This window comes from Actinotalea caeni, from assembly GCF_009733795.1.
Taxonomy (GTDB): domain Bacteria; phylum Actinomycetota; class Actinomycetes; order Actinomycetales; family Beutenbergiaceae; genus Pseudactinotalea; species Pseudactinotalea caeni.
Genome location: NZ_WNXX01000023.1, coordinates 1 through 49,271 on the forward strand (window position 1 = coordinate 1; position 49,271 = coordinate 49,271).

45 protein-coding genes, 1 tRNA gene and 1 riboswitch are annotated in these 49,271 nt (G+C 74.8%); of the genes, 29 read left to right on the plus strand and 17 right to left on the minus strand.

Annotation, left to right across the window (positions count from 1 at the left end; all coding sequences use genetic code 11):
- The coding region (locus GPA02_RS15785; protein ID WP_156201402.1) for a ThiF family adenylyltransferase at positions 1-813 on the minus strand (813 nt) is incomplete at its 3' end.
- A gap of 65 nt (positions 814-878) precedes the next feature.
- The gene (locus GPA02_RS15790; protein ID WP_156201403.1) at positions 879-1,643 is read right to left on the minus strand and encodes an SDR family NAD(P)-dependent oxidoreductase; all 765 of its coding nucleotides are present in this window, start codon (positions 1,641-1,643) and stop codon (positions 879-881) included.
- A 120-nt stretch (positions 1,644-1,763) separates the two neighbouring features.
- Here GPA02_RS15790 and GPA02_RS15795 point away from each other — a divergent pair, with 120 nt between their 5' ends.
- Complete coding sequence (locus GPA02_RS15795; protein WP_156201404.1) at positions 1,764-2,504, plus strand: hypothetical protein; 741 nt, start codon at positions 1,764-1,766, stop codon at positions 2,502-2,504.
- A gap of 33 nt (positions 2,505-2,537) precedes the next feature.
- On the opposite strand, the gene GPA02_RS15800 is transcribed toward GPA02_RS15795, so the two are convergent.
- Positions 2,538-3,533: a LacI family DNA-binding transcriptional regulator gene (locus tag GPA02_RS15800; protein ID WP_156201405.1), complete on the minus strand. Its 996-nt coding sequence runs from the start codon at positions 3,531-3,533 to the stop codon at positions 2,538-2,540.
- 98 nt (positions 3,534-3,631) lie between these two features.
- Here GPA02_RS15800 and GPA02_RS15805 point away from each other — a divergent pair, with 98 nt between their 5' ends.
- The 6 genes from GPA02_RS15805 (at position 3,632) to GPA02_RS15830 (ending at position 9,515) form a co-directional block, all read left to right on the plus strand.
- On the plus strand, positions 3,632-5,434 hold the full coding sequence (locus tag GPA02_RS15805; protein WP_156201406.1) for a glycoside hydrolase family 2 protein: 1,803 nt from the start codon (positions 3,632-3,634) through the stop codon (positions 5,432-5,434).
- A 191-nt stretch (positions 5,435-5,625) separates the two neighbouring features.
- Positions 5,626-6,024 (plus strand): TOBE domain-containing protein, encoded by a 399-nt coding sequence (locus GPA02_RS15810; protein ID WP_156201407.1) that lies wholly within the window; start codon positions 5,626-5,628, stop codon positions 6,022-6,024.
- Complete coding sequence (gene modA / locus GPA02_RS15815; protein ID WP_156201408.1) at positions 6,021-6,800, plus strand: molybdate ABC transporter substrate-binding protein; 780 nt, start codon at positions 6,021-6,023, stop codon at positions 6,798-6,800. Before GPA02_RS15810 ends, modA begins: the two co-directional genes overlap by 4 nt.
- Positions 6,797-7,615 (plus strand): ABC transporter permease, encoded by an 819-nt coding sequence (locus GPA02_RS15820; RefSeq protein WP_193567880.1) that lies wholly within the window; start codon positions 6,797-6,799, stop codon positions 7,613-7,615. The genes modA and GPA02_RS15820 overlap by 4 nt, the downstream gene beginning before the upstream one ends.
- Positions 7,612-8,703: a sulfate/molybdate ABC transporter ATP-binding protein gene (locus tag GPA02_RS15825; protein WP_204986649.1), complete on the plus strand. Its 1,092-nt coding sequence runs from the start codon at positions 7,612-7,614 to the stop codon at positions 8,701-8,703. The genes GPA02_RS15820 and GPA02_RS15825 overlap by 4 nt, the downstream gene beginning before the upstream one ends.
- A complete protein-coding gene (locus GPA02_RS15830; protein WP_156201409.1) occupies positions 8,685-9,515 on the plus strand; it encodes a phosphotransferase in 831 nt (276 codons plus the stop codon). Before GPA02_RS15825 ends, GPA02_RS15830 begins: the two co-directional genes overlap by 19 nt.
- Positions 9,516-9,522: 7 nt before the next feature.
- Here the strand turns inward: GPA02_RS15830 and GPA02_RS15835 are convergent, their stop codons facing one another.
- From GPA02_RS15835 to GPA02_RS15855, 5 genes are all read right to left on the minus strand, one after another.
- A complete protein-coding gene (locus tag GPA02_RS15835) occupies positions 9,523-10,923 on the minus strand; it encodes a sensor histidine kinase (RefSeq protein ID WP_162457801.1) in 1,401 nt (466 codons plus the stop codon).
- Positions 10,920-11,645 carry a response regulator transcription factor gene (locus GPA02_RS15840; protein WP_156201411.1) on the minus strand — a complete coding sequence of 242 codons (726 nt, stop codon included), beginning with the start codon at positions 11,643-11,645 and terminating at the stop codon, positions 10,920-10,922. Before GPA02_RS15840 ends, GPA02_RS15835 begins: the two co-directional genes overlap by 4 nt.
- A 91-nt stretch (positions 11,646-11,736) precedes the next feature.
- Positions 11,737-12,312, minus strand: coding sequence for an NYN domain-containing protein (locus GPA02_RS15845; protein WP_156201412.1), 576 nt, complete (start codon positions 12,310-12,312; stop codon positions 11,737-11,739).
- A gap of 101 nt (positions 12,313-12,413) precedes the next feature.
- Positions 12,414-13,235, minus strand: a complete 822-nt coding sequence (locus tag GPA02_RS15850; protein WP_156201413.1) for a PspA/IM30 family protein — start codon at positions 13,233-13,235, stop codon at positions 12,414-12,416.
- Positions 13,236-13,305: 70 nt separating this feature from the next.
- Positions 13,306-15,372, minus strand: a complete 2,067-nt coding sequence (locus tag GPA02_RS15855) for a TPM domain-containing protein (protein ID WP_240134094.1) — start codon at positions 15,370-15,372, stop codon at positions 13,306-13,308.
- Positions 15,373-15,481: 109 nt separating this feature from the next.
- Between GPA02_RS15855 and GPA02_RS15860 the strand changes: the two genes are divergently transcribed.
- Entirely contained in the window at positions 15,482-16,201 is a 720-nt protein-coding gene (locus GPA02_RS15860; RefSeq protein WP_156201415.1) for a type 1 glutamine amidotransferase, read from the plus strand.
- A gap of 3 nt (positions 16,202-16,204) precedes the next feature.
- Here the strand turns inward: GPA02_RS15860 and GPA02_RS15865 are convergent, their stop codons facing one another.
- Together GPA02_RS15865 and GPA02_RS15870 are read right to left on the minus strand one after the other, a co-directional pair.
- Positions 16,205-17,851, minus strand: a complete 1,647-nt coding sequence (locus GPA02_RS15865) for a DNA repair helicase XPB (protein ID WP_156201416.1) — start codon at positions 17,849-17,851, stop codon at positions 16,205-16,207.
- Between the two features lie 218 nt (positions 17,852-18,069).
- Positions 18,070-18,720 carry an MBL fold metallo-hydrolase gene (locus GPA02_RS15870; RefSeq protein WP_156201417.1) on the minus strand — a complete coding sequence of 217 codons (651 nt, stop codon included), beginning with the start codon at positions 18,718-18,720 and terminating at the stop codon, positions 18,070-18,072.
- Between the two features lie 101 nt (positions 18,721-18,821).
- Between GPA02_RS15870 and GPA02_RS15875 the strand changes: the two genes are divergently transcribed.
- The 4 genes from GPA02_RS15875 to GPA02_RS15890 all read left to right on the plus strand — a co-directional run bounded on the left by GPA02_RS15875 (position 18,822) and on the right by GPA02_RS15890 (position 22,890).
- On the plus strand, positions 18,822-20,102 hold the full coding sequence (locus GPA02_RS15875) for a sensor histidine kinase (RefSeq protein ID WP_156201418.1): 1,281 nt from the start codon (positions 18,822-18,824) through the stop codon (positions 20,100-20,102).
- Positions 20,099-20,779, plus strand: a complete 681-nt coding sequence (locus GPA02_RS15880; RefSeq protein ID WP_156201419.1) for a response regulator — start codon at positions 20,099-20,101, stop codon at positions 20,777-20,779. The genes GPA02_RS15875 and GPA02_RS15880 overlap by 4 nt, the downstream gene beginning before the upstream one ends.
- A gap of 96 nt (positions 20,780-20,875) precedes the next feature.
- The gene (locus GPA02_RS15885; RefSeq protein WP_156201420.1) at positions 20,876-21,760 is read left to right on the plus strand and encodes an ABC transporter ATP-binding protein; all 885 of its coding nucleotides are present in this window, start codon (positions 20,876-20,878) and stop codon (positions 21,758-21,760) included.
- Positions 21,757-22,890: an ABC transporter permease gene (locus GPA02_RS15890; RefSeq protein ID WP_156201421.1), complete on the plus strand. Its 1,134-nt coding sequence runs from the start codon at positions 21,757-21,759 to the stop codon at positions 22,888-22,890. The genes GPA02_RS15885 and GPA02_RS15890 overlap by 4 nt, the downstream gene beginning before the upstream one ends.
- A gap of 39 nt (positions 22,891-22,929) precedes the next feature.
- Here GPA02_RS15890 and GPA02_RS15895 read toward each other — a convergent pair whose 3' ends face one another.
- The gene (locus GPA02_RS15895; protein ID WP_156201422.1) at positions 22,930-25,158 is read right to left on the minus strand and encodes a helicase-associated domain-containing protein; all 2,229 of its coding nucleotides are present in this window, start codon (positions 25,156-25,158) and stop codon (positions 22,930-22,932) included.
- A 165-nt stretch (positions 25,159-25,323) separates the two neighbouring features.
- On the opposite strand from GPA02_RS15895, the gene GPA02_RS15900 reads away from it, so the two are divergent.
- The 5 genes from GPA02_RS15900 (at position 25,324) to GPA02_RS15920 (ending at position 29,381) form a co-directional block, all read left to right on the plus strand.
- The gene (locus GPA02_RS15900; protein ID WP_156201423.1) at positions 25,324-25,707 is read left to right on the plus strand and encodes a cold-shock protein; all 384 of its coding nucleotides are present in this window, start codon (positions 25,324-25,326) and stop codon (positions 25,705-25,707) included.
- A gap of 1 nt (position 25,708) precedes the next feature.
- Positions 25,709-26,494, plus strand: a complete 786-nt coding sequence (locus tag GPA02_RS15905) for a DUF3027 domain-containing protein (RefSeq protein ID WP_156201424.1) — start codon at positions 25,709-25,711, stop codon at positions 26,492-26,494.
- A gap of 146 nt (positions 26,495-26,640) precedes the next feature.
- Positions 26,641-27,552 carry a hypothetical protein gene (locus tag GPA02_RS15910; protein WP_156201425.1) on the plus strand — a complete coding sequence of 304 codons (912 nt, stop codon included), beginning with the start codon at positions 26,641-26,643 and terminating at the stop codon, positions 27,550-27,552.
- A 24-nt stretch (positions 27,553-27,576) separates the two neighbouring features.
- A complete protein-coding gene (locus tag GPA02_RS15915) occupies positions 27,577-28,788 on the plus strand; it encodes an MFS transporter (protein WP_240134090.1) in 1,212 nt (403 codons plus the stop codon).
- Entirely contained in the window at positions 28,785-29,381 is a 597-nt protein-coding gene (locus GPA02_RS15920; protein WP_156201426.1) for an acVLRF1 family peptidyl-tRNA hydrolase, read from the plus strand. Before GPA02_RS15915 ends, GPA02_RS15920 begins: the two co-directional genes overlap by 4 nt.
- Here GPA02_RS15920 and GPA02_RS15925 read toward each other — a convergent pair.
- Together GPA02_RS15925 and GPA02_RS15930 are read right to left on the minus strand one after the other, a co-directional pair.
- Positions 29,378-30,325: a phosphoglycerate dehydrogenase gene (locus tag GPA02_RS15925; protein WP_156201427.1), complete on the minus strand. Its 948-nt coding sequence runs from the start codon at positions 30,323-30,325 to the stop codon at positions 29,378-29,380. The two genes, GPA02_RS15920 and GPA02_RS15925, sit on opposite strands and share 4 nt — an antisense overlap.
- Positions 30,322-30,564 carry a DUF2530 domain-containing protein gene (locus GPA02_RS15930; RefSeq protein ID WP_162457802.1) on the minus strand — a complete coding sequence of 81 codons (243 nt, stop codon included), beginning with the start codon at positions 30,562-30,564 and terminating at the stop codon, positions 30,322-30,324. Before GPA02_RS15930 ends, GPA02_RS15925 begins: the two co-directional genes overlap by 4 nt.
- Positions 30,565-30,638: 74 nt before the next feature.
- On the opposite strand from GPA02_RS15930, the gene GPA02_RS15935 reads away from it, so the two are divergent.
- Entirely contained in the window at positions 30,639-31,100 is a 462-nt protein-coding gene (locus GPA02_RS15935) for a MarR family winged helix-turn-helix transcriptional regulator (RefSeq protein ID WP_156201429.1), read from the plus strand.
- Positions 31,101-31,182: 82 nt separating this feature from the next.
- Positions 31,183-32,511, plus strand: coding sequence for an MFS transporter (locus tag GPA02_RS15940; protein ID WP_156201430.1), 1,329 nt, complete (start codon positions 31,183-31,185; stop codon positions 32,509-32,511).
- A 45-nt stretch (positions 32,512-32,556) separates the two neighbouring features.
- On the opposite strand, the gene serC is transcribed toward GPA02_RS15940, so the two are convergent.
- A complete protein-coding gene (gene serC / locus GPA02_RS15945; protein ID WP_156201431.1) occupies positions 32,557-33,672 on the minus strand; it encodes a phosphoserine transaminase in 1,116 nt (371 codons plus the stop codon).
- A gap of 144 nt (positions 33,673-33,816) precedes the next feature.
- On the opposite strand from serC, the gene GPA02_RS15950 reads away from it, so the two are divergent.
- The 6 genes from GPA02_RS15950 (at position 33,817) to GPA02_RS15975 (ending at position 39,999) form a co-directional block, all read left to right on the plus strand.
- Positions 33,817-34,629: an iron-dependent transcriptional repressor DtxR gene (locus GPA02_RS15950; protein WP_156201432.1), complete on the plus strand. Its 813-nt coding sequence runs from the start codon at positions 33,817-33,819 to the stop codon at positions 34,627-34,629.
- 165 nt (positions 34,630-34,794) lie between these two features.
- A riboswitch (cyclic di-AMP (ydaO/yuaA leader) is annotated at positions 34,795-34,962 on the plus strand.
- The gene (locus GPA02_RS15955; RefSeq protein ID WP_156201433.1) at positions 34,963-35,757 is read left to right on the plus strand and encodes a C40 family peptidase; all 795 of its coding nucleotides are present in this window, start codon (positions 34,963-34,965) and stop codon (positions 35,755-35,757) included.
- A gap of 106 nt (positions 35,758-35,863) precedes the next feature.
- Positions 35,864-36,592 (plus strand): ThuA domain-containing protein, encoded by a 729-nt coding sequence (locus GPA02_RS15960; RefSeq protein ID WP_240134092.1) that lies wholly within the window; start codon positions 35,864-35,866, stop codon positions 36,590-36,592.
- Positions 36,589-37,671, plus strand: a complete 1,083-nt coding sequence (locus GPA02_RS15965) for a Gfo/Idh/MocA family protein (protein WP_156201434.1) — start codon at positions 36,589-36,591, stop codon at positions 37,669-37,671. Before GPA02_RS15960 ends, GPA02_RS15965 begins: the two co-directional genes overlap by 4 nt.
- Before the next feature lie 19 nt (positions 37,672-37,690).
- A complete protein-coding gene (locus tag GPA02_RS15970; RefSeq protein ID WP_156201435.1) occupies positions 37,691-38,860 on the plus strand; it encodes a Gfo/Idh/MocA family protein in 1,170 nt (389 codons plus the stop codon).
- 209 nt (positions 38,861-39,069) lie between these two features.
- Entirely contained in the window at positions 39,070-39,999 is a 930-nt protein-coding gene (locus GPA02_RS15975) for a universal stress protein (protein WP_156201436.1), read from the plus strand.
- Between the two features lie 70 nt (positions 40,000-40,069).
- Here GPA02_RS15975 and ddaH read toward each other — a convergent pair whose 3' ends face one another.
- Positions 40,070-40,897 carry a dimethylargininase gene (gene ddaH, locus GPA02_RS15980; protein ID WP_156201437.1) on the minus strand — a complete coding sequence of 276 codons (828 nt, stop codon included), beginning with the start codon at positions 40,895-40,897 and terminating at the stop codon, positions 40,070-40,072.
- 69 nt (positions 40,898-40,966) lie between these two features.
- Entirely contained in the window at positions 40,967-41,419 is a 453-nt protein-coding gene (locus GPA02_RS15985) for an SRPBCC family protein (RefSeq protein WP_156201438.1), read from the minus strand.
- Between the two features lie 47 nt (positions 41,420-41,466).
- On the opposite strand from GPA02_RS15985, the gene GPA02_RS15990 reads away from it, so the two are divergent.
- Positions 41,467-42,126 (plus strand): pentapeptide repeat-containing protein, encoded by a 660-nt coding sequence (locus GPA02_RS15990; RefSeq protein ID WP_156201439.1) that lies wholly within the window; start codon positions 41,467-41,469, stop codon positions 42,124-42,126.
- A gap of 145 nt (positions 42,127-42,271) precedes the next feature.
- Positions 42,272-42,344, plus strand: a tRNA-Arg gene (locus tag GPA02_RS15995).
- Between the two features lie 141 nt (positions 42,345-42,485).
- On the opposite strand, the gene yczR is transcribed toward GPA02_RS15995, so the two are convergent.
- Complete coding sequence (gene yczR, locus GPA02_RS16000; RefSeq protein WP_156201440.1) at positions 42,486-43,919, minus strand: MocR-like transcription factor YczR; 1,434 nt, start codon at positions 43,917-43,919, stop codon at positions 42,486-42,488.
- A 105-nt stretch (positions 43,920-44,024) separates the two neighbouring features.
- Here yczR and yczE point away from each other — a divergent pair, with 105 nt between their 5' ends.
- Both yczE and GPA02_RS16010 read left to right on the plus strand, forming a co-directional pair.
- The gene (gene yczE, locus GPA02_RS16005) at positions 44,025-44,651 is read left to right on the plus strand and encodes a membrane protein YczE (RefSeq protein ID WP_156201446.1); all 627 of its coding nucleotides are present in this window, start codon (positions 44,025-44,027) and stop codon (positions 44,649-44,651) included.
- Positions 44,652-44,823: 172 nt separating this feature from the next.
- Positions 44,824-49,230 (plus strand): hypothetical protein, encoded by a 4,407-nt coding sequence (locus tag GPA02_RS16010; protein ID WP_156201441.1) that lies wholly within the window; start codon positions 44,824-44,826, stop codon positions 49,228-49,230.
- Positions 49,231-49,271: the final 41 nt, after the last annotated feature.

Genomic DNA, 49,271 nt, shown 5'->3' on the forward strand with positions numbered 1-49,271 from the left:
CGGGGCCGGCGTCGGGGCAGCGGGCGGCTGCGCGGCCGGCGCCTGCGCTGCGGGCTCCGCGCGCGCCCGCAGCGGCACCTCGGTCCAGCGCTGGCGCAGCGCGTCGAGCACGAGCACGCGGCCGATCAGCGGCTCGCCGACGCCGGTGATCAGCTTGACCGCCTCGGTCGCCATCGTCGAGCCGACCTGCCCGGTGAGCGCGCCCAGCACGCCCGCCTCGCCGCACGTGGGCACCGACCCCGCGGGCGGCGGCGTCGGGAACAGGTCGCGCAGGGTCGCGCCGCCCGCGGCCTGCGGCCAGAACACCGAGATCTGGGCGTCGAACCCGAGCACCGACCCCCACACCAGCGGCACCCCCAGCGCGGCGCACGCGTCGGCGACGGCGTAGCGGGTCTCGAACGTGTCGGTGCCGTCGAGCACGAGGTCGTAGCCGTCGAGGATCTCGACGGCGTTGGCCGCCGTCAGCCGCTCGCGGTGGGCCACCAGGCGGACGTCGGGGGCGATCGCGCGCAGCCGCTCGAACGCGGAGTCCAGCTTCGCGCGGCCGACGTCGGCGACACCGTGCAGCACCTGCCGCTGCAGGTTGCTGCGGTCCACGACGTCGTCATCGACCACGCCGAGCGTGCCGACACCCGCGGCCGCCAGGTAGAGCAGCACGGGGGAACCGAGCCCGCCCGCGCCGACCACGCACACGCGCGCCGCCAGCAGCCGCCGCTGCGCGTCCTCGCCCAGCTGGGGCAGCAGCAGGTGACGCGAGTAGGTCTCGGCCTGCTCCGCCGTCAGCGGGGGACCTGGCTCGACGAGGGGCTCCACGAGGCCACGCTAGCCCGCCGCGGCGCGGTCGTGACCACCGCGGCCGCCGCCGGCTCGCGGGCCGGTCAGCGCGGCGGCATGCGCAGCGCGCCGTCGAGACGGATCGTCTCGCCGTTGAGCATCGGGTTCTCGACGACGTGCGCGGCGAGGGCGGCGTACTCCTCCGGACGACCCAGGCGCGCCGGGTGCGGTGTCTGCGCCTCCAGCACTCGCAGGGTCTCCTCGGGCAGGCTCGCCAGCAGCGGTGTCGCGAACGTGCCGGGCGCGATCGTCACCACCCGCACGAGGTGCTGCGCGAGGTCCCGCGCGGCCGCGAGGGTCAGGGCCGCCACCCCGCCCTTCGAGGCCGCATAGGCGGCCTGGCCGACCTGCCCGTCGAACGCCGCGACCGAGGCGGTCATGACGACGACGCCGCGCTCGCCGTCGACCGGGTCGAGCCCGGCCATCGCCTCCGCGGCGAGCCGCAGCACGTTCGCGGTGCCGACGAGGTTGATGTCGACGACGCGCTGGAAGTCGGCGAGCGGCAGCACGCCGCGCTTGCCGAGGATCCGGCCGGGGGTGGCGACACCCGCGCACATGACGGCGACGCGGAGGTCGCCGAGATCGGCCGCGGCCTCGACGGCGGCGCGCACCTGGTCCTCGTCGCGCACGTCGGCGGCGACGAACCGGACGGCGGGACCGAGGCCGCCGGCCAGGGCCGCCCCCGGGGAGTCGGGGAGGTCGACGACGACGACCGCCGCCCCCTCCCGCGCGAACCGGGTGGCGGTCGCGGCCCCCAGGCCGGAGGCGCCACCGGTGACGAGCGCGACGGATCCCTGCGTGAGCTGCATCCGGACACGGTATGACGCGCGCCACGCCGGAGGAGTTCGGATCGACCCCGCCGTTGTGGAAGGCGTGGTGAAATCCCTGTAGCGTCAACCTCGGAAGACACCATCGATGAGGGGGTCCTCGTGCGTGGTCGGCAGGCGCGCAGCGCGGTCTGCGCGCGGCTCGAGTCGCTGGGCTACCAGCACGTGGCTCGGCGCGCCCACGACGACGTCTTCCGTCACGCCGAGACCGAGCACCAGGTCGCGCTCGTGCCGTACCCGCGGTGGGGTCGCCGCGTCGACATCCTCACGCTCGAGTCGAACTTCCCGCTGCCGGCCGGGGGCCGCGCGACGGCGTTCAAGGTCGACCTCAGCAGCCAGGTCCACCCCGACGGCGTGGCGCTCGCGGGCCGGTGGCGGCCCGAGGAGGTCGTGTCGCTCGTCGAGAAGCACCTCGTGCCCTACCTGCAGCGGGTCCGCAGCGCCGGTGACGTGCTCGACATGCTGCTCGCCGGTGATGTCCGACCCGCGGGGTCGGTCGCGCCGAGGGTCCGCGTGCAGCACGGCTACTTCCTCATGAAGTGGTGGGCGCTCGCCGACAGGCTGCCCGCGATGCGCGCGCTCGCGCGCGAGGTGACCGAGACCGACCGGCTCGCGATGAGCAAGGCCCCGTGGGGTCGCACCGAGCTCGCCGAGGTGCTGTGGCACGGCCGCGACCTGCCGGCGCCGCCCGCGCGGCTGCCCTGGGGGCCCGGCGACCAGGGCGATGCCCGCACCGAGGGCTGGTACAGCACCGCCGGCGGCGAGCCCGGCCGCACGCCGCAGGAGGCCGAGGTCGGCATGGTCGCGCCGGGCGTCGTGCTGCGCGAGCAGGGCAGCCACTGACGCGACGGCGTCAGCCGTCGGTGGGCCTCGGCACTACCCGACCCCGCTCGTGCTGCCACGCTCGACGAGCCGGTGCGGCAGCTGGTGGCGCCTTGGCGGCTCCCCGGCGAGCTGACGGCGGAGCTCGCCGAGGGCGGCCGCCGCGACCTCATCGGGCAGCGGACCGACCGAGGTGAGCCCCGGCGTCGCGTGCGCGCCCTCGCGCATGTTGTCGAAACCGGCGACGGCGACGTCGTCGGGCACGCGCCGACCGGCGCGCACGAGCGCCTGCAGCGCGCCGAGCGCCGAGGAGTCGTTCATCGCGAACACCGCGTCGACGTCGGGGACGCGCTCGAGGGCCTCGGCGACCGCCTGCCGCCCGGCGTCGAAGTTCCAGGCGCACGGCACCAGCAGCGCGGGGTCGAGCGGCAGCCGGGCCTCCGCCAGCGCGTCGCGGTAGCCCGCGGTGCGCTCCTGGCAGGTGAGCGGCGGTCCGGTGCCCGCGCCGACGAGGGCGACGCGGCGGCGCCCGAGCGCGACGAGGTGCCGGACGGCGTCGCGGCACGCGGCGCGGTTGTCGGGCGTCACGTGCGCCACGTCGGCGCCGGCGCCGCGGTCGCCGATGAGCACGGTCGGCAGCGAGGGGTGGGGGAGCGCCTCGTCCTCGGGGGCGAGGCCGACGGCGGACATGATGACGCCGTCGGCGAAGACCTGGTCGCCGCGCAGGATCGCGAGCTCCTCGGCCCGGTCGCCGCGCGTGGTGACCACGACGACCCGCAGCCCGTGCTCCCGGGCGCGGTCGACGACGCACTGCGCCAGCTCGGCGAAGTACGGCTCGGTCAGCCCCGGCAGCGCGAGCGTGACCGTCGACGTGCGGCCCTGGCGCAGCTGCCGCGCCGGGCCGAAGGTGCGGTAGCCGAGAGCCGCGATGCTCGCCTCGACGCGGGCCCGGGTCTCGGGCCGCACCGGCACGGCTCCGGTGACCACGTTCGAGACCGTGCGCTGCGAGACACCCGCGTGCGCGGCGACGTCGCGCATCGTGACGGCCATGGCCACCTCCCTGGTTGGTCGCATCTTGGCAGCAGGGGACCGGTGGTGGAATGCTACGTAGCAATTCGTTCCCGCACCCGCCGAAGGAGCCCCGCGAGATGACCGTCCCCCGCCCCGAGTACCCGCGCCCGCAGCTGGTGCGCGAGCGCTGGCTCAACCTCAACGGCCGCTGGGGCTTCGAGATCGACCGCGGCGACTCCGGGCTCGAGCGCGGCCTGCTGGAGCGCGAGCTCGAGCGCGAGATCCTCGTGCCGTTCGCGCCGGAGTCCACGGCCTCGGGCATCGGGGACGTCGACTACCTTCACGCCGTCTGGTACCGCCGCACCGTGACGATCCCGGCCGACTGGGCCGGCTCCGACGTGCTGCTCCACCTCGGCGCCGTCGACCACGACGCGACCGTGTGGGCCAACGGCGTCGAGGTCGCCCGGCACCGCGGCGGCTTCACGCCGTTCACCGCGGACCTGACCGGCGTCGTCGGCCCGGGCGAGGACGTGACGATCGTGGTGCGCGCGCGCGACGAGCCGCGCGGCCCGCAGGCCCGCGGCAAGCAGTCGGTCGCCTACGCCAACGCCGACTGCCACTACACGCGCACCACCGGCATCTGGCAGACGGTCTGGCTCGAGCCGGTCCCCGCCGAGCGCATCGAGCGGATCCGGGTGACGCCGCGCTTCGTCGACGGCGCGTTCGACGTCGAGGCGACGCTGCGCCGCCGTCGCGACGGGCTGCGGCTCGCCGTCGAGGTCCGCGACGCCGACGGCGTCGTCGCTACCGCCGAGACCAGTGCCGACGACGACATGACGCCATCGGTCCGGCTCGTGCTGCCGGCCGACCGGCGCCGCGCGTGGTCGCCCGCCGACCCGCACCTGTACGACCTCACGGTCCGACTGCTCGACGGCGACGGCGAGGTCGACGCCGTCGAGTCCTACGCCGGGCTCCGCTCGGTCTCCGTGCGCGGCAACCAGGTGCTGCTCAACGGCGAGCGGGTGTTCCAGCGGCTCGTCCTCGACCAGGGCTACTGGCCCGACACCCTCATGACCGCGCCGAGCGACGAGGCGCTGCGCGCCGACATCGAGCTCGGCATCGCCGCCGGTTTCAACGGTGCCCGGCTGCACCAGAAGGTATTCGAGGAGCGCTACCTCTACCACGCGGACCGGCTCGGCTACCTCGTGTGGGGCGAGCTGGCCGACTGGGGCGCCTCGGTGCCCGGCCCGGTCGAGGACCACCAGCAGCCGACGACGTCGTTCGTCACGCAGTGGCTCGAGGCCGTGCAGCGCGACGTCAACCACCCGGCGCTGGTCGGGTGGTGCCCGCTCAACGAGACCTGGCAGCCGATCACCGACCGCATCACCCAGCTCGACGACGTCACGCACGCGATGTACCTGGCGACCAAGCTGGCCGACCCGACTCGGCCCGTGCTCGACGCCTCCGGGTACTCCCACCGGGTGCCGGGCGCGGACGTGTACGACTCGCACAACTACGAGCAGGACCCCGAGAAGTTCGCCGCAGCGATGTCCGGGCTCGCGGCGGGCGACCCGTACACCAACACCCACGACGACCGCGTGATCTCGATCCCCTACGCCGGGCAGCCCTACTTCTGCTCCGAGTACGGCGGCATCTGGTGGAACGCCGCCAAGGCCGACGCCGCGGGCAACGACCGCCGCGAGTCCTGGGGCTACGGCGAGCGGGTGCGCGACCTCGAGGAGTGGTACGCCCGGTTCGCCGGGCTGACCGACGCGCTCCTCGACGACGAGAACATGTTCGGCTACTGCTACACGCAGCTCACCGACACGTTCCAGGAGGAGAACGGCATCTACGACTTCGAGCGCCGCCCGAAGTTCGACCTCGAGCGCCTCCGCGCCATCCAGACCCGCACCGCCGCCTACGAGCGCCGCACCAGCTGAGGCCGCTCTCCTCGCCGCGACAGAAGGTGCGGTGAGATCGGGTCGTGTTCCAGAGTGCGGTGAAAGTGGGGGCTTCCTGCTTTCACCGCACTTTGGAACAGTTCGCGTATGCATGGCGCGGGTGGTCCTTGCGCCGCATGTGCGGCTCAAACGGCGTGGACGGGGCGCAGGTGCGGCGCTAGCCTGACGGCGTGGCGGAGTACCGGATCGGGGAGGCGGCGCGGCTGCTCGGCGTCAGCGACGACACGCTGCGGCGGTGGGTCGACGGCGGCCGGGTCGAGGCGTCGACCGACGCCGCGGGGCGGCGGGTCGTCGACGGCGTGGCGCTCGCCGGGCTCGCGCAGCAGCTCGCCCGCGCGCCGCAGGACGACCCGCACGCCTCCAGCGCCCGCAACCGGTTCGTCGGGCTCGTCACCGCGATCACGGCCGACACCGTGATGGCGCAGGTCGAGCTGCAGTGCGGGCCGTTCCGCGTCGTGTCGCTGATGTCCGCGGAGGCGGTGCGCGACCTCGGCCTCGAGGTCGGCGCCACCGCGGTCGCCGTCGTCAAGGCGACGACCGTCATCGTCGAGAAGGAGCGGCCCCGGTGAGGCGCGCGGCCGCGGCGGCGCTCGCGGCCGCCGCGCTCCTGACCGGGTGCGCAGGGTCCCCGCCCGCCACGTCCGGCCCCGCCTCCGACGCGGCCGACGACGCGCTCGGGGGCACGCTGACCGTGCACGCCGCGGCCTCGCTGCAGGCAGCCTTCGACGAGCTGCTCGCGACCTTCTCGGCCGAGCACCCCGAGGTCGACGTGCAGCCCGCGGTCTACGACGGCTCCTCGACGCTCGTCGCCCAGCTGGCCGACGGCGCGCCCGCCGACCTGCTCGCGACAGCGGACGAGGCGACGATGGCCGATCTCGTCGCGACCGGCCTCGCCGCGTCCGAGCCCCAGGTGCTGGCCACGAACACGCTCGTCGTCGCGGTGCCGCCGGGCAACCCCGACGGCGTGGCGGACCTGGCCGACCTCGCCGGGCTGCGCCACGCCGTCTGCGCCCCGGAGGTGCCGTGCGGTGCCGCGACCGCTGCCCTGCTCGCCGCGGCCGGTGTCGAGCTCGACCCGGTCACCCTGGAGCGCAACGTCGCCGCCGTCGCCGAACGGGTCGCGCGCGGCGACGTCGATGCCGGCCTCGTGTACGCGACCGACGTCGTCGCGCGCGAGGAGCTGCTCGACGCCGTCGTGCCCGCGCTCGCGGGCACGGTCGTCAACCGGTACCCGGTCGTCGTGCTCGACGGCGCGCAGCCGGCCGCCGAGGCGTTCGTCGAGCTCGTGCTGTCCCCGCGCGGGCGGAGCGTGCTCGCCGCTCACGGGTTCGGGCCGCCGTCGTGACCGGTGCGCACGACGCCGAGCGGGCCCGGCAGCGGCTGCCGCTCGGGGTGCTGGTGCCCGCCGTGCTGGGGCTCGTGCTGCTCGTCGTCCCGCTGCTGGCGCTGCTGCCGCGGGTCGACTGGTCCACGCTGCCCGCGACCCTGCTCTCGCCGACGGCGCGCGACGCCGTCTGGCTGTCGGTGCGGACCGCCGCTGCCGCGGTCGTGTGCTGCCTCGCGCTCGGGGTGCCCCTGGCGCTGCTGATCGCGCGCGCGTCGCCGCGGGTCGCTGCCGTGCTGCGCGCCGTGGTCACGCTGCCGCTCGTGCTGCCGCCGCTGGTCGGCGGCGTCGCGCTGCTCTCGGTCGTGGGCCGCACCGGGCTGCTGGGCGGGGTGCTCGACACGCTCGGCGTGACCGTCGCGTTCACGCCCTGGGCGATCGTCCTCGCTCAGACGTTCGTCGCGATGCCCTTCCTCGTCATCGCCCTCGAGGGCAGCCTGCGCGCGGTCGGAGCGCGCTACGAGGCGGTCGCGGCCACGCTGGGCGCGCGGCGGCTGACGGTGCTGCGCCGCGTGACGCTGCCGCTGGTGGCGCCCGGGCTGCTCGCGGGCGTCGTGCTGGCGTTCACCCGCGCGATCGGGGAGTTCGGCGCGACGGCGCTCGTCGCCGGCAACCGGCCGGGCGTCACGCAGACGGTGCCGATGGCGATCTACACGGCCTACAACGGCACCGGGGTGGCGCGCGACACCGCGCTGGCGCTGTCATTGCTGCTCGTCGCCGTCGCGCTCGTGATCCTGCTGCTCGTGCCGGCGGCCCGGCGCCGGGAGGCGCTGTGACCGCCGGCGACGCGCCGACCAGCCTGGCGCCGCAGGCGGCGGGGGAGGGCCTCGCCGCCGACGTGCGGCTGCGCCGTGGGGGCTTCACGCTCGACGTCGACCTGGCCGTGCCGCCCGGCGGCACACTCGCGCTGCTCGGGCCCAACGGCTCAGGCAAGTCCACCGTGCTCGGCGTGCTCGCCGGGCTGCTTGTGCCCGACACCGGCACCGTGGTCTGGCGAGGTCGCACGCTCACCCGTGCACCCGACCTGCTGGTGCCGCCCGCCGAGCGCCGGATCGGTCTCCTCGGCCAGGAGCCGCTGCTCTTCCCGCACCTGAGCGTGCTCGACAACGTGGCCTTCGGCCCGCGCAGCCGCCGCCTCCCGGACGCCGCCGCCCGGGCGACGCGGTGGCTGGAGCGGCTCGGCGTCGCCCACCTCGCGCAGCGCCGCCCACGCGGGCTGTCCGGCGGCCAGGCGGCGCGTGTCGCGCTCGCCCGCGCGCTCGCCGCGGAGCCGGAGGTGCTGCTCCTCGACGAGCCGCTCGCCTCGCTCGACGCGGTGGCCGCGCCCGAGCTGCGGCACCTGCTCGCCGAGACCCTCCGTGACGCCGGGCTCACGACCGTGCTCGTCTCCCACGACGTCCTCGACGCCGCCCTCGTCGCCGACCACGTCGCGGTGCTGCGCGAGGGACGCGTGGTCGAGCACGGGCCGCGCGCCGAGGTGCTCGGTGCGCCGCGCACGGAGTTCACCGCCGCGTTCGTGGGGGTCAACCTCGTGCCGGTGGGTTTCGGCGGCCTGCGACCCGCCGCCGGGCCGCCGGCCGCGGCGGTGGCTCGGCTGCGCTTCCGGCCCGCCGCCGTCACCGTCTCGGAGCAGCGCCCGGGAGGGGACAACACGTGGGAGACAACCGTGCGCTGGCTCGAGCCCGCGACGGGCGGCGTACGGGTGCGTCTCGCGACCCCTGGCCAGCCGGATGTGCTCGCCGACGTCGATGCCGCCGCGCTCGGACATCTGCGTCCGGGTGCGAGAGTGTGGGCGCACGTGCCTGCCGAGTCGGTGCAGGCGCTCGGACGCGGGGAGCAAGCAGCATGCGAGAGCCCGACCTGAGGCGCGCGATCGCTGCGGCCTGCTCGGTGGCCGCCTCGGCCGGGCTGGCGGTCGAGGACGTCGTCGTGCTGCAGAGCTCCGCCAAGGTCGCCCTGCGGCTGCTCCCGTGCGACGTGCTGGCGCGCGTCTCGGCCGGTGACCCGCGGGCGGCGCAGCTCGAGGTCGACCTGGCGCACGCCCTGGTGGACGCCGGCTGCCCGGTCGCCAGGCCCGACCCGCGGCTGGAGTCGCGGGCCTACCGCGAGGACGACCTGGCGATCACGTGGTGGACGTTCTACACGGCCGGCGCCGCGCTGTCGGCGGGCGACTACGGGCACGCGCTGCGGCGACTGCACCTCGGCATGCGCGGTGTGGAGCCGCCCGCTGCGGTGCCGCACGCGCTCGACCGGATCGAGTCGGCGCGCCGGCTGCTCGACGACCGCGACCTCACCCCCGAGCTTCCCGACGAGGAGCGGGGCCTGCTCACGCGGGTGCTGGGTGAGCTGCCGGCCGAGCTCGCCGATCGCGGCGGCGGCCAGCTGCTGCACGGCGAGCCGCATGCGGGGAACCTGCTGGCGACGGCGCACGGGCCGCTGTTCATCGACCTCGAGACCTGCTGTCGCGGCCCTGTCGAGCTCGACCTCGCCCACGCGCCGCCGGCGGTCGACGAGCACTACCCGGGCGCGGACCTGGAGCTCGCGCGGCGCTGTCGGCTGGTCGTGCTGGCGATGGTCACCACCTGGCGCTGGGACCGCGACGACCAGCTGCCTGACGGCCGCCGGCTCGCCGCCGAGTGGCTCGCTCAGATCCGGACGATGCTGGCGGTCGGGTAGCCATCCCTCAGGCCGGGTGAGCTCCGGACGGCCCGCCGAGCGGCAGCCGCACCACCATCGTCGCGCCACCGCCCGGCGTCGGCTCGTGCCGTACCGAGCCGCCGTGCGCAGCCACGATGGTCGCCACGATCGCGAGACCGAGACCGGAGCCGCCGCTCGCCCGGGTCCGGGAGGTGTCGGGCCGGTAGAACCGCTCGAACACCCGCGCGGAGTCCTCGGCAGCGATGCCGGGCCCGTGGTCACGGACCTCGAGGGTGGCCCACCCCTCGGATGCCCTGACGGCGATCTCGACCGCGGTCCCGGGCGGGGTGTGCTGCACGGTGTTGCCGACGAGGTTCGTGACCACCTGACGGATCTTGTCGCCGTCGGCGTGGATCGTCACGGGCGCCTCGGCCTGGAGCTCGGTGCGGCGCGAGGGGTCGAGGGCGCGCAGGTCGGCGACCGCGTCGCGCGCGATCGCGACGAGGTCGACGTCGCCGAGCTGCAACCCGCGGCCCTCGTCGAGCCGCGCGAGCGCCAGCAGGTCGTTGACGAGCACACCCATGCGGGTGGCCTCGCTCTCGATCCGCGCCATCGTCGTCGGCACCTCCTCGGGCGGGACGGCGCCCATCCGGTACAGCTCGCCGTAGCCGCGCATCGACGCGAGCGGGGTCCGCAGCTCGTGCGAGGCGTCGGAGACGAAGCGGCGCATCCGCGCCTCCGACGCCGCTCGCTCCGCGAACGCCCGCTCCAGCTCGGCGACCATCGCGTTGAAGGACATCCCGAGCCGGCCGACCTCGGTGCTCGGCGGCTCCAGAGGGGCGCGGCGGGCGAGGTCGCCCGCGGCGACCGCGCCGGCGGCGGCCTCGATGTCGCGCAGCGGCCGCAGCGCGCGCTGCACGGCGACGTAACCGGCGAGCGCCGCGAGCACGACGACCGCGATGCCCACGATCGTCATCGTGCGCAGCATCTCCTTGGTCGTGTCGTCGACCGAGGTGAGCGGCAGCGCGAGGACCGCGACCGCGCCGTCCGGGCGCGGGTAGACGCACAGCCGCCACGACGGCCCGCTGCCGTCGGTCGAGCCGACCGTGACCGGCTCGTTCGCGCGCAGCGTCGCGAGGTCGGGCAGCCGCGGGGTGTCGCCGCCCGCCGTCGTCGGCTTGGTGATGATGTAGGCGACGTCGTCGATCACGATGCCGACGAAGTAGTCGGTCGGGCCGGCCGTGTCGCCGCCGCCGTCGTGCTGGTAGGTCGTGAACGGCGAGTACGCGGCGTCATGGAGGTCCTCGTCGATCTGGTGGATCAACGAGCTGCGCACCAGCGCGACCACGGCGGCCGAGGTCACCACCAGCGCGGCCAGCACGAGCACGGCCGTGACGATCGACAGCCGCCACCGCAGCGGCAGCGCCCGCAACGGGCGCAGGCTCACTGGGGTGCGCGCAGCACGTAGCCCACGCCGCGCTTGGTGTGGATCAGCGGCTCGCCCTCGAACGGCGCATCGACCTTGCGCCGCAGGTAGGAGATGTAGGACTCGACGATCGCGCCGTCACCGCCCCAGTTGTACGCCCACACGTGGTCGAGGATCTGCGCCTTGCTCAGCACCCTCCCCGCGTTGAGCATGAGATAGCGCAGCAGCGTGAACTCGGTGGGGGAGAGCTCGATCGGCCGCCCGGCCCGCCGCACCTCGTGCGCGTCCTCGTCGAGCTCCAGGTCGCCGACCTGCAGCACCGAGGACTCGGTCGTCGCAGCGGTCGCCCGGGCGCGGCGCAGCACCGCGCGGATCCGGGCGATCACCTCGTCGAGACTGAACGGCTTGGTGACGTAGTCGTCGCCGCCGACCGTCAGGCCGGCCACCTTGTCGCTGGTGTCGTCGCGCGCGGTGAGGAACAGCACCGGCATGTGCCTGCCCTGCTCGCGCAGCCGGCGGGTCACCGTGAAGCCGTCGAGGTCGGGGAGCATGACGTCGAGCACCACGAGGTCCGGGGCGCCGTCGAGCGCCTTCCGCACCGCCTGCTGGCCGTCCGCGGCGGTGTCGACCTCGAACCCCGCGAAACGCAGGCTCGCGGCCAGCAGCTCGCGGATGTTCGGCTCGTCGTCGACGACGAGGAGCCGGGCCTCGGCGTCCTGGCGGGCAGCGCTCGTCGTGGTCATGACCCCAGTGTGCGCGCGCTCGCTGGGAGTTTCCTGGGTACCGGCCGAGAACGTGCCGTGGGTCGGACCGGCCCGTCCCCGGGGCGACCGGTCAGAGGTAGCGCGTCGGGTCGAACTGCTCCAGCGGGATGATCCGGACGCGCGGCAGCGGGGTGTTGAAGGCGACGACGTCGTCCTCCAGGTCGTACAGCTCCAGGCCCGCGGCGGTCAGCTCGGTGATCTTGGCGTTGACGAACTCACGGAAGCACAGCACGCCCACCCGGCGGGTGCCGTCCAGGAGGGACTCGAGCTGTGGCAGGAAGTCGCCGTCGTGGCTGGCGAGCAGCACGTCGCCGGGCCGGTCCCGCAGCGCCTCCAGGGTGCGCTGGATGCCGATGTCGACGACCTTCTCGGAGCTGCTGCCCGCGAGCGGGATCGGGTGGTAGCTCATCGCGAGCAGCGCCTGCACGAAGCTCATCGGCATCTGCCCGGTCGAGGCGTTGAGGAAGAACAGGCCCCGGACCGGCTGGCCCCACGTACGCGAGGCGAACTCGGAGATGCGGTCCCAGCGCGGCCGCTCCTCGGGCGCGGGCCGGTGCCCGAGCACGCTCAGCCCGAGCGTCGCGTCGACGTTCTCGCCGTCGACGAGGAGGTAGGTCTGGCGGGCGCCGCCGGGGACGTCGGTCATGGCGCCACCCTACGGTCACCCGGACGCGCGCGAGGCCCGGTCCCCGTGGCGGGGACCGGGCCTCGGCGCTCGCGCGTGACCGGCTCAGCGGTCACGTCGCGTCACTGCTGCGGGTTCTGCGGGTAGTCCTGCTCGGAGACCGTGGCCGACGGCGTGTAGGTCTCCGAGGGGGCGTCCTCGATCGCGGGCGCCACCGGGGCGTCCTCGACGGCGCCGCGCTTGAGCGCCTCGAACCGCGCCTCGACCTCGAGCATGTCGCCCTGCGCGTCGAGCTCGGCGAACTGCGCGTCGAGCGAGGACGCCGCGAGCTCGGCCTGGCCGGCCACCTGCGCCTCCTGCCGGCGCACCTGGTCCTCGAAGCGGGACAGCTCGCTCGTCGGGTCGAGCACGTTGATCGAGCCGATCGCCTCCTGCACCTTGGCCTGCGCCTCGGCGGACTTCGCACGGGCGACCAGCTGGTCGCGCTTGGTCTTGAGCTCCGAGAGCCGGTCCTTCATGACCGCCAGGCCCTGCTTGAGCTTCTCGGCGACCTCGTTCTGCGAGCGCAGGATCGGCTCGGTCTGCTTGACCTCGTTCTCGAACCCGATCTGCTTCTGCAGCGCCACCTTGGCGAGGTTGTCGTACCGCTCGGCAGCCGCGGTGTCGCCCTGCGCGCGCGCCTGGTCGGCCCGCTGCGAGGCGGCGAGCGCCTTGGCGCCCCACTCCCGGACGGCGGCGACGTCGGCGTTGTAGTCCTGCTCGGCCAGGCGCAGGTTGCCGATCGTCTGGGCGATCGCCTGCTCGGCCTCCGCGATGTTGTTCGTGTAGTCGCGGATGAGCTGGTCGATCATCTTCTCCGGGTCCTCGGCCCGGTCCAGCAGCGCGTTGATGTTGGCGCGCGTGAGCTGGGCGATCCGGCCCAGGATGGTCTGCTTCTCGGTCATGACGGTTCCCCTTCTTCCAGGTGACGATGATGTCGGATCCGGCCGGTGTCGGCCGCTGGGTCTGCTGGATCTATCGGCGCCTCCCGCCGCCGGATCGCCGACTCCCGCCCCCGCTCGGCCGGCGCACACCTGAGCTGCCACCGATCGAACCGGTCCGCCGGCCGCCGCTTCCCCAGCCGCTGCGCGACGGCGTGCCGCCGCCCCAGGAGCCGGTGGAACCGCCCCACGTGCTGCGGCTGCGCGAGCCGCCGCTGAGCACGCTGCCGATGATGCCGCCCAGGATCATCGAGTCGGCGTCGATGCCGCCCGAGCGGCCGTAGTAGCCACCGCCCTGCGACGTCTCCTGCAGCCGCCGCCAGCGGCTGACGTCGGCCTGCGCGAGCGACAAGGCTGTGCGTGCGCTCTCGCTCGCGCGCTGCGCCGCTGCCAGCGCCTGCTGCGGGTCGCTGCCCTGCAGGGAGCGCGCCTGCGCGAGGTCGTCGACGGCGCTCGCGAGCCGGGTGCGTGCGGCCGACTCCACGACGCCGCGGTGGGTCTCGATGTAGTCGTTGGCCTGCCGGACCGCGGTCTCGGCCGAGGTGATCTGCGTCGTGGCCCTCTGGGTGGCGCGCGCGACCACCTGCTCCTGCTCGCGGCGCGGCGCGAGCGCGGCGTCGATCGCCTGCTCGGCGGCCTCGAGCTCGGCGAGCGCCGCGATCGGGTCGCCGCCGGTCTTCGCGGCGGCGCCGGCCGCGACGGCGGCCTGCGCGCGCTCGACCGTGGGCGCCAGCGTCGCGTCGCCGGGCGCGAGGCGACCGGCGTCGGCGATGTCCGCCGTCAGCGACGCGATCGCGTCGTCGAGGCGGGCGGCGGCGTCGGCGAGGGTCTGCCCGGCGTCGCCGACCATGTCGAGCAGCTTGGCGACCTGCTGCAGCGCGTCCTCGGCGGTGCGGGCGAACGCGACCGCGGTGCCGCGGTCGTCGGCCTGCACGCGCGATCGGCCCTCGGCGACCGACTGCCTCGCCGACGCGACCAGCGCCTGCGCCTGGTCGGGCGCCTTCGCGACGGTCGCGAGCGCCGTCTCCGGGTAGACGGCGCCGAGCTGGCGCAGCACGTCCCGCGCGGCCGGCACCCGTGCCTCCAGCTCGCCGGCGCGCTGGTCCAGCTCGTCGAGCAGCGCGGGCGCACGGTCCTGCAGCGCCCGCAGCTCGGCGAGCGCCTCGGTCTGGGAGTCCAGGGCCGCCTCGGCCTGCTCGCAGATCGTGAGGATCTGCATCAGCCCCCGACGGCGCTGCTCGTCGGAGGAGGCCTGCTCCAGCTGCTGCTGGATCGTGAACGCCTGCCCGAGCTGCTGCTGCGCGGTCGCGAGCGTCGCCTTGAAGTCGCGGGTGGCCTCGATGCCGAACTGCGCCTCCGCGAACGCGAGCTCGTTGGCGCTGGAGCGCACGTCGTTGTCGAGCTCCACCAGCGCGCTGCCGGCGCGTGTGCCGAGCTCCTCGAGGCTGACCCCCGCCCAGCGCTCCCGCTGCTGCTGCTCCTCGGGGGTGCCGGTCGCCTTGCGGCGCCGTCGCGCCACCGCCACCACGACCACGAGCAGCACCGCGCCGCCGATCAGCCAGGGCCAGATGCTGCCGCCGCCACCGCCGGCGGCGACCGGTCCGTCGTCGTCCGAGCCTGCTCCGGCGTCCTCACCGAGCGCGACCAGGAAGTCGGCCGCCGCGAACGAGGCCTCGACCCAGCGGCCCCGCGCGACCTCGCCGCGGACGGCGGCCTCGAGATCGCTGACCTGGGCGTCGGTGATCGGGGCGTCCTCGGCGACCGAGAGCCCGATGTCGGCGTCGTCGACGGCGACCGCGAGCAGCAGCACGTCGCTGTCGGCGTCGGAGGCGACCGCGGTCTCGTTCGCCCAGTCGACCGGGCGCATCCCGTCGAAGGAGTCGACGTAGACCGTCCAGAGGTCGAAGTCGGTCGCGGCGACGACCTCGTCGGCGGCCTCGAGCAGGTCGTCCTCGCGACCGGCGGCCACCTGGTCGCTCGTGACGTCGACCACGCGGCTCGCCATCCGGATCGGGTCGTCGGCAACCGCGGGTGCCGCGAGGAGGGCGCCGCCGGCCACGACCGTGAGGGTCGCGGCAGCGCGCCCCACCCTGAGCTTCATCACGCTGCGATCTTTGCCCGTCCGGGCCGTGCGACGCAACGCGAGCCGAGGGTGAGTCGGACCCGGGGCCCCGGGAACCGACGGCGGCGCTGGGGTAGGGTCTCCCGCCGTGCCCGTGAACCCCCGCATCGCGGTCGTCCAGCACTCCGACCGCGTCCCGCTCGACCTGCTCGCGTCGCGGCTGCGCGGCGCCGAGGTCGTCACGGTCCGGCCGGACCGCGGCGACGACATCCCCGACCCGCACGACCTCGACGGCACGATCGTGCTCGGCGGCTCGACGCACGCCTACGACGACGAGGGCTGGCCGTGGCTGCCCGAGGTGCGCGAGCACCTGCGCGCCGCCGTCGCCGCAGAGCTGCCGACACTCGGGATCTGCCTCGGCGCCCAGCTGCTCGCCGTCGCGCTCGGCGGCGAGGTCAAGCGCTCGGCGCCCGCCGGCCCCGAGCGCGGCCTGGTCGAGCTGCGGATGCGTCCCGGCGCCGAGACCGACCCGCTGCTGGGCGACGTCGTCAACCGGCTGGGCCGCGACGTGCTGGTGCCGTCCAGCCACGAGGACGCGATCGCCGTCCTGCCCGAGGACGCGACCTGGCTCGCGAGCTCGCGCCAGTACCCGTTCCAGGCGTTCCGCGTCGGCACCGCGTGGGGCCTGCAGTTCCACCCCGAGGCGGGCGAGGAGACCCTGGTCGGGTGGCAGGCCCAGCACGCCGGCGAGGCTGCTGCGGCCGAGCTGCGCACGCAGTACCGCGCCCACGCCGACCGGCTCGGGCGGCTCGCCGACCTGGTCGGCCACGCCTTCCTCGACGTCGTCGGGGCCCGGGTCGCCGGCTGAGGCTCAGGCCTGCGCGAGCAGGTCCTCGGCGTCGAGGATCCGGTAGGCGTAGCCCTGCTCGGCGAGGAAGCGCTGCCGGTGCGCGGCGAACTCGGCGTCGACGGTGTCGCGCGTGACGACGGCGTAGAAGTGCGCCGTCTTGCCGTCCGCCTTCGGGCGCATGATCCGGCCGAGCCGCTGCGCCTCCTCCTGGCGTGACCCGAACGTCCCCGAGACCTGGATCGCGACCGACGCCTCCGGCAGGTCGATCGAGAAGTTCGCGACCTTGCTGACGACGAGCGTGCTGATCTCGCCCTGCCGGAACCCCTCGAACAGCCGCTGCCGCTCGTTGACGGTCGTGGCGCCCGTGATCAGCGGCGCCCCGATCGTCTCCGACAGGTGCTCGAGCTGGTCGAGGTACTGCCCGATCACCAGCACCTGCTCGCCCGCGTGCGCGTCGACGAGGTGACGGACGACATCGGTCTTCGCCTTCGCCGTCGACGCGATCCGGTAACGGTCCTCGGGCTCGGCGGAGGCGTACGCCATCCGCATCGCGTGCGGCATGTCCAACCGGACCTCGACGCACTCGGCGGGCGCGATCCAGCCTTGGCTCTCGATGTCCTTCCACGGGGCGTCGTAGCGCTTGGGCCCGATGAGGCTGAACACCTCGTCCTCGCGGCCGTCCTCGCGCACGAGGGTGGCGGTGAGGCCGAGCCGGCGGCGTGCCTGCAGGTCGGCGGTCATCCGGAAGATCGGCGCCGGCAGCAGGTGGACCTCGTCGTAGAGGATGAGGCCCCAGTCGCGCGCGTCGAGCAGCTCGAGGTGGGTGTAGACGCCCTTCCGCCGGGTCGTCAGCACCTGGTAGGTCGCGATCGTGACCGGGCGGATCTCCTTGCGGGCGCCGGAGTACTCGCCGATCTCCTCGGGCGTCAGCGAGGTGCGCCGGACGAGCTCGTCACGCCACTGCCGCGCGCTCACGGTGTTGGTGACGAGGATCAACGTGGTCGCCTTCGCCTCCGCCATCGCGGCAGCCCCGACGATCGTCTTGCCCGCGCCGCAGGGGAGCACGACGACCCCGCTGCCGCCGTGCCAGAAGGACTCGACCGCCTCGGCCTGGTAGGGGCGCAGCGACCAGTCGCGGTCGTCGAGGTCGATCTGGTGCGCCTCGCCGTCGACGTAGCCGGCGCGGTCCTCGGCCGGCCAGCCGAGCTTGACGAGCACCTGCTTGAGGTGGCCGCGCTCGGAGGGGTGGACGACGACGGTCGCGTCGTCGACGCGCGCACCCACGAGCCCGGCCGTGCGCTTGGAGCGCAGCACCTCGGTGAGGACGGCGGTGTCGTGCGCGTGCAGCACCAGCCCGTGGCTGGGGTGGCTGAGCAGCTCGAGCCGCCCGTAGCGCGACATCGTCTCGGCGATGTCGACCAGCAGCGCGTGCGGCACGGGGTAGCGGGAGTACTCCAGCAGGGTGTCGACGACCTGCTCGGCGTCGTGCCCGGCGGCGCGCGCGTTCCACAGGCCGAGCGGGGTCAGCCGGTAGGTGTGGATGTGCTCGGGCGCGCGCTCCAGCTCGGCGAACGGGGCGATCGCGCGGCGGCACGCCGCCGCCCGCTCGTGGTCGACCTCGAGCAGCAGCGTCTTGTCGGACTGGACGATCAGGGGGCCATCGGGCATCCGACCATTCTCTCGCAGGTCGGCCGCGCAATCCCGGGGCAGCGGGTATCGCCCCCGTCACACCGGCATCGTCGCGCCCCACCGAGGCGGGTCGACACCCTCCCGCACCCGGTGGCCTCCGCCTGCAGGATCGGCGAGCTCGTACACCCGTGCCGATCTCGTACGGTGCACGCGACGAGCTCGGCACCGCGCTACGAGCTGGCGTGGTGAGCGCTCGCTCAGAGGGTGACGGCGTCGCCGGGGCGCAGCTGCACGTACTGCCCGCCGACGCTCTCGACGGCGCCGGTGATGCGGGCCTCGGACAGCCGCAGCCCGGCCTCCGACAGCACGGCGTCGTGGATCGCGATCGCCTGCGCCGGCGCGACCTCGGCGACGAAGTCCATCGTCTCGCCGATCTTCAGCCACGGCGCGCCCGCGGGGGCGGCGAGGACCTCGACCGGCACGCCCGGCAGCGCGAAGGAGTCGCCGGGGTGGTAGAGCCGGCCGTCGACCAGCACGCCCACGTTGTCCACGCGCGGCATCGAGCGGTGGATCTCGGCGTGCACGCCGCCGACGAACGTCAGCGTGAAGCCGCCGACCTCGCGGGTCTCGCCCGGGGCGACCACCTCGACCGGGACCTCGGGCGCGGCGGCCGCGACGGCGTCGGCGACGCCCTGCGGGCCGAGCACGGGCGCCTCGGGGAACCGCTGGTGCAGGTCGAGCAGGTGCTCGGGGGTCCAGTGGTCGGGGTGCTCGTGCGTGACGACGACGGCCCGGACGTCCTCGAGGTCGACGAGCCGCCCGGAGAACGAGCCGGGGTCGATGACCAGGGTGCGACCGTCGTCGCGGTGGACGCTCAGGCACGCGTGCTCGTGCTTGGTGATCCGCATGGCGCGAACCTATCCGGTCGGTGCCTCCTCCGCCGCCCGGGGGAGCGCGGCCCGCCGCGCGGTGGAGGAACCGCCCGCGGCCCCCCGCCTACCCTGGGGCCGTGCCCTCGACACGGCGCCCCGCCGACCCCTCGATGCTGCGCGCCGACGCGCTCACCGCGCTCGGCCTCGCGGCCGCGAGCGTGCTCGTCGGCGTGCTCGCCTCGGCGTCGCAGATGCAGCGGTTCGAGCGGTCGCTGTGGCTGGTCGCGCTGTTCTCGGTGCTGGTCGCGGCGCCGCTGGCGTGGCGGCGGCGGTGGCCGGTGCCGGTGCTGGTCGCGACCAGCGTGCTGTACGCCGTCGGTGGCGAGCTCGGCGCGATGGAGCTCACCGTCTCGCAGGTCGTGCTGTTCCTCGCCTTCTACACCGTCGGTGCCTGGTGCACGAACCGCACGCTGGCCTTCCGGGCCCGGCTGGCGACGGTCCTCGCGATGGCCGTGTGGCTGCTCGCCTCCGCGATCCGCGGCTTCTACTCGCCCGAGACCGGCGAGTACGGCGTGCAGGCGTTCTTCTCGTGGTTCGTCATCCAGGTGATGGTCAACGCCGCCTACTTCGCCGGCGCCTGGGTGTTCGGCGACCGCTCCTGGCAGCAGGCGGTCGAGCGCGAGGCGCTCGAGCGCGCCCAGGCCGAGGTGAGGGCCCAGCAGGCGCAGCTGACCGAGCAGGCGATCTCGCTGGAGCGGCTGCGGATCGCGCGCGAGCTCCACGACGTCGTCGCCCACCACGTGTCCGCGATGGGCATCCAGGCCGGTGCCGCCCGCCGCGTGATGGGCCGCGACCCCGAGCGCGCCGAGCAGGCGCTGCGCTCGGTCGAGGAGAGCGCACGCTCGGCGATCGCCGAGCTCGGCACGATCGTCGGCGCGCTGCGCAGCCGCGACGAGGGCGACGCACCGATGCCGACGCTCGCCGATCTGCGCGACCTCGTCGCCGCGGCGCGCGAGCACGGCGACGTCGCGCTCGAGGTCGTCGGGACCCCGCGGCCGCTGAGCCCGATCGTCGAGCTGACGGCGTACCGGGTGGTGCAGGAGGCGCTCACCAACACCCGCAAGCACGCGGGCCCGGGAGCACGGGCGGACGTGCGGCTGCGCTACCTCGACGACGTGGTCGAGGTCGAGGTCGCCGACGACGGCGCCGGGGTGCGCGGCGGCCGCGGCGCCGGGCTCGGCGTGGGCCAGACCGGGATGCGCGAGCGCGTCGCGGCGGTCGGCGGCACGATCGAGATGGGGCCGAAGTCGCGCGGCGGCTACCTCGTGCGCGCCGCGATCCCCGCGGCGACGGCGGAGCAGCCGGTGCGGCAGGATCTGGTCGCGACACCGACGACGACCCCTGAGAAGGAGCGATGACGAGGATCCTGCTGGTCGACGACCAGTCACTGGTGCGCGTCGGCTTCCGCACCATCCTGGAGAGCGAGCCGGGCTTCGAGGTGGTCGGCGAGGCCGCCGACGGGCAGGTCGCCGTCGAGCAGGCGTCCGCCCTGCAGCCCGACGTCATCTGCATGGACGTGCAGATGCCGGTGATGGACGGCCTGGAGGCCACCCGCCGGATCTGCTCGGGCGGCCACCACGCCGCCGTCATGATCCTCACGACCTTCGACCGCGACGACTTCCTCTACGACGCCCTCGATGCCGGTGCGAGCGGCTTCCTCCTCAAGACCGCCGAGCCCGAGCAGCTGATCGAGGCCGTGCACGCGCTCGCGCGCGGCGACGCGCTGCTGTCGCCGGAGGTGACGAGGCGCGTGATCGAGCGCTACGCCCGCCCCGGCGCCGGTGCGGGACGTCCTGGTCCCGATGCCGCGCCCGCGGCCCCGGCCGCCCTCGAGGGGCTGACCGAGCGCGAGCGCGAGGTGCTGCTGCTGCTCGCGCGGGGCGCCTCCAACGCGGAGATGGCCGCCGAGCTGTTCCTCGGCGAGGCGACGATCAAGACGCACGTCTCGAACGTGCTGATGAAGCTGGGCGTGCGGGACCGGATCCACGCGGTGATCTGGGCCTACGAGCACGGCGTCGTCACGCCGGCCGGCTGACCCCTGCCCGGGGGGGCTGCTCCCTCCGGCGGTGGAGAGGTTTTTCCCACCCGCGGGCGATCCGCCGGGCGAGGTGGCGGGCCTACCGTCGTCGTCATGATCTCGTTGCGCGGCATCAACCGCTCCTTCGGGGACCACCAGGTCCTCCACGACGTCTCGTTCGACGTCGTGCCCGGCCGGATGACCGGGTTCGTCGGGGCCAACGGCTCGGGCAAGACGACCACCATGCGGATCGTCCTCGGCGTGCTCGCACCGCACTCCGGCACCGTCGAGGTCGACGGCGAGCCGATCACCGGCGGCTACCGGTCCCGCATCGGGTACATGCCCGAGGAGCGCGGCCTGTACCCGAAGATGAGCGTCATCGACCAGCTGGTCTACCTCGGCGAGCTGCACGGCCTCACTGCCGCCGACGCCCGCCGACGCGGTACCGACCTGCTCGAGCGGCTCGGGCTCGCGGAGCGGGCCGGCGACCACGTGGAGGCGCTCAGCCTGGGCAACCAGCAGCGCGCCCAGATCGCGGCCGCGCTCGTGCACGACCCGGTCGCGCTCATCCTCGACGAGCCGTTCTCCGGCCTGGACCCGATGGCGGTCGAGACCACGCTCGGGGTGCTGCGCGACGTCGCCGACGCGGGCGCCCCGGTGCTCTTCTCCAGCCACCAGCTCGACGTCGTCGAGCGGCTGTGCGACGACCTCGTCATCATCGCCGACGGCCGGGTCCGCGCCAGCGGCGGCCGCGAGGAGATCCGCGCGCGGCACAGCTCGCCGGAGTGGACGCTCGTCACCGCCGGCGACACCGGCTGGGTCCGCGGCGTGCCCGGCGTCGACGTCATCGAGTTCGACGGCGGCCACGTGCGGTTCGCGGCGTCGTCGCCGGAGCTCGCCGACCGTGTGCTGCGCGAGGCCGTCGAGCGCGGCTCGGTGATCAGCTTCGGCCCCTACCACCGTCCCCTGACCGAGATCTTCGCGGAGGTCGTCCGATGAGCACCCTGCAGCAGCCCACCCGGACCCAGCCGGCGGCCACCGACCACGCGCGGGTGTCGTTCTCGCGCGCCGTCACGATCGTCGCGAAGCGCGAGATCATGGTGCGGCTGCGGTCGAAGGCATTCGTGATCTCGACGATCATCTTCCTGGCCGCGATCCTCGCCTCCGTGGTCCTCGCGACCCAGGCCGGCAGCCTGTTCAGCAGCACGACCAGCGTCGCGGCCACCGCCGATGCCGCCGCCACCGTCGCGCAGCTGCCCGACGTCGAGGTCACCGAGGTCGCCTCCGCCGAGGAGGTGCGCGAGCTCGTCGCCGACGGCACGGTCGCGGCGGGTGTCGTCGGCTCACCGACGGAGGGCTTCACCGTCATCGGCGACCGCACCGCGCCCGAGGGCATCATCCAGGCGCTGAGCGTCACGCCGCAGGTCGAGCTGCTCGACCCCGACGCGCCCAACCCGATGCTCACGTACTTCATCGGCCTGGGCTTCGGGCTGGTGTTCTTCATGTCCGCGATGACCTACGGCAGCACGATCGCGCAGAGCGTCGTCGAGGAGAAGCAGACCCGCATCGTCGAGATCCTGCTGGCCGCCATCCCGGCGCGGGCGCTGCTGGCGGGCAAGGTGATCGGCAACTCGCTGCTCGCGTTCGCGCAGATCGCCCTCGTGGCGCTCATCGTCGTCGGCACGGGCGCGGCGACCGGCGACACGGTGCTGCTGGACGGGCTGGGCATCCCGGTCCTGTGGTTCGTCGCGCTGTTCACCGTCGGGTTCGTGATGATCGCCGCGCTCTACGCGGCGACGGCGTCGCTCGTGTCCCGCGTGGAGGACCTGGGCAGCGCGACCAGCCCGATCATGATGCTCGTGATGATCCCGTACTTCCTGGTGATCTTCTTCAACAACAACCCGACCGTGCTCGCGGTGATGTCGTACGTGCCGTTCTCGGCACCGGTGGCGGTCCCGATGCGGATCTTCATCGGCACCAGCGCCTGGTGGGAGTCGCTGCTCTCGCTCGCGGTGCTCGTGCTCGCCATGGTGCTGGCGATCCGGGTGGCGGCGCTCATCTACGAGCGGTCGCTGCTGCGCACCGGGGCGCGCGTCAAGCTCGGCGACGTGCTGCGCTCCGGCTCCTGACCTCCCCGCTCGGGCCCGCACCTGCCCGCTCGGCCCCGCTCAGGCCGGGCTGACGGAGACGATCCGGTGGGTCGCGACCGTCAGCTCGGCCTCGCGGGCGGTGTCGAGCACCCGCACCCGGCCGCCGTCGACCGCGAGCGGGCGCACGAGGCGCTCCTGGGTGGCGCCGGCCTCCCCGGCGATGACGATCCGCACGTGCGCGCCGCGTGCCGCGGCGGTGCGTAGCATCTCGAGCTCGTCGGCGGCCGACGGCGCCTCAGCGGTGCCGGCGAGGAGCGCGGCCGCGCGCTCCTCGCCCGCGCGCATCGCCGCCACGGCGGCCGCGGTGTCGACGGGCGACTCCACCGGCGGTCCCTCCAGCGGCACCGGCCGCACCGCCCGTGCGCGCCCGGTCGCCATCGCGACGGGGCTGCCGTCGGGGCCCTCGAGCAGCGGCGCCGCACCGGTGCGCCGGAGCGCCTCGTACAGCGTCACGGGACCGACGTCGGCAGCGAGCACCGTCGCCGACAGGCGGCGCAGACCGAGGTCGGCGAGCGCGGGCTCGGCCAGCAGCGCGAGGGTGGCGGCCTCGTCGTCGGTGCGCAGCACCGCGGACGCCGGCTGCACCCGCACCCGGCGCTGCCGCCGCGCGACGTCGGCGACCAGGTACTCCAGCGGCTGCGGCAGCGGGGCGCGCGACACGGCCCGCAGCCGCTCCAGCAGCTCCTCGGCGGTCATGCCTGCCGTGATCGCGCGGCCCAGCGAGTCCGCGGTGAACCGGACGGTCAGGGCGGCGCCCCGGCTGTCGACGTCGGCGGCGCGGTCGAGCAGGGCGGCGAGCTCCGCCGTCGGGCGGCCGGGCACGATCCCGGTGAGGTCGCCCTGGATGACGAGCTCGCCGACCTCGGGCGGGAACAGCGCGGCCAGCGCCGCGGCGACCTCGGTGGTCGGTGCGCCGTCGAGCAGCAGCCGGGTGGGTGGGCCGAGCGCGTCGGCGCCGAGCAGACCGAGCGCGCTGGCCTCCGCCAGCACGGCCGCGACCGTGTTCTCCGGCGGCACCGAACGAGGCGTCTGCCAGGTGAGGTGGCCGCGCACCTGCGCGACCGAGGGTGCGCCGCCCTCGGGCCACGCCGCGACGGCGCGCAGGCAGCGCTGCCGCAGCCCGGCCGCCCAGGTCCGGTGCAGCTCGGGGTCGAGCGCGGCCCGCAGCGCGCCGCGGTCGGTACGGGTGCCGGCGAGCCAGGGGACCCTGCTGGAGCGCAGCCACACCGCCGCGAGCTCGGCCCAGCGCTCCGGTGCGGAGCGGTCCAGCCAGCCGTCGACGGCGCTCGTCGGCGCCCAGCGCGAGCTCTCCTCGTCGTGCACGTGGCCGACGAGGCCGAGCATGCCGGCGAGCTCGCACACCAGCGCCGCGTGCGTCGTCGAGACCTCGAGGAGAGCGGCGAGCCGCTTGACGTCGCGCGCGGCGACACCGCCCCCGCGGAGCACCGCGGGCGGCTCCTCGCCCCACAGGTCGAGCAGCGTCGCCAGCTGGCGCAGCACGGTCTCGGCGGCGGCGACCACCTCGGCGGCGACGACGTCGGGTCGCCGGAGCGGTGCGTCGGAGATCTCGGGCGCCACCGGCAGCCCGCGCGCGAGCAGGCCGCCACGGGCGGCGAGCGCGACCTCGCGCGGCAGCACCACCTCGGTGGCGTTCGGCCGGTGCAGCACGTGGCGGTCCAGCAGCCAGCGCGCCGCGGGTGGCAGCTCGGTGCCGAGCGTGCCCACGGGCGGCCCCCACGTGAGCGCGTCCAGCAGCCGCCGGGCGCCCTCGGGCGCGTCGGCGAGCACGGTCCGCAGGGCCGAGGGCGTGGTCGGCCAGCCGGCGTCGGCGCGCACGTCGAGCGCCCGCAGCGGCGGCCCCAGGCCCAGCGGGGTGGGGCCGACGGCCTCGCGCACACCAGGAGCCGCTGCCAGCGTCTCGTCGTCGCCGAGCAGCAGCGCCCTGGTCCGGAGCCGCTCGACGACCGGGGCGACGGCCGCCCCGCCGAGCGCGTCGGCGAGCGCGGCGAGCGTGGTGGTCCCTCCGGACGCGGTCAGCGTCACGACGGCCTCGAGGACGGTGACCTCGGGCGCCGTGGAGGTCGCGAGGGCCCGGCTCGCCGAGGCGCGCGACCCTGCCCGGCTCGCGAGCGCCGTCAGCGACTGCGGCACCGGACGGGCGAGGTCCGGGCGGTCGGCGAGCAGCGCCGCCAGCCAGTCGTCGTCGGCCTCACGGAAGAGGTCGGCAAGCTCCGTCGTGCCGGCCATCGTCGTGATGCTAGTACCCGGACCTGGCGGCGGGGCGCCCATGCCCGCACGGCGGACGGGCCCCGAGCGGTACCGTCCTCGCACGCAGGTACGCTTGTGGTTGGTCCACCTACTTCGCGCTGTCGGCGCGCTCACGCGCGCCCCGTCCCCCACAGGCAGGAACACGTGCCCACCGGCAAGGTCAAGTTCTTCGACGCCGACCGCGGCTTCGGTTTCATCGCGTCCGACGACGGCGGTGAGGTCTTCCTCCACGCGTCCGCGATGCCTGCGGGCGCCCCGGCGCCGCGCCCTGGCACGCGGGTGGAGTTCAGCGTCGCCGACGGCCGTCGCGGCCAGCAGGCGCTCTCGGTGACGGTGCTCGACCCGGCGCCGTCGGTGACGCGCGCCCAGCGCAAGCCTGCCGAGGACATGGTCTCGATCGTCGAGGACCTCATCAAGCTGCTCGACCGGGCCGGCAACCGGCTCCGCTCCGGTCGCTACCCGGAGCGCGCCGAGGCGACGAAGATCGCCGCCGTCATGCGCGCCGTCGCCGACGAGTTCGACGCCTGAGGTGATCACCACGGTCGAGACCACGAGCCGCCGCGCCGCGAAGGACGCCGTCCTCGCCGGCGCGGTCGAGGTCGCCCGCGCGGCGCTGGAGGCCGAGACCGAGGCCGGCCAGGTCGGCGAGCACCTCGGCTTCACGCTGCAGGGCGAGCGTCTCGGCTCGCACGCGTTCGCGTGCACGATGCCGGGCTACGTCGGCTGGTACTGGTCGGTGACCGTGGCGCGCGCCCCCCGGTCGCGCACCGCGACCGTGTGCGAGACCGGGCTGCTGCCCGGTGAGGGTGCGCTGCTGGCGAAGGCGTGGCTGCCGTGGGCCGAGCGGCTCGCGCCGGGCGACCTCGGGCCGACCGACCGCCTCCCGTACGACCCGGACGACCCGCGGCTCGTCTCGGGCGTCGTCCCGACCGGTGACCCGGAGTACGACCGCGTCGCGATCCACGAGCTCGGTCTCGACCGCGAGCGCATCATGACGGCCGAGGCGATCGACGCCGCGGCCACCCGCTGGTACGAGGGTTCGCACGGCCCGCGCACCGCCGGCTCACGCGCGGCCGACGCCGACTGCGCCACGTGCGGTTTCATCATCCCGCTGGCGGGCCCGCTGGGGCAGCTGTTCGGCGTGTGCGCGAACGAGTGGTCGCCGGACGACGGCAAGGTGGTCAGCTTCGACCACGGCTGCGGGGCGCACTCCGAGACCGATGTCGTGCGCAGCGGCCGTGACTGGGACCAGTCCGAGCCCGTCGTCGACGAGCTGGACATCGAGGTCGTGGAGTCGTCGGACGAGGCTCGCTAAGCCTGTCCTTTCCACCCCGTTCTCACCCTGAGCGGTAGTTGCGCTCGGGTGGTTGCGTCAGGACGCGTGGGGCTACCGTGAAAGCGCCATCCCGGCGATTTCTGTGTCCCAGATCACTTCCACACGTCCTGCGAAGGAGCCTTCCCATGACCCCCTCGGTCAGCCCTGCCCTGCTCACCCCTGCCCTGTCCACCGTCGTCCGCAGCGCGTTCTCGGGCGTGTCCTCCCTCGTCTCCGGTCCGAAGGACGGGTCCGAGTTCATCCGCGCCACGCTGGCGGGCCCGAAGGACGGGAGCGAGTTCATCCGGGCTGCACTCGCCGGCCCGAAGGACGGGAGCGAGTTCATCCGCGCCCACATCAGCCTCGGCGGTCCGAAGGACGGGTCCGAGTTCATCTGTGGACCCAAGGAAGGTAGCGAGTTCATCCGTCTCGCGCCAGTCGGTCCGAAGGATGGGACCGAGTTCATCCGTGCGGCTGGTCCGAAGGATGGCAGCGAGTTCATCCGTGCGGCTGGTCCGAAGGATGGCAGCGAGTTCATCCGCGCCGCTGGCCCCAAGGATGGCAGCGAGTTCATCCGCGCGGCCGGGCCGAAGGATGGCAGCGAGTTCATCCGTGCGGCTGGTCCGAAGGACGGCAGCGAGTTCATCTGCGGTCCGAAGGACGGCAGCGAGTTCATCCGGGCCGCGCTGGCCGGTCCCAAGGACGGGTCGGAGTTCATCCGTGCGGCTGGTCCGAAGGATGGCAGCGAGTTCATCTGCGGTCCCAAGGATGGCAGCGAGTTCATCCGTGCGGCTGGTCCGAAGGACGGCAGCGAGTTCATCCGTGCGGCCGGCCCCAAGGATGGCAGCGAGTTCATCCGCGCGGCTGGTCCGAAGGATGGCAGCGAGTTCATCCGCGCGGCTGGTCCCAAGGACGGCAGCGAGTTCATCTGCGGGCCCAAGGACGGCTCCGAGTTCATTCGCGCTGCCCTGGCCGGCCCGAAGGACGGGTCGGAGTTCATCCGTGCCCGTGAGCTCGTGCTCGCCGGCCCGAAGGACGGCAGCGAGTTCATCCTCTGAGCGCACCTGGCATCATCGCTGCATGTGACTGACAGACGCCCGGGATCGGGGCCGGCCTTCACCGCCCTGATCCCGGGCGTCTATCTGCCCTCGCTGATCTTCGAGATCGGCATCGGCGCGATGGTGCCCGTGCTCGCGGGCCGCGCCGGCCAGCTCGGCGCCGACCTCGCGACCGCCGCGATCGTCATGTCGCTACTACCGGTCGGGCGGATCCTCGCCGACCTGCCGGCCGGTGCGATCGCCGCCCGCGTCGGCGACCGGGCCGCGATGATCGGCGCCTCCGCCGTCGCGATGCTCGGTCTCGCGATGCTCGCCGTCGCCCCGAACCTCGTCGTGCTCGGGGCCGGCGTGCTGCTGCTCGGCGCCACCGAGGCGGTCTACGGCCTCGCGCGGCAGTCCTACCTCACCGAGGTCGTGCCGCCCCTCATGCGCGCACGGGCGATGTCCACGCTCGGCGGCGTCCACCGCATCGGCCTGTTCATCGGCCCCTTCGCCGGTGCCGCGGTCGCCCACCTCACCGGGTCGACGGCGGCGGTGTTCTGGCTCGGTGTCGTCACCAGCGTGCTCGCGGCCGTCGTCGTCGCGGTCGCGACCGACCCCGATCCACGCCACCACGACGCCGAGCGCCCGGTCGGGCTGCTGGAGGTCGCCCGCAAGCACGCCCGGCTGTTCGCCACCCTCGGCGTGGCGGTGCTGCTGGTCGGTGCCGTGCGCGGCGCCCGCACCGCCGTCGTGCCGCTGTGGGCCGAGCACCTCGGCCTCGACACCGCGACCACGAGCATCGTGTTCGGGATCGCCGGCGGCATCGACATGCTGCTCTTCTACCCGGCCGGCAAGGTGATGGACGTCAAGGGCCGGCTCTGGGTCGCGGTGCCGTCGATGCTCGTCATGGGGGTGGCGCTCGTGCTGCTGCCGCTGACCGGCACGATCGGCCCGCTCGTCGGGGTCGCGATGCTGCTCGGGTTCGGCAACGGCATCGGCTCCGGCGTGATCATGACGCTGGGTGCCGACACCGCGCCGCCGGACGAGCGCGCCCAGTTCCTGGGCGTGTGGCGGCTGCTGGCCGACTCCGGCAACGCCGCCGGCCCGCTCGTGGTGTCCGCCGGCGCTGCGATCGGCTCGCTCGCCGCCGGCATCTGGGTGACCGCGCTGATCAGCGGCGCCACCGCGGGTGCGCTCGCCCGCTGGGTGCCGCGCTGGGTCGGCCCGCCCCGCGCCCGGGGCGTCCCGCGATGAGCCGCGTGGTCGAGGTCCCCGTCGAGCGGCTGCCGCGCTGGCTCGCCGGGTTCGCCGAGCGCCACGACGGGGCCGTGGTCGACGGCGGCCTCCTCACCGGCGGCGACGCCGTCACCGCCGAGCTCACGGCGTGGTCGGCGCTCGACGGGGCCACGTCCGCCGAGGAGCTGGCCCGGCTCGCCCAGCCGCCCACCCGGCTCGGTCTGGTGCTCGTGCGTCGGGGTGGCTACGCCGTCGCGCTGGCCGACGGCGACCGGCTGGTCGAGCGCAAGGTCGGCCGCCGACACGTGCAGGGGCGCACCGCCGCGGGCGGGTGGTCGCAGCAGCGGTTCGCCCGCCGTCGCGGCCACCAGGCCGACGAGCTGGTCGGTGCCGTCGCCGGCCACGCGGCGCGACTGCTCGAGGGCCGTCCGCTGGACGGGCTGGTCACCGGCGGCGACCGCCGACTGGTGGCCGCCGTGCTCGAGGAGGCGCGGCTGCCCACCGCGGGCCTGCCGGTGCGCGAGCTCTTCGACCTGCCGGACCCGACGCCGTCGGTCCTCGCGACCGCGCTCGCCCGTGCTCGCTCGGTACGGGTCGTGCTGAGCGACTAGGGCGTCGACACCCCGAGCAGCTCCTCGCCCGCGAGGTAGCGGCGCAGGTTCTCGGCGATCAGCCGACCCGGCTGCTGCGGCCGGCCGCCCGCCGAGTGCGGCGTGATGATGAGGTTCGGCGCGTCCCACAGCGGCGAGTCGGCGGGCAGCGGTTCCTCGCGGAACACGTCGAGCGCGGCGCCGGCGATCTCGCCGGAGCGCAGTGCCGCCTCCAGCGCGACCTCGTCGACCGTGACGCCGCGGCCGACGTTGACGAACCACGCGTGCCGCGGCAGCGCCGCGAACACCTCCGCGCCGATGGCGCCGTCCAGCTCCTGCGTGCCCGGGAGGATGTCGACCAGCACGTCGGTGCGGGGCAGCTCCTCCGGCAGGTCGTCCGGTGTGACGACCCGGTAGCCGTCCCGCTCGCCGGCGCTGCGGGCGACGCCCACGACTTCGGCGCCGAGCGCGGTCAGGTAGCCCGCGAGCGTCGTGCCGATGCCGCCGAAGCCCCAGATCGTCACGCGCGACCCGGCCAGCGTCGTGAAGCCCGTCCGGTTGCGGATCTGGTTGCCGGTGTGGCCGTCGAGCCAGCGGTGCTCGCGCTGCGCGACCACGGTCTCGTCCAGCCGCCGCGCGGCGGCGAGGATCATCGCGAGCGTGTGCTCGGCGACCGGCTGGTCGTGCAGCCCGACGCCGGCGGTGATGACGACGTCGGGACCGAAGCCGGCCGCGTGCACCGCGTCGGTACCCGCCATCAGTCCCTGCACCCAGCGCAGCCGGGGCAGCTCCGACGGCAGCGCCGCGAGCCGCTCGCCCGGGTTGAGCCACACGACGACCACCTCGGCGTCGCGGTGCTCCTCGGGGACGGGCTGCTCGACGTCGTAGTCGACGCGCACGACGCCCGCGGGCACCTCGAGGTCGATCGGGATGACGGTCGGGACGAGGATCTTGAGGTCGCTCACAGGTCAGGTTGCTCCCGTTGGACGGCGTGAGCCCAGACGTAGCCGACGCCGCCGAGGACGACGCCGACCAGGCACACGAGGGCCAGCCTGCCGTCGGGGGAGCGGTCGGCGAGGTGCATGACGCCGACGACCACGAGGGCCACCGCCCACCCGAGGCTGCCGGTGAAGAACAGCTTCTTGGCGTTGACGCGCGCAGGCCGCAGCTCCTGCGGGGTGTGCTGGGGGTCGAAGGCGCGCACACGGCGATCGTAGTGGGTGGCGTGAGGGGACTCACACGCGCCGGGTATTTGTTTAGCCTAACTAATGACCTAGAATGGAGGCCGTGTCCGAGTCGTCCCGTGCCCCAGCCCATGGCGCGCGCCGGCCCGAGCCGCTGGCCTCACGGCTGCGCACCACCCTGCTGCGGACCTCGCGCGTGCTGCGCGAGCAGAAGGTCGGCGACCTGTCCGGCGGCCAGATGGCCGTGCTCGGCCAGCTCGTCGCCCACGGCCCGCTGACACCGGGGGAGCTCGCCGAGCGCGAGCGGGTGCGACCGCCGTCCATGACGCGCACGGTGCAGCACCTGATCGACGCCGGGCTCGCGGAGCGCCACCCGCACCCCGACGACGGTCGCCAGGTGCTGGTGAGTGCCACGGCCCGCGGCCAGGAGCACGTCGCCGCCACCCGGCGGCGACGCGACGAGTGGCTCAAGCGGCGGCTCGCGTCGCTCACCACGGACGAGCGCGCCACGCTCTCCGCCGCCGAGGAGATCCTGCGCCGCATCTGCGCCCAGTGACGGCCGGCCGGCGACCGGCACCTACGACCCGCTACCGAGAACCTGTCGAGACCGAACGACAACGAACGAGACCTGAGCTGACGTGAGTACGACCTTTGCTTCCCTGGGGATCCGGAACTACCGGATCTGGTTCTTCGGTGCCCTCGTCGCCAACGTCGGCACCTGGATGCAGCGGATCGCGCAGGACTGGCTGGTGCTCACCGAGCTGACCGACAACAGCGGTCTGGCGGTCGGCGTGGTGACCGCGCTGCAGTTCGTGCCCGCCGTGTTCCTCACCCCGGTGGCCGGGCTCCTGGCCGACCGGTTCGACCCCCGCAAGCTGCTGATCTGGACGCAGGGCGCCCTCGGGGTGCTCGCCGCCGTCCTCGGCGCCCTCGTGCTGGGCGGTCACGCCCAGCTGTGGCACGTGTACGTGCTGGCGCTGGCCCTCGGCGTCGCGACCGCCTTCGACGCGCCTGCCCGCCAGGTGTTCGTCTCCGAGCTGGTGCCGCCCGAGCGGCTGGGCAACGCGGTCAGCCTGAACAGCGCGTCGTTCAACGCGGCGCGGCTGGTCGGCCCGGGCGTCGCAGGTCTGGCGATCGCCGCCGTCGGCACCGGTTGGGTGTTCGTCATCAACGCCGCGTCGTTCGCGTTCACGATCGGCGCGATGCTGCTGATGCGCACCTCCGAGCTGCAGCACATGCCGCGGTCGGAGCGTGGCAAGGGCCAGCTGCGCGAGGGGCTGCGCTACGTGCGCCGGCGCAGCGACATCGTCGTGATCCTGGCCGTGCTGTTCGTCGTCGCGGCGCTGGGGCTGAACTTCCAGCTGACCTCGGCGGTGATGGCGACCGAGGTGTTCGGCAAGTCCGCCGACGGCTACGGCATCCTCGGCTCGGTGCTGGCGATCGGCTCGCTCGCGGGTGCGCTCATGGCGGCGCGCCGGGTGCGGCCGCGGGTGCGGCTGGTCATCGGCTCCGCGTTCGGGTTCGGCATCGCCTCGACCCTCATGGCGCTGGCGCCCACCTACGAGCTGTTCGCGCTGGCGACCATCCCGGTCGGGTTCTTCTCGCTCACGATGATCACGGCCGCCAACACCGCGATCCAGCTGAGCACCGATCCCGAGGTGCGCGGCCGCGTGATGAGCCTGTACGTGCTGGTGCTGTTCGGGGCCACGCCGCTCGGCTCACCCGTCGTCGGCTGGGTCGCCGAGGCCTGGGGCGGCCGCTGGTCGATCCTCGTGGGCTCGCTCAGCGCGATCCTGGTCGCGGCCGTCGCGGCGATCTGGTCGGGGCGCCGCTGGGGCGTCGAGGTCACCTACGTGCTGCGGCCGCGGCCGCACCTGGTGCTCACCCACCGCGAGGAGCGCGAGGCGCGCGAGCAGGCGAAGATCGACGCCGCCGCGGCCGAGTCGGGTGTGCGCACCGCCGCCTGACCGCAGCCCCCGCACGCCCCGGCGCCGGACGGTCGACGCGTGCCCTCAGCCGAGCGCGTCGACCACGAAGTCGACGCAGGCGGTGAGCGCCTCGACGTCCTCCGGCGGGGTCGAGGGGAACATCCCGACCCGCAGCTGGTTGCGGCCGAGCTTGCGGTAGGGCTCGACGTCGACGACCCCGTTGGCGCGCAGCGCGGCCGCGACCGCGGCGGCGTCGATCGCGTCGTCGAGGTCGATCGTGCCGACGACGGGGGAGCGGGCGTCGGCCTCGGTGACGAACGGCGTCGCCCAGGACCGCTGCTCCGCCCAGTCGTACAGCACCGACGACGACGCCGCGGTGCGCTCGGCCGCCCATGCGAGCCCGCCCTGGTCGAGCAACCACTCGACCTGCTCGACGAGCAGCACGAGCGTCGCGATCGCGGGCGTGTTGACCGTCTCGTCCTTGCGCGAGCTCGCGAGCGCGGCGGCGAGCGAGAGCGAGGCGGGCGCCCAGCGACCGGCCAGCTCCTCGACGCGGCTCAGCGCAGCCGGGGACAGCACCGCGAACCACAGCCCGCCGTCGGAGCCGAGCGCCTTCTGCGGCGCGAAGTAGTAGACGTCGCTCTCGGCGAGGTCGACGGCGACACCGCCGGCGGCGGAGGTCCCGTCGACCAGGCAGAGCGCGTCGGCGTCGGCGCCCTCGGGGCGGCGCACCGGGGTCAGCACGCCGGTCGAGGTCTCGTTGTGCGCCCAGCCGTAGGCGTCCACGCCGGGCGCCGCGACCGGCAGCGCCCGGGTGCCCGGGGCGGCGTCGACGACCTGCGGCTCGGCGAGGAAGGGAGCCGCGGCGACCGCGGCCGCGAACTTGCTGCCGAACTCCCCGCACACGGCGAGCAGCGCGCGCTCGCGGACCAGCCCGAAGGTCGCGACGTCCCAGAACGTCGTCGAGCCGCCGTTGCCGAGCACGACCTCGTAGCCCTCGGGCGCGCCGAGCAGCGTCGCCAGCCCGGCGCGCGCCCGGGCGACCAGGTGCCGCACCGGAGGCTGGCGGTGCGAGGTGCCGAGCACGGTGGTGCCGAGAGCCGCCAGCGCGTCGACCTGCGCCGGTCGGATCCGGCTCGGTCCGCAGCCGAACCGGCCGTCGGCGGGCAGCAGGTCGCGGGGGATCGCGGGCACGCTCATGGGGCGATGATCCCAGGTCCGGCGCGTTGCCCCCGTCCGCCGGGCGCGTGCCGCTCGTCTCGTGGACCGACGGCACCGGACAGCCTCTCGATAGGGTGGATCGGTGGTGCTGGACCGGACGACGAGCGCGGGGGTGGTGCGCGGGTGAGCGATCTCATCGACACCACCGAGATGTACCTCAAGACGGTCTTCGAGCTGCTCGAGGAGGGCATCCGGCCGATGCGGGCCCGGATCGCCGAACGTCTCGGGCACTCGGGGCCCACGGTGTCCCAGACCGTGGCGCGGCTCGAGCGCGACGGTCTCATGGTCGTCACCGGCGACCGGCACCTGGAGCTCACGCCGCTCGGGCTGGAGCGCGCCACCCAGGTGATGCGCAAGCACCGCCTCGCGGAGCGGCTGCTCGTCGACGTCGTCGGGCTGGACTGGCCGCACGTCCACGAGGAGGCGTGCCGCTGGGAGCACGTGATGAGCGAGCGTGTCGAGCGCCGGCTCGTCGGCCTGCTGGGGCAGCCGCGGCACGACCCGTACGGCAACCCGATCCCCGGCCTCGAGGAGCTCGGCCTGGAGCCGACGTCGCCCGAGCAGGTGCGCAGCGTCGTCGACGTCGCCACGGCCGAGCCGGGTGTCGCACGGCTGGTCCGGGTGGGCGAGCCGCTGCAGGTCGACGTCGCGCTGCTCGCCGAGCTCGAGCGGCTGGGCATCCGCCCGGGCGTGCGTGTGCGGGTGCGTCGCGAGGACCGGACCGTCGTGATCGGCACCGACGACACGGACGGGACCGAAGGCGCCGCCGGCGACACCGGCCGCACCGGTGGCGCCGACGGCCGCCCTGCGCCCCGGGCCTCGTTCGACGGCGCCGAGGGTGCCGGCGCGACCACCTCGCAGCAGGCCGTCGGCACGGCGCGCGAGCTCGAGCTGGGTGACGACCTGGCCAAGCACCTGTTCGTCGCCGCGCCCTGACACGGGTCTCCGGCGTGCACGAGGAGCGTCCTGTGACGCACGTCACACCGCCGATCGCGGCCTCCGTGACCTGAATGTGACATTCGGGCGAATCGTCGGGTACCGTGGCACCCGCTCGACGGATCCCTCCTCCGGCGAGTCCGTGTCCCGGCGCCTAGCCCTGTCACCGGGACGTGGCCGATCGACCACACATGACAGGGGCGGAGGAACCACTTCCGGCGCTTCGGCGCCTTGGGGTGAAGTTCTCCGGACCGGCTCCGGCCGGTGCGGCGGACCGGGTGTTCTCCCACCCGAACCCGACAGCTCACTTCGCAGGCGTTGGAGAGGTACTACGTGTCCCGTTCCTCACTCGCGAGGCATCGCGCAGACAGCCGCGCCGTCAACCCGCTGACCGGCATCGGTTCCGCGCTGACCGGCCCCGCCGGACGGCGCGCCGTCGTCGCCGCCGCCTCCTCCGGCATCGTGCTGACGCTCACCGCGTCGGCCAGCGTGGCCGCCGGTGGCGTCGACGTCGCCGCGAACCGCGGCCCGGCCCCCATGGCGAACCTGACGGCCATCACCAACGACGACGACGTCATCGAGACCTCGCCGAGCGTCACGGTCGCAGCCGACGCGGAGTGGTCGTTCTCGACCGTCGCCGCGGACGTCAGCTCCGAGCCCCCGCCGCCGCCCCCGCCGCCGCCGGTGGTGCAGCGCCCGACCTACACGCAGGCCGCCGCCGCGCGCACGCAGACGCGCACCGAGCTGCCCGCGGCGTCGAGCGCCCCCGCCGCGTCGAGCGCCCCGGCGAACCCGTCCGGCTCGCTCATCGTCGACATCGCGCGCCGCTACGTCGGTACGCCGTACGTCCACGGTGGCGCCAGCCCGGCCGGCTTCGACTGCTCCGGCTTCACGATGTACGTGTTCGCGCAGGCCGGTATCAGCCTGCCGCGCACGTCCTCGGCGCAGCGCTACGCGGGCACGGTCGTCTCGGCCTCCGAGGCGCGCCCCGGTGACCTCGTGTGGGCCCCCGGCCACGTCGGCATCTACACCGGCAACGGCAACCACATCGCGGCCCGCCAGCCCGGCACGGCGCTGTACGAGAGCCCGATCTACATGTCGAACCCGGTGTTCATCCGCGTCGGCTGACATCTCGCGTCACGACGGCCCGCACCCCCACGGTGCGGGCCGTCGTCGTCTCTGCGCCTATGCTGGGACCCGATTTGTTGTCGCAACCGCGAAATCGAGGAGAGCAGTGGCGCTCACGCCGACCATCCCAGGCTTCGACCCCCGGCCGCGGCGCGCGGTCGTCGTCCGCGGCGGCTGGGACGGCCACCAGCCGGTCGAGGCGACCGAGGAGTTCATCCCGCACCTGCGCGAGCACGGGTTCGACGTCGAGATCTTCGACAGCCCCGCGCCCTACGCCGACGCCGACCTGATGGCGCAGACCGACCTCGTCGTGCAGTGCAACACGATGAGCACGATCGAGCCCGACCAGCTCTCCGGCCTGATCGCCGCCGTCGAGGCCGGCACCGGGTTCGCCGGCTGGCACGGCGGCATCGCCGACTCCTACCGCAACAGCAGCGACTACCTGCACCTGGTCGGCGGCCAGTTCGCGACGCACCCCGGCAAGGCCCCGGAGGAGCGCACCGGCGAGCAGTCGGACAACTACGTCCCCTACACGGTCGAGGTCAGCGAGCTGGGGCGCCAGCACCCGATCATGGCCGGCATCGAGCAGTTCTCGCTCGTGACCGAGCAGTACTGGGTGCTCGCCGACAGCTACATCGACGTGCTCGCCACCACCACCCAGAAGGTCCGTCCGTGGGACCCCTGGCACCGCGAGGTCACCTCGCCCGCCGTCTGGACCCGGCTGTGGGGCAAGGGCAAGATCTTCGTCAGCACCCCGGGCCACCGGGTCGAGGTGCTGCGCGACCCCCACGTCAGCACGATCATCAAGCGAGGCCTGCTGTGGGCCAGCCGATGAGGGTCGGGCTCGTCGGCTGCGGCAACATCTCGCGGCAGTACCTCGACAGCCTCGAGCGGCTGCCCGGGCTCGCGCTGACCGTCGTCGCCGACCTCGACCCCGCTGCCGCCGCGGCGGTGGCCGAGCGCACCGGTGCGCGCACCAGCGCACCCGACGCCCTGCTGACCGACGACGAGGTCGACGTCGTCCTCAACCTCACGACGCCGCAGGCGCACGCGCCGCTGACGATCGCGGCGCTGGAGGCGGGCAAGCACGTCTACCTCGAGAAGCCGTTCGCGACCTCGCTCGCCGACGCCGACGCGATGCTGGCCGCGGCCGCGCGCGCCGACCGGCGCATCGGCTCCGCGCCGGACACCGTGCTCGGGACCGGTACCCAGACCGCCCGGGCGCTCATCGATCGCGGCGAGATCGGGCAGCCCGTCGCCGCGACGGCGTTCATGCTGATCCCTGGTCACGAGGCCTGGCACCCCAGCCCTGGGTTCTACTACGCGACCGGCGGTGGGCCGCTGCTCGACATGGGCCCGTACTACCTCACCTCGCTCGTGACGATGCTCGGCCCGGTCGAGACCGTCACCGCGATGTCGGCGCGGCCGCGCCCGGTGCGTGTCGCACCGCCGGGGTCGCCGCGCGCGGGCGAGGAGTTCCCGGTCGAGGTGGAGACCACGGTGAGCGCGGTGCTGCGGCACGCCGGCGGTGCCGTGAGCACGCTGGTGGTGAGCTTCGACGTCGTCGCGAGCACCCTGCCCCGCATCGAGGTCTACGGCACCGAGGGCAGCCTCGCGGTGCCCGACCCCAACCACTTCGACGGCGAGGTCCGGCTCGGTCGTCGCGGCGCGTTCGAGCCGGTCGAGCCACTGGCCGGGTACCCGGGTGCCGGGCGCGGCTACGGCCTCGCGGACATGGCGCGCGCGATCGCGGCCGGTACCGGCCACCGGCAGTCGGCCGAGCTCGGCTACCACGTCAACGAGGTGATGGAGCGCGTGCTCGAGGCGGCCGCGACCGGCACGGTCGTGCCCGTCCGCAGCCGGTGCGAGCGACCCGACCCGGTACCCGCAGGAGCCGACCCGGCGTCGGCCTGACGAGCAGGAGGAGTTCCACATGAGCGGCAGCGTGCGGATCGCGATGATCGGCTACGCCTTCATGGGCGCGGCGCACTCGCAGGCGTGGCGCAACGTGCACCGGTTCTTCGACCTCGGCGTCACGCCCGAGATGGCGGTCGTCGTCGGGCGCGACGGCGAGGCCGCGGCCGCGGCCGCGGCGCGGCTGGGGTGGCAGGAGAGCGCCACCGACTGGCGCGAGGTCGTCGCCCGCGACGACATCGACGTCGTCGACATCTGCACCCCCGGCGACACCCACCACCCGATCGCGCTCGCGGCGCTGGCCGCGGGCAAGCACGTGCTGTGCGAGAAGCCGCTCGCGAACGACGTCGCCGAGGCCGAGGAGATGGCCGCGGCGGCCGAGCAGGCGCGCGCGGCCGGGGTGCGGTCGATGGTCGGGTTCAGCTACCGCCGGGTGCCGGCGGTCGCGCTGATGCGGCAGATGGTCGCCGAGGGCGCGGTCGGCGAGATCCGGCACGTGCGCGGCCGCTACCTGCAGGACTGGATCGTCGACCCGCAGTTCCCGCTCGTGTGGCGGCTGCGCAAGGAGGTCGCCGGCTCGGGCGCGCTCGGCGACATCGGGGCGCACGTGCTCGACATGGCGCAGTTCGTCACCGGGCAGCGCATCACCGGCGTCGCGGCGCAGACCGAGACGTTCGTCCGCCGCCGGCCGCTGCCGGAGGGCGGCGGTGCGCTGGGCGCCGCGACCGCGGGCGGCAGCGCCGAGACGGGCGAGGTGACGGTCGACGACGCCGCGGTGCTGCTCGCCCGCACCGACGGCGGCGCGCTCGGCACCTTCGAGGCGACCCGCTTCGCCACCGGGCGCAAGAACCACATCGAGCTCGAGGTCAACGGCTCGAAGGGCTCGCTCGTTTTCTCCTTCGAGGACATGAACGCGCTGCGGTACCACGACGCGAGCGCCGGGGACCGGGCCGGTTTCGCCCGCATCGACGTCACCGAGCCCACGCACCCCTACGTCGGCGCCTGGTGGCCGCCCGGGCACGGGCTCGGCTACGAGCACACCTTCGTCAACCAGGCCCGGGACTTCCTCGACGCGATCGCGTCCGGCACCGACCCGGAGCCCTCGTTCGCCGACGGCGCCGCCGTGCAGCGGCTGCTCGCGGCGGTCGAGGACAGCGCCGCGCGCGAGGCCGCCTGGACGACCGTCTGAGATCTCCGCAGCCCGTGTGACGGCGCAGGGAGGCCCTGGTCCGGCGGCTGCCCGAGCGGGTCCCGGAGTCGTGCCGACGGGTGCCGCGGGCGCCGCCGGGCCTGCTCGGGCGTCTCGCCGTCAGCCCGTTCTGCGAGCGTGGCCCACGCATGCCCCCGGACAGGGCACAATGGGTCAAGAGATACCCACACGATGGGGGTGATTCGGTCATGGGCCACGACGCGGTGGTGATGGCAGGGGTCGACGGATCGGCGCCGAGCCTGCACGCGCTCGACTGGGCTGCCGCGCACGCGGCCAAGGTCGGCTGGCGGTTGCACATCGTCTGCGCGTACGCGTTGCCGACGTTCGCGGCGGCGTCGCTGGACGGCGGCTACGCCACGCTCGACGACGCCGCGATACGCGACGGGGCGCAGGCCGTCCTCGACGAGGCGCTCGCGCGCGTCGACGACATCGGGGTGCCCGTCACCTCGGCGCTGGAGACGGGCGACCCGGCGGGCGTGCTGGTCGAGGCGTCGCGCGACGTCTGCCTGGCGGTCGTCGGCACCCGCGGCCGCAGCGGCTTCGCCGAGCGGATCCTCGGCACCGTGTCCTCGGCGCTGCCGGCGCACGCGCACTGCCCGACGGTGGTCGTGCCGTACAAGGACGGCGCGGAGCTGCCGATCCCGATCACACGGATCGTCGTCGGGGTGGACGGGTCGCCGTCGGCGAAGGGCGCGCTCAAGCGCGCGATCGAGGAGGCGGAGCTGTGGGGCGCCGAGCTCACCGCCGTCACCGGCATCCCGATCGGCACCGGCACCGGTCTGCTGGGCTGGCTGCCGACCAGCGTCGACAGCGAGACGCTGCTGGCCGACTGCAAGGCCGGTCTCGACGTGACGGTCGACCGCGCGCTGGAGGGGCACGACATCACGGTGCGCCGGCACGCCCTCGACGGCACGGGTGCCGCGCTGCTCGCCGAGTTCTCGACCGCGGTCGACCTCGTGGTCGTCGGCACCCGCGGCCGCGGCGGCTTCGCGGGGATGCTGCTGGGCTCGACGTCGCAGGCGCTGCTGCACCACAGCGCCTGCCCGGTCATGGTCGTGCCGTCGCGCACCCAGGACGAGGGGCTGCCGCCGATCGCGCCCTGGAGCGCGGCGGGCTAGCCGTCCGGGCCGGCCGGGCCGGTGCCGCCGCGGACCCGCCGCGCGAGCGGTGCGCGGCGGGCGGGGGTCGTCAGCGGCGCAGCTCCAGGGTGCAGCACTTCGCGCCGCCGCCACCCTTGAGCAGCTCGCTGGTGTCGACCGGGACCGGCTCGTAGCCGCGGGCGCGCAGCGCGTCGGCGAGGTCGTGCGCGCCCGGCGCGACGACGACGTGGGTGCCGTCGGAGACCGCGTTGAGGCCGAGCACCTTCGCATCGGCGTCGGTCGCGATGATCGCGTCGGGGAACAGGTGCTCCAGGGCGGCGCGGCTGCCCGGGGAGAAGGCAGGCGGGTAGTAGGCGACGAGGTCGTCGTCGATGACGGCCAGCGCGGTGTCCAGGTGGTAGTAGCTGGGGTCGACCAGGCGCAGCGACACCACCGCGCGACCGACCGCCTCCTGCAGCTCCTGGTGGGCGGCGACCGTGCTGCGGAACCCTGTGCCGGCGAGGATCGCGCGGCTGGTCACCAGCATGTCGCCCTCACCTTCGTTGATCTCGGTGGCCTCGACCGGCGTGAAGCCGAGCTCGGCCAGCCGCGCGAGGTAGGCGGGGGCCTCGCCCTGCCGCTGCGGGTAGGTGAACCGGGCGCCGTAGGCGACGCCGTCGACGACGGTCGCGCCGTTCGCGGCATAGACCATGTCCGGGTAGTCGGGCAGCGGCTCGATGAGGTCCACGGTGTGGCCGAGCTCGAGATAGGTCCGGCGCAGGTTCTCCCACTGCTCCATCGCCAGGTCGGCGTCGGTGGGCTGCTCCGGGTGCATCCAGGGGTTGATCTGGTACTTCACCGTGTAGTGCGTGGGTGGGCACATGAGGTAGTGACGCACGGTCGGGCTCTCCAGGGTCAGGGGCGCAAGCGCCGTCATTCTCACATCATGAGATGCGCAGGGAAGCATCCCGGTGCCGCGGCGCGCCGGCGCGGCCGCGCCGCGGACTCATCCGTCCCGCGGTGCGGACAGCCGGGCGAAGCGCCGCAGCGCGCGCCGGGTCATGAGGCCGAGCAGCGCGGTCAGCGGGCGCGTCACCGGGCCGCGCGGCAACCCCGCGAGGTGGATGTCGCGCTCGACCCAGGTGACACGGGACCGGTGCGGCCCGAGCGACATCACGCGGATCTCCGCCTCGCCCAGCAGCACCGGTCCGCGCTTGACCCATGCGGCCCGACCGGCGCCCTCGGGGGCGCGGGGCGGCGCGTAGCGCACCAGCTCCATCGTGTCGTCGAGCACGAGCGCCGTCGTCGCGACCGTGACGTCGCCGACCCGCGGTCGCCGGTCCGGCGTGGCGATGCGGGTGAACGGGATCAGGCGCTCGTGGTTGCGCAGCGCGGTCAACCGGTCGAACACGACAGCCGCGGGCAGCGGGACCTCGCGCTCCGCCACCGACTCGACCACGGGCCCAGCATCGCACCCGCGCGGGCGGCCTGCTCTAGCGTGGCCGGGTGAGCAGCGCACAGGGGCCGGCGGCCCCGGTCGTCGAGGACCCGGACCTGCCCGAGCTGGACCCCGGCGACGTCGCCGAGCTGGCCGCGGGGGAGCGGTTCGACGGCGTGCGCTTCGACGGCGGCACGCTCGCCGACCGCGACCTGTCCGGTGTCACGCTCACCGAGTGCGAGCTGCTCGACGTGCGGCTGGCTGAGGTGCAGCTGCGCAGCGCCCGGCTGGTTCACACCAGGGTCGTCGGGCTGGACGCTCCGATGCTCGCCGTTGCGCGGTCGGCCTGGCGCAGCGTCCACCTCGAGCGGTCGCGGGTCGGTGCCGCCGAGCTGTACGAGGGCGACCTGCAGGCGGTGACGGTCTCCGGCAGCAAGCTCGGCTGGGTCAACTTGCGCGGCGCAGCGCTGCGCGACGTGCTGGTCGTCGACTGCGCGATCGACGAGCTCGACCTGTCCTCGGCGACGGCGGAGCGCGTCGCCTTCCGGGGGTGCACGGTCGGCACCCTGACGCTCGGCCGGGCGCGGCTGCACGACGTCGACCTGCGCGGGCTCGAGATCGGCACGGTCGGCGGGGTGGGCGGCATGGCCGGTGCGACGATCTCGACCGAGCAGGCCGTCGCGCTGACCGACGTGTTCGCCGGCCACATCGGCGTGCGGGTGCTCTGACGCGCGCCCCGTGCCCGCAATCTCCTCGGGCGCCCTGCTCGACGGCGCACGGGCACGAGGCCGGCACGCGGCACGAGACCGGTGGCCGCGTGGTCGCGTGCGCGCGCGCCCGGCGAGACCTGCGAAGATGGGTCCCGCCGTGCCCGCCCCCGTAGCTCAGGGGATAGAGCAACCGCCTCCTAAGCGGTAGGTCGCGCGTTCGAATCGCGCCGGGGGCACAAAGGCGCTTGCGCCGCTGTGCACGCGGCGCGATTCGGGAGGAGCCTGCGACGGCTCGCGCCGGGGGCACCCAGCCGCTGCGCTGCCGCACCCGCCACCGCGGGTGCCGCCCGCAGGCCGCCTCGCGAGGCCGGTCGCCGTCAGGCGACGGTGAGCCGCCGCGCTCGCGCGGGACCGACCGGGCGCTTGCCGACCTCGTGCCACGCGTCGGCGAGCCGCCGCACCGCCTCCTCGAGCTCGTGCACCGGCCTGATCCAGGGCAGCCGCACGTAGGACTCCAGCCGGCCCTCGACGTCGAACTGCGAGCCCGGCGCGATCACGACGCCGTGCTGCTCCGCCTCCTCGGCGAACGCGGTGGCGACCGGCGCCGGGAGCTCGCACCACGCCGTCAGACCGCCCCGCGGGCGGCCGACCCGCCAGTCGGGCAGCCGCTCGGCGAGCGCCGCGAGCAGAGCGTCCCGCTGCTCGCGCAGCCGGCTCCGCTGGGCGTCGGCGACGGCGTCCGAACCCGTGAGCAGCCGTGCGAGCGCCAGCTGCTCCAGCACCGGGGTGCCCAGGTCGAGCGCGACGCGCGCGGCGACGAGGTCGTCGACCATGTCCCGCGGCGCCCGGACCCAGCCGAGGCGCAGCCCGCCCCAGAAGATCTTGCTGGCGCTGCCGAGCGTCACAGTGCCCGGGTGGTAGGTGGCGAACGGCGGGGGCATCTCGCCGTCCTCCAGGTAGAGCTGCTGGCCCGCCTCGTCGACGACCGGCACGGTGCCCGCGGCGCGCAGCAGCTCGGCGTAGCGCTCGCGCTGCTCGGCGGGCATGAGGTGCCCGGTCGGGTTCTGGAAGTCGGGCACGAGGTAGGCGAGCCCGGCCCGGGCGTGCCGGACGGCGTGGGCCACCGTCGCGAGGTCCCAGCCGTCCTCGTCGACCGGGTTCGGCACCAGCGTGGCGCCGTGGCCGGCCAGCGCCCGCCGCGCGTTCGGGTACGACGGCGTCTCGACCAGCACCCGGTCCCGCGGCCCCGTCAGGGCGTGCACGACGATCGCGGCGGCCGCCAGCGCGCCCGGCGTGACCAGCACCTGGTCCGGGCTCGTGGGCAGCCCGCGGGCCTCGTAGTGCGCGGCGATCGCCTCCTGGAGCTCCGGGATGCCGCCGGGGTAGTAGCCGTGACCGCCGAGGTAGGGCGTGACGTCGTCGACGGCCCCGGCGAGCGCGGCGGCCACGCCCGGCGGCGCCGAGGTGGCGGCCGAGCCGAGGTCGATGAGGTCCGGCCGGTCCAGCAGCGGCACGAGGACGCGGTCGACGACGTCGCGGCGCCGGCCCGACAGGTGCGCGTAGGTCCCGGACCCGTGTCGTGCGCGGGCGAAGCCGCGCTGCCGCAGGAGCGCGTACGCGCGGGTCACCGTGGTGCGCGACAGCCCGAGCGCGGCGGCGAGCTCGCGCTCGCTGGGCAGCCGGGTGCCGACGGGCACGCGGCCGTCGCCGATGACGAGCGCGAGGGCGCCCGCCAGCCCCTCGTAGGCGGGCGAGGCGTCGAACCCCCGCACGAGGGCGGCGGCCCGGTGCGGGGACAGGGTGAGCGCCACGTGGCCACTTTCTCACAAGTGGCTATTTACGAACAGTCCACTTCTCAGGATGCTGGCAGGGTGCTCGAGAACCTCACGCCGCGCCAGCAGCTGCGGGCGCCGCGCATGCCGCGCCGGCTCGTCCAGCTGATCCTCGGGCTGTGGCTGTACGGCTGGTCGATGGCGCTGATGATCCACGCCGGGCTCGGCCTCGACCCGTGGGACGTCTTCCACGACGGCCTCGCCCAGCGCTCCGGGCTCACGTTCGGCACGGTCGTCACGATCGTGGGCGCCCTCGTGCTGCTGCTGTGGATCCCGCTGCGCCAGATGCCCGGGCTCGGCACCGTCGCCAACGTGCTGGTGATCGGGGTCGCCACCGACGTCGGGCTGGCCGTGCTGCCCCGCCCCGACGGCCTCGCGCTGCAGGTCGCCGTGCTCGGGCTCGGCGTCGTGCTCAACGGCCTCGCCGGCGCGCTCTACATCGGCGCCCAGCTGGGCCCCGGCCCGCGGGACGGGCTGATGACCGGGCTCGCGCGCCGCACCGGCCGGTCGCTGCGGCTCGTGCGCACCGGCATCGAGGTGACGGTGCTGGCCGCGGGCTTCCTGCTGGGCGGTGTCGTTGGGCTGGGCACCGTGCTCTACGCCCTCGCGATCGGCCCGCTCGTGCAGCTGATGCTGCCCTGGGTGGTGGTCCGGCTCGGGACGACGGACCCCTCCGCGAGCGAGCCCGAGGCGACCGCCGTCGCCCCCTGAGGGGGCCCGTTTGCTTCCCGGTCGCCGACGGCGCACACTGGTGCCGACGGCGCGCGCCGCATGCCCCCTGCGCGGCGCGCGTCGTCGCTGAGAGAGCAGTCTCACGCCTCTGGTTCCGGTTGTCTCCGCGCGTCAACGGGCGCGACGGCGGTACCCCGGTTAGCGTGGTCGGGTGAGCTCGCCCCGCAAGCTGCGACGACCCGGCCGGGCCGTTGCCGAACCCGACGTCAGCACCGCCTCGGCGGCGCCGGCCGACGGCTCCGACGAGGCGACCGCCCCCGGTGACGACGCCCGCGCGCAGGCCCCCGACGTCGTCGAGATCGCCGCCGCCCAGTGGCGCAACCGGCTCGGCGACCTCGCCGGCGGCAGCGCGCTGTGGGACGTGGGCAGCCTGGGCGACGCCGTCGTCGACCTCACGGCCGCGCACCCCGGCGGCATCGCGCAGCTGTTCGCGGGCCGCCCGACCCGGCTGAGCAACCTCGCCCGGGAGGGCTCGGCGCTCACGCACGCGCGCCGTCGCGCCCGGATCGTCGGGGCGCGCACCGAGGAGCTGGCGCAGCGGTACGGCTTCGCCCCCACCTATGTCGCGATCGGCGTCGCGTCCTGGACGCCGCCGCAGCCTGCCGAGAGCGACGGCGGGTGGGGCGACGCGCCCGAGGGCATCCACCTGCCGGTGCTGCTGCGACCGGTGACGATCACGGTCCACCCCGCCGACGCCGAGGTCACGCTCGAGCTCGACCCCGCCGTCGAGATCAACCCGGTGCTCGTGCGCGCCCTGCGCGCCCGCGGCGTCGCGATCGATCCCGCGGCCGTCGTCGCCGAGTCCGAGACGGCGCACGGGTTCAGCCCCGCGCCCGCCCTGGAGGCGGTGCAGCGGGCCGCGTCGGCGCTGCCGGACTTCCACCTGGAGCCTCGGATCGTGCTCGGTGCGTTCGTCCACCCCGGGCAGGCGCTCGCCGAGGACCTCGACACCGACCGGCTGCGCGACCACGAGGTCGTCGCTGCGCTCGCCGGCGACCAGCAGGCGGTCGCGCGGCTGCGCCGCGAGCTGCCTCGGCGTCGCAGCGCCGACCCGGACCCGGAGGCCGAGCGCGGGGTCGGCGACCTCGACCTCGGCCAGCACCGCGTGCTGGACGCCGTCCAGGGCGGCGGGCACCTCTTCGTCGACGCGCCTCCCGGGGTGGACGTGCCGGGCACGGTCGCGGCCCTCGCCGCCCAGGCGGCAGCCGAGGGCAAGCACGTGCTGTACGTGCCGGGCACCAAGCGGGCCGGCGAGGCGCTGCACGCGAGCATGCGTGCGCTCGGGCTCGGCGACCTCGTCCTCGACCTCGGCAGCGACACGCGCTGGCGGGACACGGCCGCCCGGCGGCTCGTCGACGGTCTCGACGCGCGCGCCCCCGAGGCGGACCCCGACGTGCCGAGGATGCGCCGCGAGCTGGGCGAGGCCCGGGCGGCGCTCGCGGGCTACGTGAGCGCGTTGCACGGCGTCCGCGCGCCGTGGGACGCCTCGGCGTACCTGGCGATGCAGGAGCTGGCGGAGCTGACGTCGCAGCGTCCGGGCCCGCGCACCCAGGTGCGGCTGGACCCCGAGGCGCTCGCGATGACCGTCGTCGAGCGGCAGCACGCCCGCGAGGAGCTCGCGCGCGCGGCCGCGCTCGGGGCGTTCCGGCTGCGCGCCTCCGACACGCCCTGGCACGGCGTGGTGCTGACGAGCGCCGAGCACGCGACCGAGACGCTCGCCCGCGTGCGCCGGCTGGCCGCGCTCATGCCCACGCTCGTCGACCAGGTGGCCGCGACGGCGTCGCAGACCGGTCTCGACGAGGCGGTGACGCTGCGGCAGTGGTCGGACCAGCTGGAGCTGCTCGAGGGCATCCGCGCCTCGCTCGACATCTTCCTGCCCGCGGTCTTCGAGCGCAGCGCGACCGACATGGCGGCGGCGGCCGCGAGCCGCACCTGGCGGGCCGAGCACGGCATCACGCTGTCGTGGGGCACCCGGCGGCGCCTGCGCAAGCAGGCGCGCGACCTGCTGCGACCGGGCGTCGCGGTGCCGGACCTGCACGCCGAGCTCGAGGCCGTGCAGGCGCGCCGGGAGCTGTGGCGCCGGCACTGCGCCGGCGGCGGCTGGCCCCGGTTGCCCGAGGGCATGACCGACATCCTCGCCACCGAGCACGACGTGCTCGCGGAGGTGGGGCCGCTGCAGGAGGTGCTGTCGCCGTCGCTGGGCGGCGCCGACCTGCGCGACGTGCCGCTGCGCGAGCTGCAGAACCGCCTGGAGCGGCTCGGCGACGACGACGCGACGCTGCGGCAGATGCCCGAGCGCGCCGGCGTCCTCGGCCACCTGCACCGGATGGGGCTGCGGCCGCTCGTCGAGGACCTCACCGCGCGCCGGGTGCCCACCGAGCTGGTCGGCGCCGAGTTCGACCTCGCCTGGTGGTCGAGCCTGCTGGAGGAGCTGCTGCGCAACGACCCCGCGCTCGCCGACCTCGACGCCGACTCGCTCGACACCGCGGCCGAGCGGCTGCGCGAGCTCGACCTGGCGCAGACCCGCTCGCTGCGCGCCCCGGTGCTGCAGCGGGTCGCCGAGCAGGTGCGCGCCGCCATCGCCGCAGACAAGCCCGCGGCGCAGGACTTCTACCGCGCCGTGCGCTCCGGTGTCACCGACCTGCGCGACCTGCGCCGGCGGTTCGGGCGGGTGGTGTGGGCGCCGCGCCCGGTGTGGATCGTGCCGCCGATGCTGGTGCCGCAGGTGCTGGAGCCGCAGCGCAGCATCGACGTGGTCGTGCTCGACGCCGTCCAGCACCTGCCCACCGAGCAGGCGATCGCGGCGATCTCCCGCGGGCAGCAGGTCGTCGTCGTCGGCGACAGCCGCCGCGGCGGCGGCGGGCTGGTCGCGGACGCCCGGGTGCTGCCGGCCGTCGAGCTGCCGGGCGACCGGCTCGACCTCGACGCCGAGATCGCCGGCTTCCTCGCCCAGCACGGCTACGCCGACGTCATCAGGCCGGTGCCCGGCCCGCCCCGCCCGCGCGGCATCACGCTCGATCTCGTCGACGGCACCGGCATGCCGGTGCCGGGCGGTGAGGCGGTCGAGAGCGTGCAGGCGGAGGTGGACCGCGTCGTCGACCTGGTCATCGAGCACGCGCTCACCCGACCGGACACCTCGCTCGCGGTCATCGCGCTCAACGCACGGCACGCGGACCGCGTGCGCGACGCGGTGCTCTCGACGGCGGCCGGCGCCAGCGTCGCCGCGTTCTTCGACCCGGCCGGGCCGGAACCGTTCACGGTCGTCGACGTCGAGTCGGTCGCCGGTCTGCGGCGCGACGCGATCATCCTCACGCTCGGCTACGGCAAGACCCCGCACGGGCGGGTGCTGTACCGCTTCGGCGCGGTCGGCGGCGAGCACGGTGCCGAGCTGCTGGTCGACGTGCTCGACGCCTGCCGGCACCGGCTGACCGTCGTCAGCTGCCTCGACCCGGACGAGCTGGACGAGGAGCGGCTGCGGACCCCCGGCGCGGTGGCGCTGCGCGACCTGCTGGCGTTCGCGCGCGACGGCGTCGCGACCGACCAGACCGACGAGCCCGACGCGCCGCCCCCGGACCGGCTGCTGCGCGACCTCGCGGTGCGGCTGGAGCGGCTCGGACTGGTGGTCGTGCCCCGCTACGGCACCCCCGACGGCGTGCGCATCCCGCTGGCGGTGGGCCACCCCGCGCTGCCCGGCGAGCTGCTGCTCGCGGTGCTGACCGACGACAACGACTACGTCGCCGAGACCAGCCTGCGGCGTCGCGACCGGCACTGGGTGCAGCGTCTGGAGAACCGCGGCTGGCACGTGCGCATGGTCTTCTCCAGCGCGGTGTTCATGGACCCGCAGGGCGAGGCCCGCTCGATCAAGGAGGCCGTCGACGCCATCGTCGCGGAGCGCACGGCCGGCGACCCGTCGGCGCGCCCCGTGGTCGTGCCGCCGCCCGTCGTCGAGGACGAGCCCGACGACGACGCCGACCAGGGGGCGCTCGCGGACGGTGCGGCCGGGCACGTCGAGGACGGTGCGGACGAGCAAGCGGCTGTCGTGGACGGTGTCGGCGCTGCGGCAGGTGCCGGGGTCGGGGGCGACGCGGTCGCCGAGACCGACGGCGACGACGAGCCTGTCGAGCCCGGTCGCGGCACGGACGCGCTCGACGACGGCCCCACCGGCGAGGACCGGGACGACGAGGGCGACGACGACCCCTCCGGCGACGACGACCCGTCCGGCGGTGACGGCCCGTCCGGCGGTGACGGCCCGTCCGGCGGTGACGGCCCGTCCGGCGGTGACGGCCCCGGCGGCCCGCCCGGGCTGGTCCGGCCGGACGACTCGACCGACGAGATCGCGGTGGGCGAGCCGGCCGAGCGGACGGGTAGGTCGACCGCGCGCGCCGCCGACGGCGGCGCGGACCACGCCGCGCACGACCCGGACCGGCTGTTCGAGATGCCACCGTCGCGGCCCGCGGGCGGCGACGAGCGGAACGGCCTCGACAGGCGCCCGCCGCGCCGCCGTGACCTCCGCCGTCGGCGCCTCGTGCTCGGCGAGGGCGACGCGGTCCACGGATGACCGGCGGCCGCGCGACCGGCGGCGGCCACGACGAGCGCGCC

Excerpts from the sequence above, each read along its gene's own strand:
- GPA02_RS15910 (WP_156201425.1), top strand. The coding sequence starts at position 26,641 with ATGACCCCCTCGGTCAGCCCTGCCCTGCTCACCCCTGCCCTGTCCACC.
- GPA02_RS15935 (WP_156201429.1), top strand. The coding sequence starts at position 30,639 with ATGGAGGCCGTGTCCGAGTCGTCCCGTGCCCCAGCCCATGGCGCGCGC.
- GPA02_RS15965 (WP_156201434.1), top strand. The coding sequence starts at position 36,589 with ATGAGGGTCGGGCTCGTCGGCTGCGGCAACATCTCGCGGCAGTACCTC.
- GPA02_RS15800 (WP_156201405.1), bottom strand. The coding sequence starts at position 3,533 with ATGGCCGTCACGATGCGCGACGTCGCCGCGCACGCGGGTGTCTCGCAG.
- GPA02_RS15885 (WP_156201420.1), top strand. The coding sequence starts at position 20,876 with ATGATCTCGTTGCGCGGCATCAACCGCTCCTTCGGGGACCACCAGGTC.
- GPA02_RS15975 (WP_156201436.1), top strand. The coding sequence starts at position 39,070 with ATGGGCCACGACGCGGTGGTGATGGCAGGGGTCGACGGATCGGCGCCG.
- GPA02_RS15830 (WP_156201409.1), top strand. The coding sequence starts at position 8,685 with ATGCGAGAGCCCGACCTGAGGCGCGCGATCGCTGCGGCCTGCTCGGTG.
- serC (WP_156201431.1), bottom strand. The coding sequence starts at position 33,672 with ATGAGCGTGCCCGCGATCCCCCGCGACCTGCTGCCCGCCGACGGCCGG.
- GPA02_RS15790 (WP_156201403.1), bottom strand. The coding sequence starts at position 1,643 with ATGCAGCTCACGCAGGGATCCGTCGCGCTCGTCACCGGTGGCGCCTCC.
- GPA02_RS15880 (WP_156201419.1), top strand. The coding sequence starts at position 20,099 with ATGACGAGGATCCTGCTGGTCGACGACCAGTCACTGGTGCGCGTCGGC.
- GPA02_RS15870 (WP_156201417.1), bottom strand. The coding sequence starts at position 18,720 with ATGCGGATCACCAAGCACGAGCACGCGTGCCTGAGCGTCCACCGCGAC.
- GPA02_RS15920 (WP_156201426.1), top strand. The coding sequence starts at position 28,785 with ATGAGCCGCGTGGTCGAGGTCCCCGTCGAGCGGCTGCCGCGCTGGCTC.
- GPA02_RS15865 (WP_156201416.1), bottom strand. The coding sequence starts at position 17,851 with ATGCCCGATGGCCCCCTGATCGTCCAGTCCGACAAGACGCTGCTGCTC.
- ddaH (WP_156201437.1), bottom strand. The coding sequence starts at position 40,897 with ATGACGGCGCTTGCGCCCCTGACCCTGGAGAGCCCGACCGTGCGTCAC.
- GPA02_RS15840 (WP_156201411.1), bottom strand. The coding sequence starts at position 11,645 with ATGACCACGACGAGCGCTGCCCGCCAGGACGCCGAGGCCCGGCTCCTC.
- GPA02_RS15855 (WP_240134094.1), bottom strand. The coding sequence starts at position 15,372 with ATGAAGCTCAGGGTGGGGCGCGCTGCCGCGACCCTCACGGTCGTGGCC.
- GPA02_RS15970 (WP_156201435.1), top strand. The coding sequence starts at position 37,691 with ATGAGCGGCAGCGTGCGGATCGCGATGATCGGCTACGCCTTCATGGGC.
- GPA02_RS15850 (WP_156201413.1), bottom strand. The coding sequence starts at position 13,235 with ATGACCGAGAAGCAGACCATCCTGGGCCGGATCGCCCAGCTCACGCGC.
- GPA02_RS15845 (WP_156201412.1), bottom strand. The coding sequence starts at position 12,312 with ATGACCGACGTCCCCGGCGGCGCCCGCCAGACCTACCTCCTCGTCGAC.
- yczE (WP_156201446.1), top strand. The coding sequence starts at position 44,025 with ATGCCGCGCCGGCTCGTCCAGCTGATCCTCGGGCTGTGGCTGTACGGC.
- GPA02_RS15895 (WP_156201422.1), bottom strand. The coding sequence starts at position 25,158 with ATGGCCGGCACGACGGAGCTTGCCGACCTCTTCCGTGAGGCCGACGAC.
- GPA02_RS15890 (WP_156201421.1), top strand. The coding sequence starts at position 21,757 with ATGAGCACCCTGCAGCAGCCCACCCGGACCCAGCCGGCGGCCACCGAC.
- GPA02_RS15805 (WP_156201406.1), top strand. The coding sequence starts at position 3,632 with ATGACCGTCCCCCGCCCCGAGTACCCGCGCCCGCAGCTGGTGCGCGAG.